The sequence below is a fragment of the Bradyrhizobium agreste genome (genome assembly GCF_016031625.1).
Classification (GTDB): Bacteria; Pseudomonadota; Alphaproteobacteria; order Rhizobiales; family Xanthobacteraceae; genus Bradyrhizobium; species Bradyrhizobium agreste.
Genome location: NZ_JACCHP010000011.1, coordinates 115344 through 171048, shown reverse-complemented (window position 1 = coordinate 171048; position 55705 = coordinate 115344). Strand labels below are relative to the sequence as shown.

Annotated in this window: 55 protein-coding genes and 1 pseudogene (2 of these 56 only partly in view); 34 read left to right on the top strand and 22 right to left on the bottom strand. The window is 65.6% G+C overall.

Annotated features, from left to right (window positions below; translation table 11 throughout):
* Together HZZ13_RS17780 and arsC are read left to right on the top strand one after the other, a co-directional pair.
* Window positions 1–51, top strand: the end of a protein-coding gene (locus tag HZZ13_RS17780) for an aquaporin (protein ID WP_197961099.1). Its footprint begins 651 nt before the window's first position; the window shows 51 of its 702 coding nt (coding positions 652–702); its start codon lies off the left edge, out of view; the stop codon is at window positions 49–51.
* Window positions 48–449, top strand: coding sequence for an arsenate reductase (glutaredoxin) (arsC, locus tag HZZ13_RS17775; protein WP_197960845.1), 402 nt, complete (start codon window positions 48–50; stop codon window positions 447–449). The genes HZZ13_RS17780 and arsC overlap by 4 nt, the downstream gene beginning before the upstream one ends.
* A 58-nt stretch (window positions 450–507) precedes the next feature.
* On the opposite strand, the gene HZZ13_RS17770 is transcribed toward arsC, so the two are convergent.
* Both HZZ13_RS17770 and HZZ13_RS17765 read right to left on the bottom strand, forming a co-directional pair.
* Window positions 508–1269 (bottom strand): hypothetical protein, encoded by a 762-nt coding sequence (locus HZZ13_RS17770; protein WP_197960844.1) that lies wholly within the window; start codon window positions 1267–1269, stop codon window positions 508–510.
* Between the two features lie 16 nt (window positions 1270–1285).
* A complete protein-coding gene (locus HZZ13_RS17765; RefSeq protein WP_197960843.1) occupies window positions 1286–1474 on the bottom strand; it encodes a hypothetical protein in 189 nt (62 codons plus the stop codon).
* Window positions 1475–1729: 255 nt separating this feature from the next.
* Here HZZ13_RS17765 and HZZ13_RS17760 point away from each other — a divergent pair, with 255 nt between their 5' ends.
* Window positions 1730–2707, top strand: coding sequence for a DUF2336 domain-containing protein (locus HZZ13_RS17760; protein WP_197960842.1), 978 nt, complete (start codon window positions 1730–1732; stop codon window positions 2705–2707).
* A 109-nt stretch (window positions 2708–2816) separates the two neighbouring features.
* Here HZZ13_RS17760 and HZZ13_RS17755 read toward each other — a convergent pair whose 3' ends face one another.
* The 5 genes from HZZ13_RS17755 to HZZ13_RS17735 form a co-directional block, all read right to left on the bottom strand.
* A complete protein-coding gene (locus tag HZZ13_RS17755; RefSeq protein WP_197960841.1) occupies window positions 2817–3161 on the bottom strand; it encodes a DUF1491 family protein in 345 nt (114 codons plus the stop codon).
* A 3-nt stretch (window positions 3162–3164) separates the two neighbouring features.
* Window positions 3165–3458, bottom strand: coding sequence for a BrnA antitoxin family protein (locus HZZ13_RS17750; RefSeq protein ID WP_197960840.1), 294 nt, complete (start codon window positions 3456–3458; stop codon window positions 3165–3167).
* Window positions 3439–3699: a BrnT family toxin gene (locus HZZ13_RS17745; protein WP_197960839.1), complete on the bottom strand. Its 261-nt coding sequence runs from the start codon at window positions 3697–3699 to the stop codon at window positions 3439–3441. Before HZZ13_RS17745 ends, HZZ13_RS17750 begins: the two co-directional genes overlap by 20 nt.
* 117 nt (window positions 3700–3816) lie before the next feature.
* Window positions 3817–4560: a peptidoglycan-binding domain-containing protein gene (locus HZZ13_RS17740; protein ID WP_197960838.1), complete on the bottom strand. Its 744-nt coding sequence runs from the start codon at window positions 4558–4560 to the stop codon at window positions 3817–3819.
* A complete protein-coding gene (locus HZZ13_RS17735) occupies window positions 4553–6403 on the bottom strand; it encodes a sensor histidine kinase (protein WP_197960837.1) in 1851 nt (616 codons plus the stop codon). The genes HZZ13_RS17740 and HZZ13_RS17735 overlap by 8 nt, the downstream gene beginning before the upstream one ends.
* 412 nt (window positions 6404–6815) lie before the next feature.
* Between HZZ13_RS17735 and HZZ13_RS17730 the strand changes: the two genes are divergently transcribed.
* Both HZZ13_RS17730 and HZZ13_RS17725 read left to right on the top strand, forming a co-directional pair.
* The gene (locus HZZ13_RS17730) at window positions 6816–7262 is read left to right on the top strand and encodes a DUF5330 domain-containing protein (RefSeq protein WP_197960836.1); all 447 of its coding nucleotides are present in this window, start codon (window positions 6816–6818) and stop codon (window positions 7260–7262) included.
* A gap of 68 nt (window positions 7263–7330) precedes the next feature.
* On the top strand, window positions 7331–7759 hold the full coding sequence (locus tag HZZ13_RS17725; RefSeq protein ID WP_197960835.1) for a SufE family protein: 429 nt from the start codon (window positions 7331–7333) through the stop codon (window positions 7757–7759).
* A gap of 5 nt (window positions 7760–7764) precedes the next feature.
* Here HZZ13_RS17725 and HZZ13_RS17720 read toward each other — a convergent pair whose 3' ends face one another.
* Both HZZ13_RS17720 and HZZ13_RS17715 read right to left on the bottom strand, forming a co-directional pair.
* Entirely contained in the window at window positions 7765–8181 is a 417-nt protein-coding gene (locus tag HZZ13_RS17720; RefSeq protein WP_197960834.1) for a Ros/MucR family transcriptional regulator, read from the bottom strand.
* A 169-nt stretch (window positions 8182–8350) separates the two neighbouring features.
* Window positions 8351–9217, bottom strand: a complete 867-nt coding sequence (locus HZZ13_RS17715; protein ID WP_197960833.1) for a DUF308 domain-containing protein — start codon at window positions 9215–9217, stop codon at window positions 8351–8353.
* 321 nt (window positions 9218–9538) lie between these two features.
* Between HZZ13_RS17715 and HZZ13_RS17710 the strand changes: the two genes are divergently transcribed.
* Both HZZ13_RS17710 and HZZ13_RS17705 read left to right on the top strand, forming a co-directional pair.
* Window positions 9539–11188, top strand: a complete 1650-nt coding sequence (locus HZZ13_RS17710; protein WP_197960832.1) for a glycosyltransferase family 39 protein — start codon at window positions 9539–9541, stop codon at window positions 11186–11188.
* A gap of 183 nt (window positions 11189–11371) precedes the next feature.
* Entirely contained in the window at window positions 11372–12151 is a 780-nt protein-coding gene (locus HZZ13_RS17705) for a class II aldolase/adducin family protein (RefSeq protein ID WP_197960831.1), read from the top strand.
* 226 nt (window positions 12152–12377) lie between these two features.
* On the opposite strand, the gene HZZ13_RS17700 is transcribed toward HZZ13_RS17705, so the two are convergent.
* A complete protein-coding gene (locus tag HZZ13_RS17700) occupies window positions 12378–13772 on the bottom strand; it encodes a M20/M25/M40 family metallo-hydrolase (RefSeq protein WP_197960830.1) in 1395 nt (464 codons plus the stop codon).
* 165 nt (window positions 13773–13937) lie between these two features.
* Complete coding sequence (locus tag HZZ13_RS17695) at window positions 13938–15557, bottom strand: helicase HerA-like domain-containing protein (RefSeq protein ID WP_197960829.1); 1620 nt, start codon at window positions 15555–15557, stop codon at window positions 13938–13940.
* A 334-nt stretch (window positions 15558–15891) separates the two neighbouring features.
* Between HZZ13_RS17695 and HZZ13_RS17690 the strand changes: the two genes are divergently transcribed.
* The 10 genes and pseudogenes from HZZ13_RS17690 (at window position 15892) to HZZ13_RS17645 (ending at window position 24326) form a co-directional block, all read left to right on the top strand.
* Complete coding sequence (locus HZZ13_RS17690) at window positions 15892–16257, top strand: DUF2267 domain-containing protein (RefSeq protein ID WP_197960828.1); 366 nt, start codon at window positions 15892–15894, stop codon at window positions 16255–16257.
* Between the two features lie 24 nt (window positions 16258–16281).
* A complete protein-coding gene (locus tag HZZ13_RS17685) occupies window positions 16282–16689 on the top strand; it encodes a DUF4332 domain-containing protein (RefSeq protein ID WP_036005985.1) in 408 nt (135 codons plus the stop codon).
* Between the two features lie 232 nt (window positions 16690–16921).
* Window positions 16922–17782 (top strand): dihydropteroate synthase, encoded by an 861-nt coding sequence (gene folP, locus HZZ13_RS17680; RefSeq protein WP_197960827.1) that lies wholly within the window; start codon window positions 16922–16924, stop codon window positions 17780–17782.
* The gene (gene folB / locus HZZ13_RS17675) at window positions 17779–18147 is read left to right on the top strand and encodes a dihydroneopterin aldolase (protein WP_036005989.1); all 369 of its coding nucleotides are present in this window, start codon (window positions 17779–17781) and stop codon (window positions 18145–18147) included. The genes folP and folB overlap by 4 nt, the downstream gene beginning before the upstream one ends.
* On the top strand, window positions 18147–18638 hold the full coding sequence (gene folK / locus HZZ13_RS17670; RefSeq protein ID WP_197960826.1) for a 2-amino-4-hydroxy-6-hydroxymethyldihydropteridine diphosphokinase: 492 nt from the start codon (window positions 18147–18149) through the stop codon (window positions 18636–18638). Before folB ends, folK begins: the two co-directional genes overlap by 1 nt.
* 81 nt (window positions 18639–18719) lie before the next feature.
* Window positions 18720–20591, top strand: coding sequence for a methylmalonyl-CoA mutase family protein (locus HZZ13_RS17665; RefSeq protein WP_197960825.1), 1872 nt, complete (start codon window positions 18720–18722; stop codon window positions 20589–20591).
* A complete protein-coding gene (locus tag HZZ13_RS17660) occupies window positions 20588–21052 on the top strand; it encodes a GFA family protein (RefSeq protein WP_197960824.1) in 465 nt (154 codons plus the stop codon). Before HZZ13_RS17665 ends, HZZ13_RS17660 begins: the two co-directional genes overlap by 4 nt.
* A 22-nt stretch (window positions 21053–21074) precedes the next feature.
* Window positions 21075–23062, top strand: a pseudogene (scpA, locus tag HZZ13_RS17655) (methylmalonyl-CoA mutase).
* Window positions 23063–23098: 36 nt separating this feature from the next.
* Window positions 23099–23395, top strand: coding sequence for a nucleotidyltransferase family protein (locus HZZ13_RS17650; RefSeq protein ID WP_197960823.1), 297 nt, complete (start codon window positions 23099–23101; stop codon window positions 23393–23395).
* A 163-nt stretch (window positions 23396–23558) separates the two neighbouring features.
* Entirely contained in the window at window positions 23559–24326 is a 768-nt protein-coding gene (locus HZZ13_RS17645; protein ID WP_376707058.1) for a PdaC/RsiV family protein, read from the top strand.
* A gap of 7 nt (window positions 24327–24333) precedes the next feature.
* Here the strand turns inward: HZZ13_RS17645 and HZZ13_RS17640 are convergent, their stop codons facing one another.
* The gene (locus tag HZZ13_RS17640) at window positions 24334–24801 is read right to left on the bottom strand and encodes an SRPBCC family protein (protein ID WP_197960821.1); all 468 of its coding nucleotides are present in this window, start codon (window positions 24799–24801) and stop codon (window positions 24334–24336) included.
* 215 nt (window positions 24802–25016) lie between these two features.
* On the opposite strand from HZZ13_RS17640, the gene HZZ13_RS17635 reads away from it, so the two are divergent.
* The 8 genes from HZZ13_RS17635 to HZZ13_RS17600 all read left to right on the top strand — a co-directional run bounded on the left by HZZ13_RS17635 (window position 25017) and on the right by HZZ13_RS17600 (window position 32109).
* The gene (locus HZZ13_RS17635; protein WP_197960820.1) at window positions 25017–26009 is read left to right on the top strand and encodes a tripartite tricarboxylate transporter substrate binding protein; all 993 of its coding nucleotides are present in this window, start codon (window positions 25017–25019) and stop codon (window positions 26007–26009) included.
* A 204-nt stretch (window positions 26010–26213) separates the two neighbouring features.
* Window positions 26214–26705 (top strand): tripartite tricarboxylate transporter TctB family protein, encoded by a 492-nt coding sequence (locus tag HZZ13_RS17630; protein WP_197960819.1) that lies wholly within the window; start codon window positions 26214–26216, stop codon window positions 26703–26705.
* Window positions 26706–26709: 4 nt separating this feature from the next.
* Entirely contained in the window at window positions 26710–28221 is a 1512-nt protein-coding gene (locus tag HZZ13_RS17625) for a tripartite tricarboxylate transporter permease (protein WP_197960818.1), read from the top strand.
* A 94-nt stretch (window positions 28222–28315) separates the two neighbouring features.
* Window positions 28316–28630, top strand: coding sequence for a nucleotidyltransferase family protein (locus HZZ13_RS17620; RefSeq protein WP_197960817.1), 315 nt, complete (start codon window positions 28316–28318; stop codon window positions 28628–28630).
* A complete protein-coding gene (locus tag HZZ13_RS17615) occupies window positions 28631–28975 on the top strand; it encodes a HepT-like ribonuclease domain-containing protein (RefSeq protein ID WP_197960816.1) in 345 nt (114 codons plus the stop codon). It abuts the gene before it with no gap.
* Between the two features lie 21 nt (window positions 28976–28996).
* Window positions 28997–29983, top strand: coding sequence for a methylmalonyl Co-A mutase-associated GTPase MeaB (gene meaB, locus HZZ13_RS17610; protein WP_197961098.1), 987 nt, complete (start codon window positions 28997–28999; stop codon window positions 29981–29983).
* Window positions 29980–30654: a pyroglutamyl-peptidase I gene (locus HZZ13_RS17605; protein ID WP_197960815.1), complete on the top strand. Its 675-nt coding sequence runs from the start codon at window positions 29980–29982 to the stop codon at window positions 30652–30654. The genes meaB and HZZ13_RS17605 overlap by 4 nt, the downstream gene beginning before the upstream one ends.
* Before the next feature lie 84 nt (window positions 30655–30738).
* The gene (locus HZZ13_RS17600; protein ID WP_197960814.1) at window positions 30739–32109 is read left to right on the top strand and encodes a TIGR03808 family TAT-translocated repetitive protein; all 1371 of its coding nucleotides are present in this window, start codon (window positions 30739–30741) and stop codon (window positions 32107–32109) included.
* Here the strand turns inward: HZZ13_RS17600 and HZZ13_RS17595 are convergent.
* The 4 genes from HZZ13_RS17595 to HZZ13_RS17580 all read right to left on the bottom strand — a co-directional run bounded on the left by HZZ13_RS17595 (window position 32106) and on the right by HZZ13_RS17580 (window position 36403).
* A complete protein-coding gene (locus HZZ13_RS17595; protein WP_197960813.1) occupies window positions 32106–32864 on the bottom strand; it encodes a TIGR03809 family protein in 759 nt (252 codons plus the stop codon). The two genes, HZZ13_RS17600 and HZZ13_RS17595, sit on opposite strands and share 4 nt — an antisense overlap.
* A gap of 545 nt (window positions 32865–33409) precedes the next feature.
* Entirely contained in the window at window positions 33410–35125 is a 1716-nt protein-coding gene (locus HZZ13_RS17590; RefSeq protein WP_197960812.1) for a S8 family serine peptidase, read from the bottom strand.
* Window positions 35126–35141: 16 nt separating this feature from the next.
* Window positions 35142–35837, bottom strand: a complete 696-nt coding sequence (locus HZZ13_RS17585; RefSeq protein ID WP_197960811.1) for a hypothetical protein — start codon at window positions 35835–35837, stop codon at window positions 35142–35144.
* Entirely contained in the window at window positions 35834–36403 is a 570-nt protein-coding gene (locus HZZ13_RS17580) for a sigma-70 family RNA polymerase sigma factor (RefSeq protein WP_197960810.1), read from the bottom strand. The genes HZZ13_RS17585 and HZZ13_RS17580 overlap by 4 nt, the downstream gene beginning before the upstream one ends.
* A gap of 431 nt (window positions 36404–36834) precedes the next feature.
* On the opposite strand from HZZ13_RS17580, the gene HZZ13_RS17575 reads away from it, so the two are divergent.
* A complete protein-coding gene (locus HZZ13_RS17575) occupies window positions 36835–37992 on the top strand; it encodes a GGDEF domain-containing protein (RefSeq protein WP_197960809.1) in 1158 nt (385 codons plus the stop codon).
* 63 nt (window positions 37993–38055) lie between these two features.
* The gene (locus tag HZZ13_RS17570) at window positions 38056–39159 is read left to right on the top strand and encodes a DUF2336 domain-containing protein (protein ID WP_197960808.1); all 1104 of its coding nucleotides are present in this window, start codon (window positions 38056–38058) and stop codon (window positions 39157–39159) included.
* A 93-nt stretch (window positions 39160–39252) separates the two neighbouring features.
* Here the strand turns inward: HZZ13_RS17570 and HZZ13_RS17565 are convergent, their stop codons facing one another.
* Complete coding sequence (locus HZZ13_RS17565; protein ID WP_197960807.1) at window positions 39253–39891, bottom strand: NrsF family protein; 639 nt, start codon at window positions 39889–39891, stop codon at window positions 39253–39255.
* A 2-nt stretch (window positions 39892–39893) separates the two neighbouring features.
* Window positions 39894–40439 (bottom strand): sigma-70 family RNA polymerase sigma factor, encoded by a 546-nt coding sequence (locus HZZ13_RS17560; protein ID WP_197960806.1) that lies wholly within the window; start codon window positions 40437–40439, stop codon window positions 39894–39896.
* A 288-nt stretch (window positions 40440–40727) separates the two neighbouring features.
* On the opposite strand from HZZ13_RS17560, the gene HZZ13_RS17555 reads away from it, so the two are divergent.
* The 5 genes from HZZ13_RS17555 (at window position 40728) to HZZ13_RS17535 (ending at window position 45484) form a co-directional block, all read left to right on the top strand.
* Complete coding sequence (locus tag HZZ13_RS17555; RefSeq protein ID WP_197960805.1) at window positions 40728–41381, top strand: hypothetical protein; 654 nt, start codon at window positions 40728–40730, stop codon at window positions 41379–41381.
* Between the two features lie 109 nt (window positions 41382–41490).
* Window positions 41491–42270: an enoyl-CoA hydratase gene (locus tag HZZ13_RS17550; protein WP_197960804.1), complete on the top strand. Its 780-nt coding sequence runs from the start codon at window positions 41491–41493 to the stop codon at window positions 42268–42270.
* Window positions 42271–42456: 186 nt separating this feature from the next.
* Complete coding sequence (locus HZZ13_RS17545; RefSeq protein ID WP_197960803.1) at window positions 42457–43887, top strand: TolC family outer membrane protein; 1431 nt, start codon at window positions 42457–42459, stop codon at window positions 43885–43887.
* A 25-nt stretch (window positions 43888–43912) separates the two neighbouring features.
* Window positions 43913–44470 carry a P-loop NTPase family protein gene (locus tag HZZ13_RS17540; protein WP_197960802.1) on the top strand — a complete coding sequence of 186 codons (558 nt, stop codon included), beginning with the start codon at window positions 43913–43915 and terminating at the stop codon, window positions 44468–44470.
* 51 nt (window positions 44471–44521) lie between these two features.
* Window positions 44522–45484, top strand: a complete 963-nt coding sequence (locus HZZ13_RS17535) for an amidohydrolase family protein (RefSeq protein ID WP_197960801.1) — start codon at window positions 44522–44524, stop codon at window positions 45482–45484.
* A gap of 3 nt (window positions 45485–45487) precedes the next feature.
* Here the strand turns inward: HZZ13_RS17535 and HZZ13_RS17530 are convergent, their stop codons facing one another.
* The 3 genes from HZZ13_RS17530 to HZZ13_RS17520 all read right to left on the bottom strand — a co-directional run bounded on the left by HZZ13_RS17530 (window position 45488) and on the right by HZZ13_RS17520 (window position 51430).
* Window positions 45488–48604, bottom strand: a complete 3117-nt coding sequence (locus HZZ13_RS17530) for an efflux RND transporter permease subunit (RefSeq protein WP_197960800.1) — start codon at window positions 48602–48604, stop codon at window positions 45488–45490.
* 29 nt (window positions 48605–48633) lie between these two features.
* Complete coding sequence (locus HZZ13_RS17525) at window positions 48634–49884, bottom strand: efflux RND transporter periplasmic adaptor subunit (protein WP_197960799.1); 1251 nt, start codon at window positions 49882–49884, stop codon at window positions 48634–48636.
* Window positions 49885–50029: 145 nt separating this feature from the next.
* Window positions 50030–51430 (bottom strand): CoA transferase, encoded by a 1401-nt coding sequence (locus tag HZZ13_RS17520; RefSeq protein WP_197960798.1) that lies wholly within the window; start codon window positions 51428–51430, stop codon window positions 50030–50032.
* Window positions 51431–51498: 68 nt separating this feature from the next.
* Here HZZ13_RS17520 and HZZ13_RS17515 point away from each other — a divergent pair, with 68 nt between their 5' ends.
* Window positions 51499–51786 (top strand): hypothetical protein, encoded by a 288-nt coding sequence (locus HZZ13_RS17515; protein ID WP_197961097.1) that lies wholly within the window; start codon window positions 51499–51501, stop codon window positions 51784–51786.
* 202 nt (window positions 51787–51988) lie between these two features.
* On the top strand, window positions 51989–52759 hold the full coding sequence (locus tag HZZ13_RS17510; RefSeq protein ID WP_197960797.1) for an SDR family NAD(P)-dependent oxidoreductase: 771 nt from the start codon (window positions 51989–51991) through the stop codon (window positions 52757–52759).
* Between the two features lie 184 nt (window positions 52760–52943).
* On the opposite strand, the gene HZZ13_RS17505 is transcribed toward HZZ13_RS17510, so the two are convergent.
* Window positions 52944–55705, bottom strand: partial view of an error-prone DNA polymerase gene (locus HZZ13_RS17505; protein ID WP_197960796.1) — the 3' portion only. The gene runs 691 nt beyond the window's last position; only the last 2762 of its 3453 coding nucleotides appear in the window; the start codon falls outside the window, past its right edge; its stop codon occupies window positions 52944–52946.

The following is a 55705-nucleotide window of genomic DNA, read 5'->3' as shown; positions in this document are numbered from 1 at the left end:
GGACGATCACGCGCGTCCGCCTCGATCGCAATCACGGAGACAGTTCGATGACCGTCACGATCTATCACAACCCCGCCTGCGGCACCTCGCGCAACACGCTGGCGATGATCCGGCAGAGCGGCACCGAGCCCGTCGTCGTCGAATATCTCAAGACGCCGCCCTCGCGGGACAAGCTCAAGGAGCTGATCGCGGCCATGGGCATTCCGGTTCGCGCGCTGTTGCGCGAGAAGGGAACGCCTTACAAGGAGCTCGGCCTGGACGATCCCAAATGGAGCGATGACGAGCTCATCGATGTCATGATCGCCCACCCTATCCTTATCAACCGTCCGATCGTGGTGACGCCAAAGGGCACGCGCTTGTGCCGGCCGTCGGAAGCCGTGATCGATCTCCTGGACAATCCGGTCGGCCGATTCGTCAAGGAAGACGGCGAAGTGGTGGAAGCACGATAGGCCTGCAAGTGCGCAGCGATCCGCATGAACGGTGATCGCGCGACGGACCGCGGACCGCTCAGCCCTTCGAGACGACCGCGCGGCCGTAAGGCGGCTGGCTTGCGACCGGCGGATTGGCGGTCTGGGCGGCGAGCTCGCCGATCAGGCGGTCGGCATCGGCGGCCATGCCGTCGGGGGCCTGGATCACCAGGCGTTCGAGTGCCCAGCGGTAGGACGAGATGCGCTGCTCCAGGCATTGCTGCACCCACTGGATGATCAGCGAGTTCTCCTGCATGCGCGCGACCGCGTCGTCCCTCTCCCGCGGCGAGAGCGCGGAGACGCGCGCCATGCTGGCATCGCGCTTCCTGTCGAGATCGATGACGCGGATCGCGGATGCGAAGAACGGCTCGAAGCGGGTGATGTCGTTGCGCACGTCCTCGATCAGCTGTGCATATCGCGAGGAATGCGAGCGGTGCGGCTCATCGATCAGCGTACGCCCGTACATGGTGCGGTCGAACACGACCTTCTGCCGCCACGGCGAGGGCAGCGCCTTGTAGTCGCCGAACACGCTCTTCCATGCGGGGCGCGACAGCGGCGGCTCGATCATGGGATAGGCGAGGTCGCGAAGCTGGCGCTCTTCGTCGGTGAGCTGGAATTGCGAGGGCTTCAGGCCGACGCTGGAGGTGACCTCCGCACCCAGCCAGCGATGCATGTCGTCGCTGCGCATGCTCTCGCGGGTGCGGCCGAAGTCACCGCCGCTGCAGGCCGCGAGCAACGCGCCTAGCAGCGTGAACAGGGCGGCCGACAGGACAGGCCGGATCTGGCGGATGAAGTCCGGCATGGCATGAAGCCGGATGTCAGCGACGGCGACGACGGCGCCCCGGCGCTGTGCCCTGCTCCGGCCCACGATCGCCGCTGGTTTCGTCCGCCTCGCGCTCGATTCGAATCACGGGAAGGATCAGGACCGTTCCCATGTCCGTGCGCGGAGCGACATCCCCCGACGAACCCACTCGGCGACCGGCCGGAAATTCGATGATGGTCCCCATGTCAGCTCTCTTCGATTGCCGCGCGACCGAACGCGCCCCAGCAACATGCATTCATTAAGATCAGCTCATGGTTAACGGGGTGTAAACGCGCCCCTTCGACCGTAGCCGCACGGACCGCGCCGCGCCGTCCCGTTGCGGCACGACAACGCTTCAAATTGCAGGGCCGGCTTCACGCCTCGTTTTCCTTAACGAGGCTTTAAACGAAGCTGCGCTAGGTTCGCCCCCAAGTCTCTTTTCCGAGTTGCGTACGCCTCCATGACCAAGTTGCTGTTTCCCGGATTCGACGGGCTGATGACCCTGTCCCGTCGCGAAGGTGTCGATGTCCGTCCGACGCTGCTGCGCGTGCTGACCGACCTCTATGTCCAGACCAGCACCCACAGCGACGACGAGCAGCGGCAATTCGTCGAGCTCGCCACGCGGCTGATCGACCAGGTCGACGATGCGACGCGCGCGGCCGTCAAGGCGCGGCTCGCGGTCTATCCGCAGACGCCCGTCCCGATCCTGCAGAAGCTCGGCCTGGTCGCGAGCCAGGAAGGCCGCCGGGTACCGTTGGCCCGGGAGATCCCCGCTGCGCCGCGCGCGCCCTCGCCGGTGCGCATCCCGACAGAGGCCGAGCAGCGCATGGCCGCCAACATGGCGATGCAGCCGAAAGAGGCGGCCGAGATCCACGACATGTTCTTCCGCGCCGGCGCCTCCGAGCGCGCGCTGATCCTGCACAATCTGGCGCAGACCCCACTGAAGGCCGCCCCCCGTATTCCGACCTTGCGCGCCAAGCGCGCGATCCAGATCCTGGAGATGGCGGCGATCGCGGGCGATATCGAAAACTTCACCTTCGAACTCGGCGACAGCCTGATCCTGCCCTCGCGCGTCGCAGCCCAGATCGTCGACGATGCCGGCGGCGAGGCGCTTGCGGTCGCCGCGCGCGCGCTCGACATGCCGAGCCCGGTGTTCCAGCGCATCCTCTTGTTCTTCAAGCCGGAGATCGGAACGTCCGTGAACGCCGTGTACCGTCTGTCGCGGCTCTACGACCGCCTCGCCGAGCGATCGGCGCTGGTGATGCTGGCGGCCTGGCGCGGCTCGACGCTCGCGGTCACCCGCGCGAAGTATCAATCGGCGCTGCATGACGGCGAACGCCAGCGCGCGCGTGCCAGCGCGAGCCAGCCGCGGCCGGGCGTGCAGCCGGGGTCCAGTCCAACGGTGCGCACCGGCACCGGCGGATCGTCGGATCAATGATCGGCTCGCGCTAGCGCCGGTGCCGAGCGTTGGGGCCAAACGTGCCCAAGCCCGTCATGGCGAGGAGCACTTGCGCAAGCAATCCTGAGTCTTCCGCGGACGCTTGGCGTTACGCCTTCGCCAATTCCAGAAAATGCCGCCCGGCGCGGTCCTCGGTCTCGACGATCCAGGCGTCCGGATCGAAACGGATTTCCTTGGTCAGCCGCTCCTCGATCGTGTGCTCCGGTAGAGGCTGCGGCGCGACCGGCACGAAGAAGCGATCGATGGGGCGACCGTCGTCATAGACGGTCTGCGGCGCCGGCGCGTACAGCATCGCATTGCCGTCGAGCAGCGACACCTTGACGAACACCGCGCCCGCCTCCTCGGCACCGCGACGCCGCACGGCGCCGAACACGCCCTCGGCCTGGCAGCGGCGTAGGTAGGCTGCGACCCAAATGTTGGATTTCAAACGCATGAGCTAACCTGCGGCGGAGGTGCGCTTGCGCTTCACCACCTTGACCAGCTCTTCGTCGATCCTGCTCTGCCAACCCGGACCTTCCGCCTTGAAATGATCGAGCACGGCCGGACTCAGGCGCAAGGTCACCTGTTGTTTCGTCGGGGCTCTATTGGGACCGCGGCCCTTCCGCATGCCTGGGAAAACCTCATCGAAAGTCTTGGCCCTCGCAAAGTCACCCTTGGTCCATTCCGGATTGTCGCTCACAGCTTGCATGTCCCGTGCGGTGTAGCCCTTCTTAGCGCCGGTTTTCTTCATAGAGCCTCCTTTCTTTCCTGCTGGCAGGGCGCATGCTGACGATGCTGACGCCCTCAGCTCCGAGGGTCGCGAAGATCACCGAGATGACGCCACGAATATTGATGCCGATCGCGCGCCAGCGGTTGCCGTACGTGGCCAAAACCAAAGCATTGTCGAAGAAGGTCTCGTTGAGATCTGCGAAATCCATCCCGTGCTTGTCGAGATTGGCTCGGCGCTTTGGCTCGTCCCAAACGATCTTCACAGGATTATTTTGTAACTACAAAATAATCGGAAGTCAAATCGTGGCGACATCCCGCCGTGCGGAGGCACCAAGCGTACCGCTTGAGAATGTGGCCCTACCCCTGGCTTGGCGCTTATTCTATTCGACCGGGTGGCCGATCGCAGCGGCGAGCTCGCGCAGCAGGCGGTCGGACACCTGACCGGTGACCTGCATCTTGTGCTCGCGCTCGAACTTCTGGATCGCGGCCTGGGTCTCGCCGCTCATGCTGCCCGTGACCTTCAGATTGCCGTAGCCATATTCGGACAGCGCGCGCTGCACGCCGGCGATGCGGCGTGCGGCCGGGCTTTGCGCCGGGATCGGCGTCGGCGGACGCACGGCCGCGGGCGGCGTCGAGGTCGTCGCCTTGACCAGATTGGTCATCGGATCGTTGGATCGCGTCGATGCGGTCGCCTCGACCGGCTTTTCGGGCGCCTTCTCGGCGCCACGCTCGGCGGGCTTGGGCTCTGCGGGCTTGGACTCGGCAGGTTTGGGCTCGACGCGGAACTCGGTCGCGCGCGGCTCGAGCGGGGATGTGTCCGCGCCGACTGGACGCGGACGCGGCAAAGGGTTCGGCAGCGTCACGGACGACGGCACGGGAAGATTGATCACCGTGCCGAACATCGGCGCGGGATGCCGGCCGGTCTGGAGGAACAGCGCATTGGCAACGATCGCGGCGATCGCAGCGACGGCGACGAGACCGGCCAGCGTATCCTTGGGGCTGTGCAGCAGCACGCGCATCACGAGGTTGCGCTCGGTCTCGACATCGATGACCGCCGCTTTGGTGCTGTCCTTGGCGCCACGGCGGCGCGGAGCGGCTTCGTCCTTGGCAGACTTCTTAGGCACTTTTCTTCACCAGAGCGGGTTGGTCCTGGGACTGGTCGTGAGCTTGGTCTTGAATATCCTGGCGCAGCGCCGGCGTCAGCGTCGCAATCTTGCGCTCGGCCGGCTGGAGTTGCGGCGGCGTGTAGACGAGCGGCAGCTTGACGGTGACCGCCGTGCCCTCGCCTAACCTGCTTTGTACCGTCAATTCGCCGAGATGCAACGCCACGAGGCTCTTCACGATCGAAAGTCCAAGGCCGGTGCCCTCGTGACGGCGCTGATAGGTCGTGCCGGTCTGGAAGAACGGCGCGCCGATGCGCTTGAGATCGTCAGGCGCGATGCCGACGCCGGTGTCGCTGACGCGCAGCGTCAGCTGCGAGCCGGACACCGCGGCCGATACGCTGACCTGACCGCCGCGCTCGGTGAACTTGATGGCGTTGGCGACGAGGTTGAGCACGATCTGCTTGAAGGCCCTGGGATCGCCGGTCATGACGGGCAGGTCCTGCGGCGCATCGGTGATCAGGTCGATGCCGTTCTCCCGCGCCTTCAGCGCCAGCAGATTGCAGCAATGGAGCAGCGAGGCGCGCGGCGCGAACGGCTCGGACGCGATCTCGAAATTGCCCGATTCCATCTTCGACATGTCCAGGATGCCGTTGACGACCGACAGCAGGTGCTGGCCGGAATCGTTGATCAGCTGAGCGTATTCCTTGCGCTGCGCAGCACCCAGCATCAGGGTCTGCTCCTGCGCGATCATCTCGGAGAAGCCGATGATGGCGTTGAGCGGCGTGCGCAGCTCGTGGCTCATGGTGGCGAGGAAGCGCGTCTTGGCGGCATCGGCCGCTTCGGCGGCGTTGCGCGCCTGGTCCAGCGCCTGCTCGAACAGCTTGCGGTCGGTGACGTCGCGCATCACCGCAACGACTTCGGCTTCGCACGTGACCTCACGCGCCCTGTCCTCGTCGAGCGGGCGGCAGCGCATCTCGACCCAGATGAAATCGACCTGACCGCGCTCGGCGGCGGGCTCGCGCCGCAGCCTGAACTCGACGCTGCGCACCTCGCCGCGCGCCGCGTCGGACAATGCCGTGAGATAGGCCGGCCGATCGGCGACATGGACGCGGTCGAACAGGCCGTGGCCGAGCAGTTGCGCCACCTGCATGCCGAGCATGGCCTCCACCGCCGGCGAGATGAACTGCACCGCACCGTTGCGCTGATGCCGCGAGATGACATCGCTCATGTTGCGTGCCAAGAGGCGGTAACGCTCCTCCTCGCGCGACAGAAGCGCGACGCTGGTGCGCGCGAGCGATTCCGCGCCGAAGGCGAGGCCGGCGGCATAAAGAGTGGCAGACGCGATGCCGAAGGCCATCAGCACGCCGCGCTCGGCCGCGCTCGGCTCAACCACCGGCAGCCAGCCGAGCTGGCTGAACAGGATCAGCATTCCGGCGCAGGACAGCGCGAGCAGCGAGGCGAACGCCGCGACGCGGCGCGAAGCCGACAGCGCAGCTTCGAGCGGAACCACGACCAGCCAGACCGCGGCGAAGGATTCGATGCCGCCCGTCGTGATGGCGATGGCCATGATCAGCCCGGCGAGCGCCAGCGACGACAGCACATGCGCGCCCTCGTAGCGGCCGGTGCGTGACAGGAACCAGGACAACATGATCGGCGCGATCAGCCAGGCGAAGGCTGCGACCTCGATCGCGCTCGGCGCGCCGCGCATGGCGAGGTAGACCGGGAATGCGGCGAAGGCGGCGAGGCTGCCGAGCAGCCGCGGTGCCATGAAGGCGCGATGGCGCGCGCGCATCAGCGCATCGTAGCGCGCGGAGGGATGCAGCAGTGCATCGAGACAATCGCGGATGATACTCAAAACTGTCACGGGTCTCGCGCTTCGGCTCAATCGTCTAGAGAAGACGCGCCGGAACGCCTCCTTGTCGTTGAGCCACCGTGTCAGAGCGACCTTAAACGAGTGCTAAGGCGGGACAGCGCGCGGCCGGACACCGCGTTATCGCGGAGCTTTTTAGACGATTTGGCGACGTCTTCGCTGCGAATGGTGAACGCAGGGTTTCACCTTGCTCCACATGGTTTCGAATTGGTGGATGCGGGGCGGCCGGCAGAAACACGGGGGCGAGTGTCAATCGAAAATTTACCGGAACCTCGCTCCGGAAGAATCTTGCGCGAATTTTCCGCGAATTAAGCTCAAGGCAATCACTTGCGATTTATCGAGGATTGCTAGGTCCGACATCCGCGGGAGATCGCCGCGGGCGGAGCCTAACGGACAGGTCGACAAGATGCGCTTTCTGCTTCGCATCACATTCTGGCTCGGGCTGGTGCTGGTGCTCCTGCCGCGGGACAAGACTCCCGAATCGGAGAAGCTGCCGCAGATCGGCGCCGCCGACGCGGTGCAGGCCGCGACCGCGGCCGTTTCCGACGTGACCCAGTTCTGCAAGCGCCAGCCGGCCGCCTGCGAGGTCGGCGGCCAGGCCGCGACCATCATCGGCCAGCGCGCCCAGGATGGCGCCAAGAAGCTCTATCAGATCATCAACGACAAGAAAGAGCAGATCACAAACGATAAGAACGACGGCAGCAAGACCGACAACAACAAGAAGGCGCCCGACCATACCGGCTCGATCGCGCTGGCCGGCGAAGCCGATCTCGCAGCGAGCGAGGCGCCGCGCGATACCCTGACCCAGGACGACCTTGCGCTCGAATGGCGCGGACCAGGGCCGGCGAATTAGCGCCCAACCCCTATCGATTTCAGGGCTTCGCGTCCCTATATTGGCCTGAACGGAAACCGTGGGCCGATATGACGACGATCGACGAAATCAGGGACAATTTCGAGCTTCTGGACGAGTGGGACGACCGCTACCGGTACGTCATCGAGCTCGGCCGCACCCTGGAACCGATGCCCGAGGCGGAGCACTCGGCCGAGAACAAGGTGCAGGGCTGCGTCAGCCAGGTCTGGCTGCAGAAGATGGTCGATCGCAGCCATGGCGAGCCGGTCCTGAAATATCGCGGCGACAGCGACGCCCATATTGTGCGCGGGCTGGTCGCGATCGTGCTCGCGCTGTATTCGGGGCGCACGCCGCGGGAGATCGTCGACACCGACGCGATCGCCGTGTTCAACGAGTTCGGCTTTCGCGACCATCTGACGCCGCAGCGCTCCAACGGCCTGCGCTCGATGGTCGAGCGCATCAAGACCGATGCGAGAGAAGCGCTCGCGGAAGCTTCATAGCAATCTTACTTCCGCTTCCGCTGCTGCTGACCCAGGCCCATCTGCTTGGCCAGCTGCGAGCGCGCCACTGCATAGTTCGGAGCGACCATGGGATAGTCGGGCGGCAAGCCCCACTTCTCGCGGTATTGCTCCGGCGTCATATTGTACTGCGTGCGCAGATGGCGCTTCAGCGACTTGAAGCGCTTGCCGTCTTCGAGGCACACGAGATAATCGGGCGCGATCGACTTCTTGAGCGAGACGGCGGGCTTGGCCGGCTCCAGCGGTGCGGTCTCGGTGCGGCCTGACGAGACCCGCACCAAGGCGCCATGCACCTGACTGATCAGGTTCGGAATCTCGGCCGCCGGCGTCGGATTGTTGCTGAGATAGGCCGACACGATGCTCGCGGTCAGCTCGATGAAATTCTTCGCCCCCGCATCCGACATGCGCCGCTCCCTTCTCCCGCGTGTGGCTACGGATTGACGACACCGAAGTATTCCCTGTCAAGAATACATTAGTATTCCCTGTCAAGAATACATTCGGCTGAAACACGACGACTGTTTGCGATGCGCTGATTACTGGTGAAAGGCGCTGCTTTACTTCAGCGCGGCCGCTTCAACCGCGCTGGTCGAGATGGGCGCGGAGCTCGTCGATCGAGGCAAAGCGCATCATGCCTTCCGGCATCTGCGCCTCGATGGAACCATCGGAATAGAGCGAATAGGCCATGCCATCGACGACGCCGGACTTGAGCACTGTCACGGGCGCGGGCTCGACAGATGGCGGCGGCTCGGGTGGCGGCGCAGCAGTGGTCTCCGCGAAGGTCGCGGGCGAGCGCGGCGGCGGAGGCGGCGGCGGACGGCGCGGGGCGGCCAGCGGCTCCGGCGTGCGCGTACGGTCCGGCTTCGGCCAAGCGACGTCAAAGCTCGCAGGTGGAAGGTTCGGGGCCTCACCCAGCTCGGCCGGCGGCGGGGCAGTTTCAGTGGATTTCGCCTCCGCGCGCTCGCGCTCCTTGCGGGAGGTCGAGGCGAACAGCAGGTTGCGCCGGCGCGGCGGTTCCGGACCGGGAGGCGGTGTCGGGGCTTCCGGCTCCTGCTGCGGTGCCTCGGCACGCGGACGCTCGCGCGCTACAGCTTCGCTCTGCCATGGTGCCGGACTTGGTGGCGGTGGCGGCGGCTCGGCTCTCACCGCCGCAGCGGCCACCGGCTCGGGTGCGACCGCGCCGGGCACGGCGAGGCCCGGCAGCACGGGCCTGACCCGAACCTCGGATGGTGCGACCGCCCCGGCCAGCCGGCGCGCGATGCCCTTGAGCTCGAGCAGCACCAGATGCAGGCCGACCAGTAACATTCCGGAGCAGACGCCAATGGTACCGGAGACTATGAGAGTCCCACCGAGGCTGAATTCCCTGATCGTCATGCCGAAAATGATCGCGAGGAGACCCGCCAGCACGGCGCAAATCCCCACGATCAGCAATGCCAAATTCATCGAACTCACCCCCGGCCGCGCAGCCACGCGCGAGAACCGCTACGCTACGATACCGTCATACGCTGTTCCACGCCAACGGCGAATTCTGGGCGGTTGTTCCTAAAGGGAAGGAAATCAGGGACTTATTCACATTCCCTTCAGCCGGGCCTCGCTACTGCTAAAGCTGCTCGCAAGTCAGTGCCAACCGGAATTGCTGCGTCGCATCAGGAATTTAGCCATAATGCCCAATTACTTGGTAATGGAACTGCGCTATAGGGAATCCGGGGTTGCGGCCCGCGCGCACCAGCAGGGCCAAGAGGGGATTCCGGGGCACCGATAGCCATGACATCCATCACGACTTCGGCGATCGACACGCCTCAGCGGCGCTCGATCGAACGGACTTGCGACGATCTCGCCATGCTGGTGCTGGCCGCGGTCGCCATCATTGCGGGCTTGACCTTCCGCGACTACGGGCTCGGCTGGGACGACTACACCCATGCCGAATATGCCGACCTGCTGCTGCGCATGTTCGGCTCCGGCTTCAAGGACACCGCAGCGCTCTCCTTCGCCAATCTCTACATGTATGGCGGCGGCTTCGACATGGTCGCGGCCCTGCTGCACAAGGTCATTCCGCTCGAGCTGTTCGAGACCCGCCGTCTGGTCGGCGCCATCGTCGGCGTGATCGGGCTTGCCGTGACGTGGCGGCTCGGCCGCCGCATCGGTGGTCCCCTTGCCGGTCTTGCTGCCCTCCTCCTGCTTGCGCTCTGCCCGATCTTTTACGGCCACATGTTCATGAACCCGAAGGATGCACCCTTCGCGGTCGCCATGATCGTCCTGATGCTCGGCCTCGTCCGGCTCGCCGAGGAATATCCGCAGCCCTCGCCGCGCACGATCCTGATCGTCGGATTGGGGGCCGGCCTTTCGCTCGGCTGCCGTGTTCTCGGTGGACTCGCGCTCGTCTACGCCATGCTCGGCTTCGTGCCGCTGTTCCTGGAGGAATTGCGCACCGAAGGTCTGCGCGAAGCCGTTCGCCGCTTCGCCCACGTCGTCTATGTGCTGCTGCCCGGCCTCGTGCTCGGCTATCTCGTGATGGGCCTGATCTGGCCGTGGTCGATCATGGAGCCCAGCAATCCCTTCGAGGCGCTGACCTACTTCTCGCATTTCTTCGAGAAACCGTGGAAGGAGATGTTCGACGGTGCGATCGTGTCGGTGCCCGACATGCCCTGGTCGTATCTGCCGACGCTGTTCGCACTGCAGCTGCCCGAGGTGATGCTGGTTCTGATGGGCGGTGCGATCGTCAGCACCTTCGCCATGCTGCCGCGGCGCGAGGTTCCGGCGCGCCGCAAGACCATCCTCCTGATGCTGACGCTGGCTGCCACCCTGCCGCTCGCGATCGCGATGGTGAAGCGCCCGGCGCTCTACAACGGCATCCGCCATTTCGTCTTCGTGATCCCGCCGATGGCGGTGCTGGGCGGCGTCGCCTTCGCCTGGACCATGGAGCGCCTGCGCGCCAACCACCGCACCTGGCAGCCTGTCGTGCTCGCCACCTTCTGCTTCGGCCTTGCGCTGTCGCTCGCCGAGATGATCCGGCTGCACCCCTATCAGTACACGCATTTCAATCACATCGCGGGCACGGTGCGCGGCGCCGACGACCGCTTCATGCTGGACTATTGGGGCCTCGCCTTGAAGCAGGCCTCCGACGGATTGCGCGAGCAGCTCGTCGAGCGCCAGGAAGTGCCGCCGACCAATCGCAAATGGAAGGTCGCGGTGTGCGGTCCGCAGCGCCCGGCGCAGGTCGCGCTCGGGCCCGACTTCACCATCGGCTGGGATTCCAACGCGGCCGATTTCGCCATGACGCTCGGCGAATTCTACTGCAAGGGGCTCACCGCCCCCGTGATGGTCGAGATCAAGCGCGACGACGTGGTGTTCGCCCGCGTCTACGATATCCGGGGCCGCAGCATTTCCAGCCTGCTGTCGATCCCGGCGCCGTAATGGTTTTCTCTCGACCGTGGCCAGGATGGAGCGCAAGCAAAATCCGGGATCGCTCGTGAGGCCCCGCATTCCGGTTCGCTCCATGCGGGCTACGCTTGACAGCCACGCTCCTCGCGCCTTGCCGCAAGCCTCAGCCGCGACTACGCTCCCGTTCCGCAACAACGAGGTTCGGAGAGATCAGCCATGTCGCCAGCAGAAGCCCGCCTGAGGGACATCCCCTCCAACATGACGGAGGCGGAATGGCAGCAACGGGTCAATCTCGCCGCATGCTATCGCCTGGTCGCGCTGTACGGCTGGGACGATCTGGTCGACACCCACATCTCCGCGCGCGTGCCCGGCCCCGACCATCACTTCCTCATCAATCCCTACGGGCTGATGTTCGAGGAAATCACGGCCTCCAGCCTCGTCAAGGTCGACCTGCACGGCAACCAGCTCTCAGAGAGCGAGTACAGCATCAACCCCGCCGGCTTCACCATCCATTCGGCGATCCACGAGGTGCGCGAGGATGCGATCTGCGTGCTGCATCTCCACACCCTCGACGGCACCGCGGTGTCGAGCAGCGCGGAAGGCCTCTTGCCCCTGAACCAGACCGCCCAGCTCGTCACCCACGACCTCGCCTACCACGACTATGAAGGCATCGCGCTCGACCACGAGGAGCGGCCCCGGCTGCAGAAGGATCTCGGCGACCACAACCACATGCTGCTGCGCAATCACGGCACGCTGACGGTCGGCCGCTCGGTCGCCTCCGCGTTCGAGCGCATGTACCACCTCGAGCGCGCCTGCTCGATGCAGGTGCGCACGCGCGCACTGGGCACGCCGGTCTATCCGGTCGAGGAGATCGCGATCGAGAAGAACACCGAGCTCTTGTCCAACCGCGACCGCGCCGAGCTGCGCGCCACGACGCTCGTGTGGCCGCCCTTGCTGCGCAAGCTCGACCGCGTCAATCCCGGCTACAGGTCTTGAGATATCTGGGATCTGGTGTAGAGTAGCTCCCAACGAACCTCTACGCCTTTTGGAATGAAACGCCGCCCAATTCCGGGCGGCGTTTTTAATTGGTCATCGCGCCCGTCATTCCGGGGCGCGCGAAGCGCGAACTCTGGTGCGCAATTGCGCACCTGAGAACCTCGCGCCACAGTCTCCGGATTCCGGGTTCGCCTCTTCGAGGCGCCCCGGAATGACGGCGACGCGGTCACTTCACCTCCGCCAGTGCGGCGAGGATGCGGGCCCAGGAGCGGATGCCCTTCTGGAAGCTCTGCAGGTCGTATTTCTCGTTCGGCGAGTGGATGTTGTCGTCGTCGAGGCCAAACCCCACCAGCAGCGAGTCGAGGCCGAGCGTGCGCTTGAAGTCGGCGACGATCGGGATCGAGGCGCCGGAACCCATTAGCACGGTCTCTTTGCCCCATTCCTCCGCGAGCGCCTTGCTGGCTGCGGCGAGCGGCTTCATGGTCCAATCGAGCGCGACCGCGGGCGCGGCGGAATGGTCGCCGAACTCGACCTTGCAGTCGCCGGGAATGCGCGCCGTCACGTAATCGCGGAAGGCCTTGCGGATCTTTTGCGGGTCCTGGCCCTGGACCAGGCGGAACGAGACCTTGGCCGAGGCATGCGAGGGGATCACGGTCTTGGAGCCCTCGCCGATATAGCCGCCCCAGATGCCGTTGACGTCGCAGGTCGGACGCGTCGAGGCCTGCTCGACCAGCAGCCTGCCCTTCTCGCCGGCCGGAAGCGACAGCCCGACCGGCTTGAGAAAGGTCTCGGGCGTGAAATCGAGCTTCTTCCACTGCTCCAGGATGTCGGGCGGCGTGTCCTTCACGCCGTCATAGAAGCCGGGGATGGTGATGCGGTTGTCGTCGTCGAACAGGCCGCCCAGGATTTTCGTGAGCAGGCGGATCGGGTTCATCGCGGTGCCGCCGAACACGCCGGAATGCAGATCGCGATTGGCGGCGGTGATCTTGAGCTCTTCATAGAGCAGGCCGCGCAGCGAGGTCGTGATCGCCGGCGTGTTGCGGTCCCACATGCCCGTGTCGCACACCAGCACGTAATCGGCCTTGAACTCGTCCTTGTTGGCCTCGATGAAGGGCACGAAGTTCTTCGAGCCGACCTCCTCCTCGCCCTCGATCAGGAAGGTGACGTCGACCGGCAGCGAGCCCATCACCTTCTTCCAGGCGCGGCAGGCCTCGACGAACGTCATCACCTGCCCTTTGTCGTCCTCGGCGCCGCGCGCGACGATGATCTTGCGGCCGTCGGCATGATCGGTGACGACGGGCTCGAACGGCGGACGGTGCCAGAGCTCGAGCGGGTCGACCGGCTGCACATCGTAATGGCCGTAGAACAGCACGTGCGGCCGCCCGCCCGCGCCGGTCTTGCCGACGACGGCGGGATGACCCGCGGTCGGCCTCACCTCGGTGGCAACACCGAGGCTGGCGATGTCCTTGGCGAGATGCTCGGCGGCAGCCTTGCAATCATCAGCGAAGGCGGGATCGGCCGAGATCGACTTGATCCGCAACAACGAGAACAGGCGCTCCAGGCTGTTATCGAAATCCTTGTCGATGTGGTCGAGCACGGATTGGAGCTGCGCGTTGGCCATGGTTACTATCCTGGTTGTTGAGTCTCGAGCGGTCCCGGGTTTTAGCGCCGGTACCGCCTCGGGGCTAGCGCCAGTCGGCGGATGCCGGATGTGCCAGACGAGCAGGATTGCCCGCGGCGGTGGATAGATGAAATCGACGGGTTTCCTTCCCCTGCGGCGTACTGCCTAGCGCCGCAGCAATCCGCCGAGCGCGCCGCGGACCAGCGTACGGCCGATCGAGCCGCCGAGCTGGCCGCCGATCGACTTGCCGATATTGGCGGCCATCCCGCCGATCACCTGGTTGGTGACCGATCGCGTCACGTCGCGGGCAATGACCTGGCCGGTCGACAGACGACCTCGCTTGACGTTGGTGCCGAAGATGGTGCCGACGATCGAGCCGATCTGGCCAAGAACGCCGCCGCCTCCGCCCGCCGGGACCTCGACCGTCGCCGCCGTGCCGGCGATGCGCTTCTGGATCATCTCGTAGGCGGACTCGGCATCGACCGCGGTGTCGTATTTGCCCTTCACCGGGCTCGCCGCCATGATCGCCTTGCGCTCCTCCGGCGTAATCGCTCCGATGCGGGCCGACGGCGGCCGGATCATCACGCGCTCCACCATCGAAGGTGTGCCGTTGCCCTCGAGGAAGGACACCATCGCCTCGCCCTTGCCGAGCTCCGTGATCACCTTCACGGTGTCGAGCTTCGGGTTAGGCCGGAAGGTCTGCGCCGCAGCGGCGACCGCCTTCTGGTCGCGCGGGGTGAAGGCACGCAATGCGTGCTGCACCCGGTTGCCCAATTGTCCGAGCACGCGGTCGGGCACGTCGATCGGGTTCTGCGTCACGAAGTAGACGCCGACGCCCTTGGAGCGGATCAGGCGGACCACCTGCTCGATCTTGTCCAACAGCGCCTTGGGCGCGTCATTGAACAACAGATGCGCCTCGTCGAAGAAGAACACCAGCTTCGGCTTGGGCAGATCGCCGGCTTCGGGCAGCTGCTCGAACAGCTCCGACAACATCCAGAGCAGGAACGTGGCGTACAGTCTGGGACTCTGGAGCAGCTTGTCGGCGACCAGGATGTTGACCATGCCGCGGCCGTCGCGGTCGGTCTTCATGAAGTCCTTCAGCGCCAGCGCCGGCTCGCCGAAGAATTTGGTGCCGCCCTGGTTCTCCAGCACCAGGAGCTGGCGCTGGATGGTGCCGACCGTCGCCTTGGTGACGTTGCCGAACCCCTGAGCGGCCTTGCGGATGACGGCGAGCGGATCCTCCTGCGCGTCCGCAGACTTCCTTCCGCTGTCGGGCACGATGGCGTCGAGCAGCGCCCGCAAGTCCTTCATGTCGATCAAGGTCAGGCCGTTGTCGTCGGCAACGCGGAAAGCGACGTTGAGCACGCCTTCCTGCACGTCATTGAGATCGAGCATGCGCGCGAGCAGCAGCGGCCCCATTTCCGTGACGGTCGCGCGCACGGGGTGGCCCTGCTCGCCGAACACGTCCCAGAACACCGTCGAGAACTGATCGGGCTGGAATGTCAGCCCCATTTCGGTGGCGCGCTTGACGATGAAATCCTTGGGCTCGCCGATCTGGCTGATGCCGGAGAGGTCGCCCTTGATATCGGCCGCGAAGACCGGAACACCGGCGCGCGCAAATCCTTCCGCCATCACTTGCAGCGACACCGTCTTGCCGGTTCCGGTTGCACCCGTGACGAGGCCGTGGCGATTGGCCAGCGCAAGCGTCAGCCAAGCCTGCTCGTCTCCCTTGCCGACGAAGATCTTGTCGTCGGTATCGCCGAGCTTGCTGTCCTGTGCGGTCATTATTCTCTCTGATCTCTCTGCCGGTTCACGTCTTGAAACCCGAATGCACCAGTTCCGTAGTTTAACGCATCTCGCGCGCCGATTGAAACGGTTCAGCGGCTCCTGCGCTGCGACATTGTCGGACACGGACGGACGAGATCAGCCCAAAGTAGCAACGAGGCGTTCGCAGAGCGGCAATTTTTCGCCGATTCGTTCTGGGCTCTTGCACGGCGGCAACACTTTTCGCACGTTCGCGGCGGCGCATGCGTTCATCGCTTGTATTTCACATCGCACCGGCTCAAGATCATTTTCGAAAGCAATATTCCGGCATGCAACCGGCTGAGGGGCGGGTCTTATGGATGAGCTGATCGGACGGCTGGCGACAAACGCCAGCATAAATGGTGCTGTGGCTGAAAAGACCGTCGGCATTATCCTGGCGTTCCTTCGCAGCGAGGGCCCTTCCGACAGCGTGCAGGCTCTGATCGACCAGATCCCCGGAGCGGAAGCCGCGATCGAAGCGTCGAGGAGCGGTGGCGGCCTGTCGCGGCTGATGGGCGGCGGCTTGATGGCGGTCGGCACGCGCCTGATGGGCCTGGGGCTTGGCATGTCCGAGATTCAGAACGTCGCCCGTGAACTTTTCCGCTACGGGCGGGACAAAATCGGAGCGGATCAGATGGGCAAGATCATCGCGGGGACGCCGGGCCTCAGCCAGTTTGCCTGAGCGACGTTTTTCATATCGAGTATCATGACATATCCGATCTCCGAGATTGAGGGCCTGCCGGCCTTTGCCGCCAACAAGTTGAAGGCGCAAGGAATCCGCACCACCGACGCGCTGCTCGAAGCGGCCTCCACCGTGAAGGGCCGCAAGGCGCTTTCGGCCAAGACCGGCATCAGCGAGCAGCAATTGCTGGAATGGGCCAACGTCTCCGACTACATGCGCATCCCCGGCATGGGCAGGGCCAAGGTCGGGCTCGTCCGCGCGGCCGGCGTCACCACCGTGCGCGAGCTCGCCTATCGAAATCCGGCGAGGTTGGCGCAGAGCATGCGCGAGGCCAACGAGAAGAAGAAGCTGGTCCGCGTCCTGCCTTCCGAGAAGTCGGTCGGCGACATCATCGCCAAGGCCAAGAAGCTGCCGCCGAAGATTACGTATTGATCGGATTCGGCTGGCCAGATAGGGCACCGCTACTCCCAAATCGTCATTGCGAGCGCAGCGAAGCAATTCAGAATCTTTCCGCGGGGACAGTCTGGATTGCTTCGCTGCGCTCGCAATGACGGAGTGTGGGCGAGAACATCGCTTCCTCTTGGCCGTCTGCGTGCATCGGAATGGCCGCGATCGCCCCCAATCCGTCTTGACACCCCCTTCGCGACCGCGCAAAGCGGGCCGCATGAACGCCTCGCCCTCCCCTTCCGTCCCGCCGGCCGGCTCGGCCGGGATCGACGTACTGCGGACGCTCGTGGGCCGGCCGCTTCCAGCGGTGATGGGCGTGCTCAACATCACCCCGGATTCCTTCTCCGACGGCGGCGCGTTCATCGCGCCGGTGCGGGCGCTGGAGCGGGCGCGGGCGATGATCGCCGCCGGCGTCGACATCATCGATATCGGGGCCGAATCCACCCGGCCTTACAAGGGCGCCCGGCCGGTCACGGCGGCGGAAGAGCTCGCGCGGCTGAAGCCGGTGCTGTCGGACCTCGTGGCGCTCGGTGTGCCCGTCTCGATCGACAGCATGAAGGCGGAGGTGGTCGCCTTCGCGCTCGACCAGGGCGTGGCGATCGCCAACGACGTCTGGGGCCTGCAACGCGACGCCGAGATGGCATCGCTGATCGCCGCCAGGGGCGTGCCCGTCATCGTCATGCACAACCGCGACAGCGTCGATCCCGCCATCGACATCGTCGCGGACATCAAGACATTCTTCCTGCGCACGCTTGATCTCGCCGCAAAAGCCGGCATCGCGCGCGACAAGATCGTGCTCGATCCCGGGATCGGCTTCGGCAAGACCGCCGAGCAGAGCATGACCGCGCTGGCGCGCTTGCGCGAGCTCGACATGTTCGGCCTGCCGATCCTGGTCGGTGCCTCGCGAAAACGCTTCATCGCCTCGGTGTCGCCCTCGGAACCATCGGAGCGGCTCGCCGGCTCGATCGCCGCGCATCTGATCGCCACGCAGCAAGGCGCCAAGATCATCCGGACCCACGACGTCGCCGAAACCCTGCAGGCCCTGCGGGTGGCGCATGCCATCGAGAGCAAGCAATGACCGATACGATCTTCGTCACCGGCCTGTCGATCCATGCCCGCCACGGCGTGATGGATCACGAAACCGAGGTCGGCCAGCGTTTCGTCATCGATCTCGAACTCTATACCGACCTGTCGGAGCCTGCGCGCAGCGACCGGCTCGCGGACACGGTGTCCTACGCCGATGTCGTGGCGACGACGACGGCGGCGTTCAAGAACACCAATTACAAGCTCCTGGAGCGCGCAGCCGGCGCGGTGGCCGATGCCATCCTGTCGCACTTTCCCCGCATCCGCGCGGTAAAGGTCACCGTACACAAGCCGCACGCGCCGATCGCCGCGATCTTCGACGATGTCGGCATCGTTCTGACGCGCTCGCGGCACCCCTGATGGCGAGCGTGCTGATCGCGCTGGGCGGCAATGTCGGCGACGTCCGCGCGACGTTCAAGAAGGCGATCGCGCATATCTGCGGCATGGCACAGGCGGCGCTGATCGCGCGCTCGTCCGACTATACGACCCGGCCCTGGGGCGACGAGGAGCAGGATCCCTTCATCAATGCCTGTATCGAGATCGAGACCAGCCTCGATCCGCACGCGCTATTGTTCGTGTTGCAGAAAGTCGAGCAGAAATTTGGCCGCACGCGAACCAAGGAGCGGCGCTGGGGCCCGCGCACGCTCGATCTCGACATGATCGCATATGACGACGTCTCCTTGCAGAAGCCCGACCTGACGCTGCCGCATCCGCGCCTGTTCGAACGCGCCTTCGTGCTGGTGCCTCTGGCTGAAATCGCACCGGACCGCGTGATCTCGGGCATTCGTGTGCGTGACGGGCTCGCCGGCGTCTCGACGCAAGGCATTGAGCGGCTTCCGGATACCGGTTAACCAAAAACAACCGTTTGCAGGGACGGTCCGCCGTGGCAATTTCGCCTGCGAATAACAAGACGTTCGGGAGCCCCGCGCCGCATGACCTCCGTGACTGACGACCTGCCGCTGGCGGCGGATTTTCCCAAAGCCAGCCTCGAGGACTGGCGCAAGCTGGTCGACGGCGTGCTGAAGGGCGCGCCGTTCGAGAAGCTGGTCGGCAAGACCTATGACGGCATCAAGATCGAACCGCTCTATCCGCGCGCGAAGGGCGTTGCGCCGGTGGTGGGCCGGCCGCCCGCCGCGCCGTGGCAGGTCGTGCAGCGGATCGATCATCCCGATGCGGCGCTCGCGAACGCGCAGGCGCTGCAGGATCTGGAGAACGGTGCGACCGGGCTTGCGCTGGTGTTTGCCGGGGCCAATGGCGCGCGCGGTTTCGGCCTGGAACCGTCGGCCGAGGCGGTGGCAAAGATCCTGAAAGACATTCACCTCGACGCCGGCATCGGCATCGAGCTCGAGATCGGACCGCAATCGCGGATGGCCGCGATCCATGTCGCGGAATATGTGAAGAGCAACGGCCTCGATCCCGGCGCCTGCAACATCCGCTTCGGGCTCGATCCGCTGGCAGCCGGAGCGGTATGGGGTCACAGCCCCTATACCTGGGACGAAATTGCCCCCGCGATCACGGGCGCCATCAAGGGCCTCGCCGGGCTTGGCTTCAAGGGGCCGTTCGCCTCCGCCGACGGCCGGGTGATCCATGATGCCGGTGGCTCGGAGGTGCAGGAGCTCGCCTTCGTGCTCGCCTGCGGCGTCGCTTACCTGCGCGCGATCGAAGGCGCGGGCATTCCCCTCGAGCAGGCGCAGGGCATGGTCTATGCGCGGCTCGCCGCTGATGCCGACCAATTCCTGACCATGGCCAAATTCCGCGCGCTGCGGCTGTTATGGGCGCGTGTCGAGACCGCGTGCGGGCTGACGCCCAAGCCGCTGTTCATCGCCGCCGATACCGCCTGGCGCATGCTGACGCAGCGCGATCCCTACGTGAACATGCTGCGCGCGACCATGGCGGCGTTCGCTGCGGGACTTGCCGGCGCCAACGCCATCACCGTGCTGCCGCATACGCTGGCGCTCGGCCTGCCCGATCCGTTTGCGCGGCGCGTGGCGCGCAACACTCAACTTCTGCTGCTGGAGGAAAGCAACCTCGCCAAGGTCAGCGATCCCGCGGCAGGCAGCGGCGGCATCGAGACCTTGACGGCGCAGCTATGCGAAGCGGCCTGGGCACTGTTCCAGGAGAGCGAGAGCGCCGGCGGCGCGTTCGCCGCGCTTCAGCGGGGTGTGTTCCAGAGCAAGGTCGCGGTCACGCGCAAGGCCCGCGAGGCCAATATCGCAAAGCGCCGGGACGTCCTGACCGGCGCCAGCGAGTTTCCGAACCTGCATGAGAGCGAAGCCACTGTGCTCAAGGCAACGCCGATCGCGCTTCCGCCCTACGGCGAACAGACATACAAGTTCGAGGCGCTGGCGCCGATCCGTCTGGCGGAACCGTTCGAGGCGCTGCGCGACAGATCCGATGCGATGCTGAAGGCGCGCGGCGCACGGCCAAAGGTGTTCCTGGCCAATCTCGGCACGCCCGCCGATTTCACCGCGCGCGCGACGTTCGCGAAGAGCTTTTTCGAGGCCGGCGGCATTCAGGCCCTCGACAGCGAGGGCTTTGCCGATCCGGCCAAGCTGGCCGCGGCCTTCAAGGCCTCCAGTGCCGAGCTGGCCTGTCTGTGTTCCAGCGACAAGGTCTATGCGGAACATGCCGACGCCGCGGCAAAGGCCCTGCAATCGGCCGGCGGGCGACATATCTACCTGGCAGGCCGCCCGGCTGAGGCCGAGGCGGCGCTGCGGGCCGCCGGCGTCACGGGTTTTGTCTTCGCCGGAGGCGATGCGCTTGCGACGCTGCAGGACGCCTATCGACGGATGGAGCAGCCATGACGGACACCAGCAAACCCGTTCTCACCGGCGGCTGCCAATGCGGAGCGGTGCGCTTCAGCGTCACGACAGCGCCGAACAGGGTCTCGATCTGCCACTGCCGGATGTGCCAGAAAGCGAGCGGCGCGCCGTTTGCCTCCTTTGCTGACATCAACAGGACGGATTTCGCCTGGACCAAGGGCAAGCCGTCGTTCTTCCGCTCTTCCACGATCGCCGAGCGCGGCTATTGCGCCGCCTGCGGCACGCCATTGAGCTTTGGCCGCATCGACGGCGACCGGATCGAGATCATGACCGGTACCTTCGACCACCCCGATCGCGTCATCCCGACGCGGCAGTTCGGCACCGAATCCCGCCTCGGCTGGGTGGTCGGCATCGCCAATCTGCCGAGCCAGACCACGCAGCAGAATTACGGACCGGAGAAGATGGCGACCATCGTCAGCTATCAGCATCCGGATCATGATTGAGCGCCTAAGATTGGTTGAAGCCATGAGCCGCATTCCCAATTTTTCCGACGTCACTTTCGAGCGAGCTGCAACAGCTGCGCCTGCCGGCAGCGACGAGCCGTGGCTGACGCCCGAGGGTATTCCGGTGAAGCCCGCTTATGGCGAGGCGGATCTCGCCGGGCTCGATTTCCTCGAGACCTATCCGGGCATCGCGCCGTACCTGCGCGGGCCCTACCCGACCATGTACGTCAACCAGCCCTGGACGGTCCGGCAATATGCCGGCTTCTCCACGGGCTGTTCGCGGGGATTCCGCTCGACCAGATGAGCGTGTCCATGACCATGAACGGCGCGGTGCTGCCGATCCTCGCGCTCTACGTCGCCGCCGCCGAGGAACAGGGCGTGCCGCCGGAAAAGCTGTCGGGCACCATTCAGAACGACATCTTAAAAGAGTTCATGGTGCGCAACACCTACATCTATCCGCCAGCGCCCTCGATGCGGATCATCTCGGACATCTTCGCCTACACCTCTCAAAAGATGCCGAAGTACAATTCGATCTCGATCTCCGGCTATCACATGCAGGAGGCCGGCGCGACGCAGGATCTTGAGCTCGCCTATACGCTCGCCGATGGCGTCGAATATCTGCGCGCCGGCCTTGCCGCAGGCCTCGACGTCGACCGCTTCGCGCCGCGCCTGTCGTTCTTCTGGGCGATCGGCATGAACTTCTTCATGGAAGTCGCCAAGCTGCGCGCGGCGCGCCTGCTCTGGGCGAAGCTGCTCAAGCCGTTTGGTCCGAAGGACCCGCGCTCGCTGGCGCTGCGCACGCATAGCCAGACCTCGGGCTGGTCACTGACCGCGCAGGACGTCTTCAACAACGTGATGCGCACCACGGTCGAAGCGATGGCGGCGACGCAAGGCCACACCCAATCGCTGCACACCAACGCGCTCGACGAAGCGCTGGCGCTGCCGACGGATTTCTCCGCGCGCATCGCCCGCAACACCCAGCTGTTCCTGCAGCAGGAGAGCGGCACCACCCGCATCATCGATCCCTGGGGGGGCTCGTACTATGTCGAGCGGCTCACCCGCGACCTCGCCGCCAAAGCCTGGAGCCATATCCAGGAGATCGAGGAGCTCGGCGGCATGGCAAAGGCGATCGAAGCCGGCGTGCCGAAGCTGCGCATCGAGGAGGCCTCGGCCAAGACGCAAGCGCGCATCGACGCCGGCAAGCAGGCGGTGATCGGCGTCAACAAGTACAAGCCGACCGACGAGGACAGAATCGAGATCCTGAAGGTCGACAACACCAATGTCCGCCGGCTTCAGATCGACAAGCTCAAGCGGCTGAGAGCCGAGCGCAACCAGCAGGAGGTCGATGCCGCCCTCGCCGCGCTGACGCGTTCGGCCGGCGAAGGCAACGGCAATCTGCTGGCGCTCGCAATCGATGCGGCACGCGCGAAGGCGACCGTCGGCGAGATCTCGGACGCGATGGAGAAAGTGTTCGGCCGGCATCGCGCCGAGATCAAGTCCATCACCGGCGTCTACAAGCGGGAGGCGTCCAGCATGGGCACCCAGGTCGAGAAGGTTCAGGCGCTGATCGACGCCTTCGAGGAGGCGGAGGGCCGCCGCCCGCGCATTCTGGTCGCCAAGATCGGCCAGGACGGCCACGACCGCGGCCAGAAGGTGATCGCGTCGGCATTCGCCGATATCGGCTTCGACGTCGACATCGGGCCGCTGTTTGCCACCGCCGAGGAAGCCGCGCGGCAGGCGGTCGAGAACGACGTCCATATCCTCGGCGTCTCCTCGCTGGCCGCCGCCCACCTCACCGCCGTGCCGGAGCTGAAAGCCGCGCTGAAGAAGCAGGGCCGCGACGACATCATGATCATCGTCGGCGGCGTCGTGCCGCCGCAGGATTACGATGCGCTCTATGCCGCCGGCGCCGAGGCGATCTTCCCCCCGGGCACGGTGATCGCAGACGCCGCCGAGGAGCTGATCCGCAAGCTGAACGCCCGGCTGGGGCATAGCGAGGCGGCGGAGTAGCTGATAGACTGGCGGCGCGACGAGCCAGGTGTGTCAATGACGCGAGACGAAATCATCGCGGCGATACGCAAGAATGCGGACGCCATCAAAGGCAAGGGCGTGTCGAAGCTCGCCATCTTCGGCTCGCGGGCCCGCGACGATTATCGGCCTGACAGCGATATCGATATTCTCGTCGAGATCGAACCGGACACCTCTTTTTCGTTGCTCAACTTGATCGATGTCGAGCACATCATCGAGGATGCGACCGGCTTGCAGACGCAGGCAACCGTTCGCCGCTCCATATCTCCCCGCTTTGCGGAGCGGATCGCAGACGACATCCACGAAGTATTCTGACGTGCCCCCGACTTTTGCCGACCGCGTCGGTCATGATCTGCTTTGGGCCATGATCAAGAACGATCTCCCTCCGCTGGAGACTTTCATTCGAACCATCGTCGAGGGGTCAAAAGCTTGAATTCATTCGAACCATCGTCGAGGGGTCAAAAGCTTGAATTCCGTCCTGAAATTGAGCCTGGCGCTGTTGCTGGGCACGATCAATATTTCCTCTTCGCTCGCCGCTGATCCCAAGCCCGACGCCGCCATCAAGACCAAGAGCATCGACGCCCGTGTTTTTCTTGACAACAAGATCAAGGCAGATCCGCCGCTCGCGGCCGATTGCCTTGCGGAGGGCAGGAAATGGCTCGATAAGAATGCTGCGGAGGCCGCCGCCGCGCGCAAAGCCGATCCGCAGTTCTCTAGGGAGAGCGGCTGGGAGTTCGAGCGCAAATATGAGATCCGCTCCGTCGTTGCCGACCGCTATGTCAGCATCCTGCGCAACGACTACATGAACACGCACGGCGCCCACCCCAATTCGAACGTCAACACGATCCTGTGGGACAAGGCCGGCAACAAGCGCATCTCGATCCGCCCGTTCTTCGCCGAGACCGCGGACAACGGCGCGACCATGAAGGCGATGGTGAAGGCCATCATCGCCTCGCTTAGGGACGAGAAGAAGAAGCGAGACGCCGGCGACACCGCGACCGACGAATGGTTTAAAGGCGTTGCGCCGAGCCTGCTCAAGATCGGCGCGGTGACGCTCGCGCCTTCAACCGAGGCCGGCAAGAGCTCCGGCCTCACGTTTCACTATCCGCCCTATGCCGTCGGTCCCTACGCCGAGAGCCAGTATGTAGCCTTCGTGCCGTGGGAGGCGCTGAAGCCGTACCTCGCGGCTGAAGGCGCGCGCATCTTTGGCGGCGTGCGGCCGAAGGGCGAGGCGGATGAGCCGTGAGCGATCGCTAACGAGTCCGGGCCAGTGTCCGTGCCAGCGAATCCGTCCAATCCGGAATCCATGACTCAAACAGGGTCCGCCAGCGCTCGGCGTCCGCAGCTTCGGTTTCGAGCGCAACCGACCATTCGATGAGGGTGCGGTCGCCTTCGATGATCGGGCGCAGATGCATGGTGCCTTGATAGCGCGTCGGCGCCGGACTCGGGCCGCCGTCCTCTTGCGGATAGGGTATCGCTTCGAGACCGGCATAAGTCAGAGTGTGCTGCCGGTCCGAGTGATCGACCAGGCGCTGGCGGATCCAGTTTCCGAGATAGCAGAAGCGTCTGATGGCGCCGACTTCATCGCCGCGCTTGTTGTCTTCGATCTCGCTCTCGCTCACACCGTCGATATAAGCGGGGTAGTTGTTGAAATCGCGGATCAGTGACCAGACGTCGTCGAGCGGGTGGTCCAGCACGGCGCTGTAGTAGACTTGGGTCATCGATGGCTTGCCTTTGGTTTCGTTACGCGCAGAGGTTGGCTACCCGCGCGGACAAAACCCACCCGATTTCCGATCGCCCATTCGAGGCCGTCTGCTTTCGCACAACATGACGCTTCCAATTGGTAGCGCTACCTTGCGGCGGCGACGCAAAGCCGACTAGAATGCCGGAGTTGACAAGAGCGCCCGGCATCACGGGCGCCGCTGGGAGGCATTCGATGTCCAAGATTTCGCGCCGCACCTTCGCGGCTTCCACAGCCGCTATCGCGGCCTCCGCCGCTTTCGGCTTGAAGCCCGCGCTCGCACAAGCCTATCCGGCCAGGCCGGTCACCGTGATCGTGCCCTGGGGCGCCGGCGGCGGCACCGATGCCACCGCGCGCATCGTCGCCGCGCTGCTGGAGAAGGACCTCGGCCAGCCCTTCAACGTGGTCAACCGCACCGGCGGCTCCGGCGTGGTCGGCCACAGCGCGATCGCGACCGCACAGCCCGACGGCTACACCATCGGCATGCTCACGGTGGAAATCTCGATGATGCACTGGCAGGGCCTCACCGACCTAACGCCGAAGAGCTACACGCCGCTGGCGCTGATGAACGAAGATCCGCCCGGCATCCAGGTCTCCTCCTCCTCGCCCTACAAAACGGTGAAGGAGCTCGCCGACGCGATCAAGGCGGCGCCTCCCGGCAAGTTCAAGGCTTCCGGCACCGGCCAGGGCGGCATCTGGCATCTGGCGCTGGTCGGCTGGATGCAGGCGATGGGCCTGCCCGCCAACCAGGTCGCCTGGGTGCCGTCGAATGGCGCAGCGCCCGCAATGCAGGATCTCGCCGCCGGCGGCCTCGATCTCACCACCTGCTCGGTGCCGGAGGCGCGCGCGATCATCGAGGCCGGCAAGGCCAGAAGCCTTGCCATCATGGCGCCCGCGCGCAACCCGGTGTTCAAGGACGTGCCGACGCTGAAGGAAGCCATGGGCATCGACTACGCAACCGGCGCCTGGCGCGGCATTGCCGGACCAAAAAATTTGCCGCCGGAGATCGCAACGAAGCTCACCGCGGCGCTGAAGAAGGTCTACGACTCCGCCGAGTTCAAGGACTTCATGAGCAATCGCGGCTTCGGCACCGTGTGGGGCGATGCCGCCCATTTCGCGGCCTTCATGGACAAGGGCGACGCCCAGATGGGCGAAGCGATGAAGGCCGCGGGCCTGAGCAAGGCATGACGTTTTCACCTCTCCCGCGCTTGTCCGCTGAAGCTTTAGCGAAGGCGGATGCGGGGAGAGGTCGAATTCGAGCTTTGCTCGAATTCGGGTGAGGGGGAGTCTTACGCGAGTCCAGCTCTCACCGTTCGCACGAAAAGTCCCCTCACCTCAGGCCCTCTCCCCGTAAGAACGGGCGAGGGAGAAGAAAGCCTACAGGACCCTCCTATGCGTCTTCCCGACTCCGTCACGGGATCGTTTCTCGTCGTGCTCGGCGCAGCTGCCGCCTATGGCGGCTACATCTTGCCGCCAGTGCCGGGCCAACCCATCGGTCCCAACGTGTTTCCGCTGGTGATCGGCTGCGGCCTTGCGCTGTGCGGGCTCGCGATCGTATTCGGCATCGGCCATTCCTTCGAGGAGGAGGAAGAGCTGGTGCCGTTCGAGGACGGTCAGGCGGCAGCCCCGCCGCCGCAGGGCAGGCTCTACGGCCTGCGCGCGCTGCTGCCGCCGGCGCTGCTGCTGTTCTACGTTGTCGCCGCCGACCGACTCGGATTCATCGTCACCGCGGCGATCATGGTCTACGTGACCTCGACCGCGCTCGGGGCGAAGTGGAAGCTGGCGCTGCCGCTCGCGGCACTCTCGCCGTTCGCCATTCATCTCATCTTCGGCAAGCTGCTCCGCGTGCCGCTGCCCGCCGGCCTGTTGCCGACGCCCTGGTAATCCCATGCTGAAAACTCTGCTTGACGCCTTCGCGCTGATCTCCACCTGGGAGGTCATCATCGCGATGATCGCGGCCTCCGTGTACGGCCTCGTGATCGGCTCGCTGCCGGGCCTGTCGGCGACGATGGCGACCGCCCTGCTCGTTCCCGTCACCTTCTATTTGTCGCCGATCGCGGCGATCGCGACCATCGTCGCGGCCTCCTCAATGGCGATCTTCTCCGGCGACATTCCCGGCGCGCTGCTGCGTATCCCGGGCACGCCCGCCTCCGCCGCCTATGCGGATGAAGCCTACGCCATGACGCGCAAAGGCCAGGCCGAGCTGGCGCTGGGTGCAGGCGTCTGGTTCTCCGCCGTCGGCGGCATCGCCGGCGTGCTGTCGCTGATGATCCTGGCGCCGCCGCTCGCCGAGATCGCGCTGTCGTTCTCGACCTTCGAATATTTCTGGCTGGCGCTGCTCGGCCTGATGTGCGCCACCTTGGTGGCGCGGTCCTCGCCGGTGAAGGCGATCGCGGGCATGTTCATCGGCCTGCTCGTCTCCTGCATCGGCATCGAGAATCCCGGCGGTATCCCGCGCTTCACCTTCGGCATCACCGATCTGTTCGGCGGCATCGAGCCGATCCCGGCGCTGGTCGGCGTGTTCGCGGTGGCGCAGGTGATGCGTGCGATGCTGACACCCGAGCCGCCGCCGCTGCCGCGGCGCAAGTTCGGAAGCATCATGGCCGGCCAGTGGAGACTGACCAAGCTCTATCACTGGCAGATGACGCGCGGGAACATCGTCGGCATCATCATTGGCGTGCTGCCCGGCGCCGGCGCCGACATGGCCGCCTGGGTCTCCTATGCGATGTCGAAGCGCTTCTCCAAGGAGCCGGAAAAGTTCGGCACCGGCCATGTCGAGGGCCTGGTCGAGGCCGGCGCCAGCAACAATGCCAGCATCGCCTCGGGCTGGGTGCCTTCGCTGCTGTTCGGCATCCCCGGCGACACCATCGCCGCGATCGCGATCGGGGTGCTCTACATGAAGGGGCTCAATCCCGGTCCGACGCTGTTCACCGAGAAGGCGTCGAGCATGTACGCCATCTATCTGATGTTCATCATCGCGAACATCCTGATGATCCCGCTCGGCATCGCCATGATTCGCGTCGCCGCCTACATCCTGCTGGCGCCGCGCTCAACCGTGATGCCGATCATCATGCTCTGCTGCGCGGTCGGCTCGTTCGCGATCGGCAACAACATGTTCGGCGTCGTCACCGTCGCCGCCTTCGGCGTGATCGGTTACGTCATGGAGGCGAACGGCTATCCCGTGGCCGCCATGGTGCTCGGCATCGTCATGGGCACCATGGTGGAGCAGGCCTTCGTCACCTCGCTGATCAAGTCGGACGGCAGCATTTTGCCGTTCTTCGAGCGCCCGGTCGCCGCGATCCTCGCCGCGATGGCGATCGGCGCGCTGCTCTGGCCGGTGATGGTGTGGGTGTGGCGCAAGGTGAAACAGCCGCAGACCGCCGCGGCGACGACCCGGTGATATCGGGCGGGCGGCCCTCGCCTGCCCCGCCGGGGCAAGTAGAGCAGGCCCGCTATCGCTGGGCCGGGCCCTCGCCCTGTGCTAATGTCCCGTCATGACCCAGGTCGCAGACATTCCACTCCAGACTCTTGTCGGGAAGCTCCGAGAGCTTGCTCCCGCCCTAAGGGCTGCGGGTGTCACCCGGCTTTACCTGTTCGGGTCCCGCGCGCGCGGCGACGCCCGCCCAGACAGCGACCTCGACGTGCTGGTCGAGACGACCTCACGCGAGGAAACACCGCGGTTCGACTATTTCAGGGTCTTGCACCTGATCGAGGACCATGTCGGCCTTCGAGCGCAGATATCGATGCGCGATTTGCTGAAGCCGCGCATGGCTGAACGGATCGCGGATGATCTGGTCGAGGTCTTCTGAATGCCGCCGACTGTAGAAGACCGGCTGCGAGATATTCTGGAGGCCATCACCGACATCGAAAGCGTCGTAAGAGGTCTCTCCTTCAATCAGTTTGTCTCTGAAAAGACCTCCCGTCTGGCAATCGAGCGCCTGCTCGAGATCATCTGCGAGGCATCGAGATTCATTCCAGAAGAGGTTAAGCGAACGGAGCCTGGAATCGACTGGCGGAAGATGATCGACTTCGGAAATCTTCTGCGTCATGCCTACCACATGACGAAAGCCGAAATCGTTTGGGACATCGTTCAAACTCACCTTCCAGCACTGAAAGCCTGCGCCGAAAGACAGATTCGCATGTCCGGCCGCTAGCGGCTGGACGCGAAAGCAATGATGACTAATAGCAAATCCATCGATGTCAAATCCCTCGCCCGCGACCTGCGCGCCGGTAGTCGCGCCGCCCTGGCCCGGGCCATCACGCTGGTGGAGAGCCGGCGCAGCGATCACCAGGTGCTGGCGCGGGAGCTGGTGCAGATGCTGCTGCCCGACACCGGCAAGGCGTTTCGCGTCGGCATCACGGGATCGCCGGGCGTCGGCAAATCCACCACCATCGATGCGCTGGGTACGTATCTGATCGAGCAGGGCCACAAGGTCGCGGTGCTCGCGGTCGATCCGTCCTCGGCGCGCAGCGGCGGCTCGATCCTCGGCGACAAGACCCGGATGGCGCGGCTGTCGGCCTCGAACGACGCCTTCATCCGCCCCTCGCCTTCGTCGGGCACGCTCGGCGGCGTCGCGGCGAAGACGCGCGAGGCGATGCTGCTGTGCGAGGCCGCCGGCTTCGGCGTCGTGCTGGTGGAAACCGTCGGCATCGGCCAGTCCGAGACGGCGGTCTGCGACATGACGGACTTCTTCCTCGCCCTCATGCTGCCGGGCGGCGGTGACGAGCTGCAGGGCATCAAGAAAGGCCTGGTCGAGCTCGCCGATATGATCGCGATCAACAAGGCCGACGGCGACAATTTGAAGCGCGCCAAGATTACCGCGGCCGACTATCGCGGCGCGCTGCATATCTTGGTGCCGCGGTCCGAGCATTGGCATCCGCCGGTCGAGACCTATTCGGCGCTGACCGGCGACGGCATCGCAAAGATCTGGCAGAAGGTTCTGGATCACCGGAAGGCGATGAATGCGTCCGGCGATTTCGCCGCGCGGCGGCGCGAGCAGCAGGTGAAGTGGATGTGGTCGATGCTGGAGCAGCGCATGCTGGCGCGGCTGCGCAGCGAGGCGTCGGTGCGAACGAAAGTCCGCAAGATCGAGGCCGAGGTCGCCGATGGTCATCTCACCCCGGCGCTCGCCGCCGAGCAGATCCTGGAGTTGCTGCAATGAGCGACAAGCTCCGCATTCTCCTCACCGGCTTCGGTCCATTTCCCGGCGCGCCCTATAATCCGACCCAGCCGCTGGTGGCGCGGCTCGCGCAATTGCGCCGGCCTGCGCTCGACGATGTCGCGCTATCGAGCCACATCTTCCCGGTCACCTATGCCGCGGTCGACCGCCAATTGCCTGACGTGCTCGCTGCGCAAAAGCCCGACGCGCTCCTGATGTTCGGCCTCGCCGCCCGCACGCCTTACCTGCGCATCGAAACCCGGGCGCGCAACGCCGTCACCATGCTCTGGCCCGATGCCGCCAACACCCGCTCCAGCAAGCGCGGCATCGCCGGCCAGGCCGACGCGATGATGTTCGGTCCGCACACCGCAAGGCTGCTGCGCGCCGCGCGCCGCACCGGCATCGACGCCCGCCCCTCGCGCGACGCCGGCGCCTATCTCTGCAACTACTTGAGCTGGCGCGCGATCGAGCACGTGAAGGCGGGCGGTCCGAAGCTCGCGGCGTTCATCCACATTCCCCTGCTCGCGCGCAGCGGCGGCGTGCGCCGCAAGGGCGCGGGCCGCATCACGCTGGAGGAGCTGGTGGACGCGGGGGAAGCGATGCTGATGGAGATGGTGCAGTTGACGCGGAAGGCGCGGAACGCGCCGGCCACCGTCCCTGCGGTAAACATTTAACCCTACCGCGAACAATCCCCGCGCCCTCGCCCGCCCTGCGCTACCTAATCGGCGCGGACCCCCGCGTCCGCCGGAGGACGCGTCATGGACCTCAATCGCCGTCATCTCATCGGGGCTTCGACCGCAGGCATTGCCGGTGCGCTGGCCATGCCCGTTGACGCCGCGCGCGCCGCACCGCTGACGTCGCTGCTCGGCCGCGATGCCACGCAATACGGTGTGCGGCCCGGCAGTAGCGAGGACCAGACCCGCGCGCTGCAGCGCGCCATCGACGAGGCCGCGCGGGCGCAATTGCCGCTCGCCTTGCCGCCCGGCGTGTACCGGACCGGTCTGTTGCGGCTGCCGAACGGCGCGCAGCTGGTCGGCGTGCGCGGCGCGACCAAGCTCGTCTTCACCGGCGGGGCCTCGGCGATCCAGAGCGACGGCTCCGATGCGATCGGCCTCACCGGCATCACCATCGAGGGCGGCGGCATTCCGCTGCCGACACGGCGCGGCCTGATCCACGTTCTCGGCGGGCGCGACGTGCGCATCACCGATTGCGAGATCACGAGCTCGGGCGGCAGCGGCATCTGGCTCGAGCAGGTCGCGGGCGACATTTCCGGCAATATCTTCACCGACATCGCGGTGACGGCGGTCGTGTCGTTCGACGCCAGGGGCCTCGCTGTCTGCCGCAACACGATTCTCGGCACCAACGACAACGGGATCGAGATCCTGCGCACCGCGATCGGCGATGACGGCACGCTGGTCGCCGACAACCGCATCGAGAACATCAAGGCCGGCCCCGGCGGCTCGGGCCAATACGGCAACGCCATCAACGCCTTTCGAGCCGGCAATGTGATCGTGCGCGGCAACCGCATCAGGAATTGCGACTATTCGGCGGTGCGCGGCAACTCGGCCTCGAACATCCACATCGCAGGCAACAGCGTCAGCGACGTGCGCGAGGTCGCGCTCTATTCCGAGTTCGCATTCGAGGCCGCGGTGATCGCCAACAACATCGTGGACGGCGCGGCCGTCGGCGTCTCGATCTGCAATTTCAACGAGGGCGGCCGCATCGCGGTGGTCCAGGGCAACATCATCCGCAACCTGATTCCGAAGCGGCCGATCGGGACAGCGCCCGACGACGATGCCGGCGTCGGCATCTACATCGAGGCGGATTCTTCGGTGACCGGCAACGTGATCGAGAACGCACCCTCCTACGGCATCGTCGCCGGCTGGGGCAAATATCTGCGCGACGTCGCGATCACGGGCAACGTGATCCGCAAGGCGCTGGCCGGCGTCGGCGTCTCCGTCGTGCCCGGCGCCGGCACCGCGCTCGTCAACAACAACATGATCTCCGAGACGCCGCGCGGTGCCGTGGTCGGCCTCGATCACGCCCGCACAGTGACGTCGGACCTGTCGGCCGACGGCGCACAACGCTTCGCGCAGCTGATGGTCGGCGGCAATGCGGTGCGGCGTTAGAACGCGTTCCTGAGCAGCGGGTACTTCGCTTCGAGGCCGTCGAGGCTGAAGGTGAATTCGACGACGCGCTCGGGGGCGGCGACGATATCATCGGCGGGCGGGGCGAACTGCGGCAGGAGCGCCGCTATCGCTGCAGGCGCGGCTTTCGGCGGCTTCGCGGCAGGCACCGGCGGCCTCACGTCCGGCGCGGTCAATGGGGCGGTCCCGGTCGGCTCTACGAGCGGCGATCTCACGGCAGGTGCGGTGAACATTGGCTTCGCAGCGGGAGCCTTGAGCGGCGTCATCTCGGCAGGCGCGACGAACGACGGCCTCGCTAGGGGCGCGGCAAGCGGCGCGATCGGGGCTTCGGTGATCTCCGCAAGCACGTCGGGCTTCGGATCGAGCCCGACCGGCGTGGCGGTCCCGGGAGCGATGTGAACGGCCTTTGGCTGCAAGGTCTTGGGCTGCACGGTCTGCGCCTGCTCGCGCGGCGCCAAGCGGGGCATCGTCGCCGGCGACCAACCAAATGCCGGCGTCACGGTCGCAGCCGCCTCGGCGACATCCCCGCCGGTTGCAAGCGCGCGCCAGGTCTGGACGGCGCGTTTGGCTTCCTGGATGTTTTCGAGGAACGCGATCTCGGAATGATAGCGGCGCCAGCGGCCGGTCTCGAACATCTCGGAGAGATGTTGCAGGCGCTGCTCGGCGAGAGCGCACCAGCGCGCCGCGATTTGGCGGCTGCCGGCCGCGTCGCGAACGAACTCTTGGCGATGTGTCATGAACCAGCCCGTCAGGAGAAAACACGGACGCGGGGGACGCAACGCACACGAATCAATTTAGACGCGACATGAATATTTTGTGGAAAAGTTTTGACTTGTCCAGCAACGACGCGGCATTCGTCACCAGACACCGTAGTCGTGCGGTGATTTTCCGTGTTTTCGAGTCAAGCTTCGCACAAGCATGACGGCGTTGCGGCGTGTCGCGCGCGCGACGGCGACCGACGCCACGGCGATCTTCAACCGCAGGCTGAACAAATGCGGAGCTTCGAAAAATCGGACGCCCGATTGTTGTTTTGACGCGTCTCCTTCACGCGAACCGGCATCCACTTCGCTCAAAAACGCTGCGAAAAGAAAAGACCCGTCCGGGGGGACAACCGGACGGGTCGAGCCATATGGGCGCTTGGGGTGGATGGGCGCTCGCGCCTGATATGACTGATGGGGAGGGATGACCGCTCCCACATCAGTTGGTCGTGGCAGCAGGCTGAACGTTCAATGCGGGGTTCGCTTTTTTGACTCTCCGCAGTCGCGCAGCTTGGTCGCGGCGGCTATCGCGCCGCCGGTCTATCTGCCTGAGAAACCGCGGATTTATCCTCCGCGCCCGACAGCGAAGGCTGCTCGATCGCGCGTATGCCCGGCTCGTCGCGACGCTTTCCCGCATCTTCACGTTTTGTTGTACCGGAGGCAGCGGCGACCGGCGTCGCGCTGTCGACGGGAACGGCCATGACGGCGGCAAACGCATCGGCCTGGCCGTCGCCGAAGAGGTCGTCACGCCCGGGTGAGCCGAGGTCGCGTGCAGTCTTCACCAGCGTCATGCGCAGCACTTCCGGCTTCAGTGCGTAGTTGCGCTCGAGCAGCAGCGCCGCGACGCCGGAGACATAGGCGGCCGAGAACGAGGTTCCCGACGTCATCTGGTATTTGCCGTCGGGCGCCGGCAGGAAGATGTCGACCCCAGGCGCTGCGATGGCAATGTAATTGCCGCGGTTGGACGCGGTGAACAGCCTGTCCTGCCGATCCGTCGCGCTGACCGCGATCACGTTGGGATTGGCCGCCGGATACAGCGGCGGCGACTTCGCGCCGGCATTGCCGGCGGCCGCAATCAGCACGAGACCACGCGCGGCCGTCGCCGCGATCGCACGCTCGATCACCGCGTCCTTTGGACCGGCAAAGCTCATATTGACGATCTGCGCACCGTGCTCGGCGGCGTAGTTCAGGGAGCGCAGGATGATGTAGGACGAGCTCTCGGCACCGCCATTGGCACCGCCGAAGGCCCGGATGGCGATGATACGGGCTTCGGGCGCGCTGCCCATCAGACGGGCATGGGCCGCGATCGCCCCGGCGATGCCGGTGCCATGGACGTGCGGCCCTTCGGCGCTGCCGAGCGCGTCGAAATTGTCGGCGACGGAATTGGCGAGCTCGGGATGCCGGGCGTCGATGCCGGAATCGATAACGGCGATCGTGACGTTGGCTCCGTGCGCCAGCGTATGCGCCTGCGGCAGGCGGAGCTTCGCCAGCGCATATTGCGCAGGATCGCCCTCGGTCGTGGCCGACGATTTCTGGTCCTGGAGCACGTAGCGGAAGTTCGGCTGCAGCGAGCGCACGCTGCCGTCGGCGGCGAATTCGCGCCGCACGGTCTCGTAGGGCCGGCCGTCGGTGATGCGGAACAGGCCGAACGTGGCTCCGATCAGCGGGAAATTCTCGGAAGCGAGGCGGGTCAGGCCGTGGCGACGTGCCAGATCGTCGGCCTCGGCCGTCGACAGCGCGCCGTCGATCTCGGCGACGAATTCGCCTGCGAAGCTGCGCGAGGTCAGCACGACCGGCGTGTCGTTGCCGCGCCCTTTGCCGGCGCTCTTCTTGCCGGATTTTCCGGTGCCCTCGCCGCCCGCGTTGGGCTGCGCCAGACATTCGCCGTCGCTACTGCGATAGGGCGCGGTGCAGGCCGGATACAGATTCGGCGAGTAACGCGCATAAGGCAGCACCGGCGTCGTCGGCCGGATCCGCGACGTCGTGGTATGGGGAATGGTCGCCATCGTCCGCGGGCCGCGGTCCACGCTCACCGCGCGCGCAGCGACGTTCGGGCTGACCCGCGGGGTGATGTTGGGAGAGACGGTCGGCGTGCGCGAGGGCACGCTGATCGTTGGCGTGCGCATGATCGCCTGCGCCTGCGCAACCTCGACGCCGAAACAGGAGGCGACCAGAAGCGCAACGCCGACGGACGAAGCGCGGGCCCCGGCGCGCACCCTGCTCTCGGATTTGCCGGTCATCGGCTCGGCGGCGCGCCTAGGGCGCCGCGACGGCGAGATTGACGAACTTCTCGCGCTGCATCCTGCCGAGCAGCGAGGCGAGTTCGTCCTGGCTCATCGCCTTGTCGAACTGGAGGCGGAACATGCCGCCCTTGGCATCGCCGATGATCGAAGCCTGGTAGCTGTCGAGCAGCGCGGTGATGTCGGCGACGCGCGCTTCGGGCGTGAAGCGCACCAGCGCGCGCGCCGGCGCGGCCGTGCTGCCAAGCTCACGCGTGATCGGCGCGCTGGTCGAGAGCGAAGCGGTCTGGAAGGTCGCGGGCTGGTTCTTCATCAGCACGGCGCCGATGATTCCGGCCTGCAGCACGAGCGCGACGGCGCCGAGGCTCGCCGACCACGCCAGTGTGCGCGGCGATAGGCTCGCGAAGAAGGTCGAGATGCGCGCCGACAGCGGCAGCGAGCCGCTCGCCCTCGCCGGCTCGGCATCGATCGCGGCGAACAGCTTCTGCATGGCGCGCGCCGACGGCGCCCCCAAGCTCTCGTTCAGGTGGATGGTCTCTTCGTACTCGGCGCGGATCGCGGCATATTGCCTGGCAAGCTCGGGATCGCGCCCCAGCGCTTCCTCGACACGGCGCGCATCGCGCGCGTTCAGCGTGCCGGCAGCGTGCCAGGGCAGCAGCAGTTCAATCTCACTGGGCTCTTGCTCCAGCATCTTCTTGCTCAAAGCCATCATGGCCAGCCTCGCTCGACGCCGGCTGCCTTCAGCAGTTCGGCCAGTTTCTTGCGCGCATAGAACAAGCGCGTCTTCACAGTGTTCTCCGGTATCCCGACGATTTCGGCCACCTCTTCCACGGATTTCTCGTGGTAGTAGACGAGATCGACGATTTCCCGATGATCCGGCGAGAGGCCCGTCAGACACTCCCGCAACGCCGCACTGGTATCCTTCTTCTGCACCACCGTTTCCGGATCGTCGGACGTGTCCTCGATCGCGTTGGCGGCTTCTTCGTCCAGCTCGAAATCCTTCCTGCGCCGGAGCGCAGACAGGGCCTTGAATCGGGTGATTGCCAGCAGCCAGGTGGAAACGGCCGATCGGCCCTCGAACTTGCCGGCTTGACGCCAGACGTCGAGAAACACCTCGCTGATGAGGTCTTCCGCCGCCTGCTCGTCCCGCACGAGCCTCAGCCCGAACCTGTAAACCCTGACATGGTGCCGCCCGTACAGCACCTGCATGGCGAGCCGGTCACCTTGGGCGATCCTGGCGATCAGGATCTCGTCCGAAGCCGCCTGTGTCGCGCTCAATGGCCGTCTCGCAAGGTTGGTCGGGTCGATGCGGTGGACGGTTCGACGTTGGGGGCAAAATTGTTCAACCTACCGCAGTCAAACGGGGGCCTGTGTGAGCTACCCCACATCCAGGCATTTTTCTTGTCCCACCGGTGGTGGTCAGCCTCGCCAATCCGAATTGGTACCATAATACTTAGATATTCCCTGCGGAATGCCTGCCCGGGCACAGGCGCATCATCCGGTTCCATAGCAGCCCCGCACTACCTTTGTCGCGCCAAGCCTGACTTCGGCTCGACCGCAGCGCACAGGATGCGTGATCACCGGTAAAATTCTCACGCTGGATGATGGCCTTGTTCCCTGCTGTACGGTCCGGATTCGGTTTCAAAGGATACCAAACCTAAAGGCTTGCCACGTAGGTTTTTACGCTGACATCCACCATTGGCGGGACCATGAGTACGGCCGCGACGTCCTTTCCGGAGAGGAATGCCGCAGAGGTCGCGGATCTCGTCCTCGCGCCCGAGACGGCGGCTCCCGAGGTCAGGGCGCGCCGCGCCCGGCAGCGCCGCCAGATGTATGTCGGCCAGGTCGCGAGCTACTCGCTGGGCGGCGCGGTCCTGCTGCTCTACGCCTATGACGGCGCGATCTCCATGGCCGTTCCGTCGCTGTTCTGGCTCGGCGGCCTCCTTATCATCGGGACCTTCACGGTGCTGTCGGAAGCCGGTTTCGGCGACCGTTTCGAAGATCATTACCTCACCGTCTATCAGATCTCGGCGCATATGGCGCTGCAACTGGTGTTCCTGCTCGCGGTGCCGACCATCGGGGTCGCGTTCCTTGCCGTGCTGTTTCTGATCTTCGCGTTCGGCACGCTGCGGATGACGTCGAGCCAGGCGATGCTGACCTGGGGCCTCGCCACCTGCGGGCTCACCGTGGTGTTCCTGGGATCGGACCTGCCGATCGGACTGCCGGTCGCGAGCCGGCTGCAGCGAACCGCCTCGATGCTCTGCTTCGTGCTGGTGATCGGGCAGTGCGCCTTCCTCGGCCTGTTCGGCGCCACCCTGCGCAAGATCCTGTACCAGCGCAGCATCGAATTGAAGGCCGCCTATCGACGCATCGAAGAACTGGCCGAGCTCGACGAGCTCACCGGCTCCTACAACCGCCGCTGCATCATGCGGCTTCTCGACGCTGAGATCGAAAAGTCGCGGCAGGCATCCACGCCTTGCGGGATCGCGCTGATCGATCTCGACTGGTTCAAGCGCATCAACGACGCTTACGGCCATCCCATTGGCGATGAGGTGCTGCGCACCTTCGCGATCACCATTTTCGCCAATATCCGGCCGACCGACAGTTTCGGCCGCTACGGCGGCGAGGAATTCCTGCTGCTGCTGCCGGACACGTCGGGCGACGTCGCACTTCGCATGCTCGAGCGCCTGCGCGGCATCGTCGCCGATCTCGACTGGGGCGCGTTCTCCCCAGGCATGCGGGTGACCATTTCCGCGGGCGTCGTGACGCTGCGCGACCTCGATACTGCCGACACGTTTCTCGCGCGCGCCGACGGCGCGCTCTATTCCGCCAAGGCGCAAGGGCGCAACTGCATTGCAACGAGCTGACCGATCCATTTTCCTCCGGCGCGACAGAAGCCGCTGCCGGGCCGGATGCTCCAGGACAGAGCGATGAGATCCAATTCCGCAAGACCATCCGAAAGCCTGCTCGAGGAATTGCAGGCTGCCCTCTCGCACGGGACCGTCGCGCGCCGGCTGGAGACGCTCCGCCGCGTCACCGATCTCTTCGTGGGCAACGCGGTCGACTATTCCGACGACCAGATCCGCGTGTTCGACGACGTGTTCCAGTGCCTGATCGAGCAGATCGAGACATCCGCCAGGGCGCTGCTCGCCGAACGGCTCGCGCCGATCGCGGCTGCGCCGCCGCAGATCATCCGCACGCTCGCGCTCGACGAGGTGATCGAGGTCTCAGGCCCCGTGCTGTCGAAGTCGGAGCGGCTGGACGAGGCAACATTGATCCAGATCGCGCGCACCAGAGGCCAGGCGCATCTCAAGGCGATCTCGCTGCGGCGGACGCTGTCGGAAGCGCTGACCGACGTGCTGGTGGCTCGGGGCAACGAGGACGTGGTGCAGTCGACCGTCGGCAATCCGGGCGCGCGGCTCTCGGAAGAGAGTCTCGCCGATCTCGTCGTCCGCGCCGAGCGCGACGACGACCTCGCCAGCTGCATCGGCCTGCGTCCCGACCTGCCGCGCCATCACTATCTGAGGCTGGTCGCCAAGGCATCCTCGAGCGTGCGCAGGAAGCTCGCGGCCGCGCATCCCGAGCTCGCGGACGAGGTGTCGAGGGCCGTCGAGGAAGCGGCCCAACAGGTTCGCGCCGTCGCCAGGACGAAGCAGACGGAGATGGCTCGCGCGCTGGTGAAGTCGCTGCACGAGGACGGCCGCCTCAACGAGCTCCAGGTCGCCGCCTTCGCCGAGCAGGGCAAGTTCGACGAGACCAACGCGGCGCTGGCCGCACTCGCAGGGATTGCGATCGAGACCGCCGAGACCATGATGATCGAGAGCCGCACCGAAGGCGTGATGATCCTCGCCAAGGCCGCGGGCATGCAATGGTCGAGCGTGCGCGCCATCATCGCCTTGCGTGAGAAGCTCTCCGGGGGGTCGCAGACCGACATGCTGAAGCTGCGCGACAGCTATGAGGCGCTGCGCTCATCGACCGCGCAACAGGTGTTGCGCTTCCACCGCATGCAGTTGCAAGCGACGCCGGCGACGTGAAGCCGGCGCTAAAGCGCGATGCGATCGCGCTTTAGGTTGTTGTTCGAGCATGATCTTTTCGGAAAACCGCTAGACACTTTTCCAGATCATGCTCTAATACCGCAACACCTTCGATCCGACCGCTGCGCCGATCGCCGTCACCAGCGCGGTCGCGAGCGTGTACCAGGTCGCGACGAACAGCGGAGAATCGTCGGTGCAGTGCGAGGCATAGAGGGTCGCCGCAAGTCCGGCCGACACCAGCCCTGCGAGCGCTCCGGCGAGCGCGGGGCGGGACGGCGCGCCGTGGCGGAGGCCGAACAGCGCCCCCGCAAGCAGCGGCAGCGCCATCGCGGGGATCGCGACCAGGCACACCCTGGAGTTCTTGCCCACCAGGCGCATGGTCATCGGCATGGCCGGCGCCATCATCGCCTCGCTGCCGATCGCCACCGCGAGCAGCCCGACGGGAAGCAGCAGCAGCCAGCCCCAGCCGCGCAGCAGGGCTTCCGGACGCGACAAATGCAGGCTGACGATGATGGCAGGGATCGCGAGCGACAACGTCACCGCGAACTTCATGTCGAAGAACGGATTGCGCATGGCGCTCATGACATCGGCCCGCACGCCGAGGAACGTCGCGAAGATCAGGATCGACAAGGGCGCGACCACCAGCAGCGCCATGGTCAACACGGCGCCGACGCGTGGGGCACGGTGTGCGTTGTCGGCCGCGAGCGAGCGAATGAGTTGATCGGTATCCATGATCAATGGTCCCGCAATTTGGTCGTCAGCGCCGCAAGCCCGCGATGCAGCGCGACCCGGACCGCACCCTCGCTCATCGACAACTTTGCCGCCGTATCCTTGATCGAAGCGGCCTCGACCGCGATCGATTGCAGCACGTCGCGCTGACGCTGCGGCAGGGTTCCGAGCTGGGCGGCGACCTCGCCGGCCGAAGCGGTCTCCTGCGGCGCCTCGCCCGGCAGCGTCTCGGCGAAATCGTCGATGTTGACGAACACGCGCCTGCCGCGCCGCCGGAGCGCATCGATCAGCTTGTTGCGGCCGATCGCAAACAGCCAGGGCGCGAAGGGGGCTTCGCTGTCCCAGGTATGCCGCTTCAGATGCACCGCCAACAGAATCTCCTGCACGATATCCTCGGCCTGGTCGGGCGGCTGACCTGCCCGCGCCAGGCCACGCCTCGCGGCGGCCCGCAGCACCGGCGTGACTGCCCTCAACAGACGATGATACGCCGCATCATCGCCTGCCATGGCCGACCGCATCAGGCCGGTCCATTCGTCCTCACGTCCGCGCACCCGCGCCCTCACCATGCAATTCGGTCGCTCTTTCAATTTGTTACGCGGGCACCGAATATATCACGAATTCGTGATCGATCGGGGCCGCGCGACCGATGCGGCCGCAAACATCTGCGACGGCTCATAACACCGATCGCTGCGTCCTGCATCGGGGGGACGGCTGCGGGAGGGGGTTTGCCGCGTTTTTGGCGAGTGTAGCCCGAAGATTCCCATTTTCTGCCGCGCTGTCGTCACGCCCCGGGGTCTCTGTTCGCTGCCGGGACGGGCGGAATTGGGGAGATCGTCGACATGATGAAAGCCAGCGCGCGCGCGGCCCTGATCGCTTTGGCCGGGCTTTTCCTGCTGTCCGGGGGTGTCGCACAGGCGGCGCCGAACTCGACCGCAGGCAACAAATCGGAGAGCGCGGACAAGGGGGCCGATACGCCCAAGCAGCGGCGCCACGACTCGCGCCGCACCGACAGCAAGAAGACGGTGCAGAAATCCGAGGACAAGGCCGACAAGAAGGAGACAATGGCCAAGCCCGACGCGGCCAAGGACGACAAGACCGACAATCAGGTCCCGGCCTCGAGCCAGATGGCCCCGGAGGTCGCCAACGCCAATGCGCAGCTCGCCGATGCGCCGACTGCCGCGGCCGCGGCCGCGATGACGAACCGCGCCAACGACAACGTCCAGGCCGCCGCCGATAATACCAACGCCGAGAACTCCGAAGGCCAGGTCGTCGCGCCCGATCAGCTCAACGACATCGATCGCGCCTTGCAGGAGACCCCGCCGCCGCAGAAGACGGTGATCGCCGCAACCGAGGCGCAGCCACGGCCGGCGCCGGTGATGGCCAGCAGCCAGCAGAGCTCGGCCTGGGACCAGAGCTCCCTGATCGGCAAGATCTTCATCGGCGTCGGCACGTTGCTGACCCTGGCCTCCGCCGCGCGCATGTTCATGGCCTGACGGCCGGTTCCGCCGGGACGCGACCCGCACGCGTCCCGGCCTCCGGCCCCCTTGAAGGCATCCGCGCCAGCGGGCACATTGCCCGCTCAATCAAAAGCGTGGGTGGAGCATGAGCACGTTCGAACACATCATCGTCGAGAGCATCGGTGCGGTCGGCATCGTCAAGCTGAACCGGCCGAAGATGCTCAACGCGCTCTCGTTCGGCGTCTTCCGCGAGATCGCCGCAGCGGTCGACGATCTCGAGGCCGATGACGCCATCGGCTGCATCGTCGTGACCGGCAACGAGAAGGCCTTTGCCGCCGGCGCCGACATCAAGGAGATGCAGCCCAAGGGCTTCATCGACATGTTCTCCGAGGATTTCGCCGCGATCGGCGGCGACCGCATCGCGCGCTGCCGCAAGCCGACCATCGCCGCGGTCGCCGGCTACGCGCTCGGCGGCGGCTGCGAGCTCGCCATGATGTGCGATTTCATCATCGCCGCCGACACCGCAAAGTTCGGCCAGCCCGAGATCACGCTCGGCACCATTCCGGGCATCGGCGGTACCCAGCGGCTGACACGCGCGATCGGCAAGTCCAAGGCCATGGACCTCTGCCTCACCGGCCGGATGATGGACGCGGCGGAAGCCGAGCGAAGCGGCCTCGTCAGCCGCATCGTACCCGCCGATAAGCTGATGGACGAAGTCATGGCGGCCGCCGAGAAGATCGCCGCGATGTCGCGCCCTGCGGCCGCAATGGCCAAGGAAGCGGTGAACCGCGCCTTTGAGACCACGCTGTCCGAAGGCATGAGCGTCGAGCGCAACCTGTTCCATTCGACCTTCGCGCTCGAGGACCGCTCGGAGGGCATGGCGGCGTTCATCGAGAAGCGCAAGCCGGTGAACAAGAACCGGTAACGCACATACGGTCAGGCAGGTGTAAGGCTCTGGCGCATCCCCGCCCACATCCTGTGACGCACCTGCAACAAGCACGGAATACATGGGAGTTTTCCCCGCGGCAGTTTGCCTGCGCGACCCCGGCTGGCTAAACAGTTAAGAGGCCATCGTCGGCGGGGGCGGACAGCCGGGGTTAAGCGGGATTACATGATTGGGCGTGCCGCCAGAGCTGGTCGCGGGGTGACGCGACGTCGATCGGGCGCGGGTCATGTGCTTGCGACATGGACCACGCTGGCGCTCTCGTGCGCCTTTCCCTCCGCGGCATGGGCCGAAGCCCTGCCGGAAGCCCTGGCAAGAGCCTATCAGACCAATCCGCAGCTCAATGCCGAGCGCGCGCGCCAGCGCGCCACCGACGAGAACGTGCCGCAGGCGCTGGCGGGCTACCGGCCGCAGATCGTGGCGAGCCTCAGCGCCGGCCTGCAATCGGTGCGCAATCTGCTGCCCAACAACACCATCCAGACTGCGGATCTGAAGCCCTGGATCATCGGCGTCACCGTGACGCAGACCCTGTTCAACGGTTTCCGCACCGCCAACGGCGTCCGCGCCGCGGAGCTCCAGGTGCAGTCGGGCCGCGAAGCGCTGCGCAATGTCGGCCAGGGCGTGCTGCTCGATGCGGTCACCGTCTATACCAACGTGCTGGCGAACCAGTCGCTGGTCGAGGCGCAGCGCTCCAACGTGGCATTCCTGCGCGAGACGCTCGCCGTCACCCAGCGTCGGCTCAACGCCGGCGACGTCACGCCGACCGACACCGCGCAGGCCGAGGCCCGCCTCAATCGTGGCCTTGCCGATCTCAACGCAGCCGAGGTCGCGCTTGCGGTCAGCCAGGCGACTTATGCGCAGGTGATCGGGAATGCACCGTCGCAGCTCAGGCCTGCCGAGGCCGTCGACCGCTATCTGCCGAAGAGCCGCGAGGACGCCATGACGATGGCGATCCGCCAGCATCCGGCAGTGATGGCCGCCAGCTTCGACGTCGATGTCGCCTCCACCAACATCCGCATCGCCGAAGGCACGCTGCTGCCGAGCGCGACCATCCAGGGCAGCGCCAGCAAGAGCCGCAACAACGACCCGACGCTCGGCACCTTCGCCGAGGACCAGGCCTCGATCGTCGCCAACGTCACCGCGCCGATCTACGACGGCGGCCAGGCCGCGGCGCAGACCCGGCAGGCCAAGGAGATCACGGCGCAGAGCCGCCTCGTGCTCGACCAGGTGCGCAACCAGGCGCGCACGGCGGCGGTCAGCGCCTGGGTTGCCAATGAAGGCGCCAGGATCGCGGTCTCGGCCTCGGAGTCCGAGGTGAAGGCGGCGACCGTCGCGCTGCAGGGCGTGCAGCGCGAGGCCGCTGGCGGCCAGCGCACGACGGTGGACGTTCTGAACTCGCAGGCCGACCTGATCCAGGCCAAGGCCCGCCTGATCGGCGCGCAACGCGACCGCGTGATCGCCTCCTACACGCTGCTCAGCGCCATCGGCCATCTCGATGTCAAGACGCTGAATCTGAACACGCCGGATTACCTGCCCGAGGTGCACTATCACCAGGTCCGCGACGCCTGGCACGGCCTGCGCACCCCGTCGGGGCAGTAGGTTCAAATCTCTCTGGTGGGTGCCGATGAAAAGCCGCCGCATCCATCTGATGGGAGCCTCGGGGTCTGGCGTGACCACGCTCGGTCGCGCGCTCGCGGGCCGGCTTGCGCTGCCGCATCACGACAGCGACGACTATTTCTGGCTGCCCACCGTGCCGCCCTATCGGACGACCCGCCCGGCCCTCGACCGCCTGCGCCTGATGCGCGAGATGTTCTTGCCGCGCCTCGACTGGGTGCTGAGCGGGTCCGTCACCGGCTGGGGCGAAGAGCTCGTTTCGTACTACGACCTCGTCGTCTTCGTGACCGCGCCGCGCGAGATCCGGATGAAACGATTGCGCGCCCGCGAGGCCGCCCATTTCGGCGCTGATGCCGTCGCGCCGGGCGGCTGGCGCCATGCCGAAACCGAAGACTTCGTCGAATGGGCCTCCCATTACGAAGCCGGCGATCGCGAAGGTCGCAGTCTCGCCAAGCACGAAGCGTGGCTCTCGAGCCTGCCCTGCCCGGTCGTGCGCGTGGACGGCTCACGTCCGCTTGCTGGTCTCATCGAGCAGCTATGCAGCGAAGTGGAGCGATTGCCCGGCTGATGTGATATTCTTCTCCCGCTCGCCTACAAAAAAATAACCGGGAGAGAAACCATGCTCAGCCGACGCAGCGTCCTGCTTGCCTCCCTTGCGGCCGGAGTAGCCATGACCAGCAAAGCCCATGCCCGTGCGGCGCAGCCCGCGACGCCTGTCAATTTCGACGTCCCGGCGCATGCCTGCGACTGTCACACCCACATTCATGGCGATGTCGAAAAGTTTCCGTTCTTCGCCGGGCGCGTCTATACGCCGGAGCCGGCTTCGCCGGAAGAAATGACCGCGTTGCACAAGGCGCTGCACATCGAGCGCGTGGTGATCGTGACGCCGAGCGTCTACGGCACCGACAATTCCTCCACGCTGTTCGGGATGAAGGCCCGCGGCGCGACCGCGCGCGGGGTTGCCGTGATCGACGACAAGACGCCGGAGAGCGCGCTCGATACGATGCATCAGGACGGCTTCCGCGGCATCCGCCTCAACCTCGCGACCGGCGGCGTCAATGACCCCAATGTCGGCCGGCCGCGCTTCACCGCCGCCGTCGAGCGCATGAAGGCGCGCGGCTGGCACGTGCAGCTCTACACCACGCTGGCCATGATCGCCGCGATCAAGGACCTCGTCGAGGCGACGCCGGTGCCGGTCGTGTTCGACCATTTCGGCGGCCTCGAGGCTTCGCTCGGCCTGGAGCAGCCGGGCTTCTCCGATCTCGTCGCGCTGGTGAAATCCGGCAAGGCTTATGTGAAGATCTCCGGCGCCTATCGCTCGTCGAAGCTCGCGCCCGATTATCAGGACATGGTGCCCTATGCCCGCGCGCTGATCGCGGCCAATGCAGACCGCATCGTCTGGGGCACCGACTGGCCGCATCCGGATTCGAGCCGCGTCGAGGGCCGCAAGCCCACCGACATCGCGCCGCTCTACCAGATCGACGACGGCCGCCTCCTCAACCAGCTGCCGGTGTGGGCACCGGATGCCGAGGTGCGCAAGAAGATCCTGGTCGACAACCCGGCGCGGCTCTACGGGTTCTGACGATCAGCGCGCGCGGCGGGAGAAGAAGGAGATCAGCACCGGCAGGGTCACGAGGATCACGACCGGCGCCAGCATCATGCCGGTGACGACGACGACCGCGAGCGGCTTCTGCACCTGGGAGCCGATGCCTTCCGACAGCGCCGCCGGCAGGAGGCCGACGCCTGCGACGACGCAGGTCATCAGCACCGGCCGGAGCTGCAGCTCGCCGGTGCGCACCACCGCGCTCATGCGGTCCATGCCCTCTTCGATCAGCTGATTGAACTGCGACAGGATGATGATGCCGTCCATCACGGCGATGCCGAACAGCGCGATGAAGCCGATCGCCGCGGAGACGCTGAACGCTGTGCCCGAGATCAAGAGGCCGAGCACGCCGCCGAAGATCGCCATTGGGATCACGCTCATCGCGAGCAGTGTGTCCGTCATCGAGCCGAAATTGAACCAGAGCAGCACGCCGATCAGCGCCAGCGAGATCGGCACCACGATCGAAAGCCGCCGGATCGCGTCCTGGAGATTGCCGAACTCGCCGACCCACTCCATATGCGAGCCCGCCGGCAGCTGAACCTGCGCGGCGATCTTATCCTGCGCCTCGCGGATCGCGCTGCCGAGATCGCGTTCGCGCACCGAGAACTTGATCGGCAGATAACGCTCCTGCTGCTCGCGATAGATGTAGGCGGCGCCGGAGACGAGGCTGATGGTCGCGACCTCGCTTAAGGGGATCTGCGTGACGGTGCCGTTCGGCCCGGGCGCGCCGATCCGCAAATTCTGGATCGCCTCGGCGCTGCGGCGGTATTCGGGCGCGAGGCGGACGATGATCGGGAAATGGCGGTCGCTTCCGGGCTCATAGAGGTCGCCGGCGGTGTCGCCGCCGATTGCGACCTTGATGGTGGCGTTGATGTCGCCCGGCGCGAGGCCGTAGCGCGCGGCCTTGGCGCGATCGATGTCGATCTGAACGGTCGGCTGGCCCAGCGAGGTGAACACGGCAAGGTCGGTGACGCCTTGCACGGTCGACAGCACCTGCTTGATCTTGTTGGCGGTGTCGGTCAGCGCCTGGAGGTCGCTGCCGAACAGCTTGATCGAGTTCTCGCCCTTCACGCCGGAAACGGCTTCGGAAACGTTGTCCTGGAGATATTGCGAGAAGTTGAACTCGACGCCGGGGAAGCGATCGTCGAGCTGCTTGAGAAGCTGCGCGGTCAGCTCTTCCTTGTCGCGGGTCCCGGGCCACTGGCTCACGGGCTTGAGCGGCGCGAAGAACTCGGCGTTGAAGAAGCCGGCGGCGTCGGTACCGTCGTCGGGACGGCCGTGTTGCGACACGACGGATTCGACCTCGGGCCGGGCGCGGATCACCTTGCGCATCTCGTTGACGTAGCTGTTGCCTTCCTGCAGCGAGATGGTCGGCGGCAGCGTGGCACGGATCCAGAGGTTGCCCTCCTCCAGCTTCGGCAGGAATTCGAGGCCGAGCAGCCGGGCGAGCGCGACCGTCATCAACACCAGGCCGACCGCGGCGCCGAGGACTATGTTGCGGTTGGCCACCGCCCAATTCAGCACAGGCATGTAGAGCCGGTGCAGGATCAGCATCACCTTCGTCTCAGTCTCCTCGACATGCGCGGGCAGGATGATGGCGGACAGCGCGGGGGTCACGGTGAAGGTGGCAAGCAGGCCGCCGGCCAGCGCATAGGCATAGGTGCGCGCCATCGGCCCGAAGATGTTGCCCTCGACGCCTGACAGCGTGAACAGCGGCAGGAAGGCCGCGATGATGATCGCCGCGGCGAAGAAAATCGATCGCGAAACGTCGGCTGCCGCGCTCAGGATGGCATGGCTCTTCATGCCGAACAGCGTCTCGTTCGACATATGCTCGGATTCCGACATCGGCGTCGTTTGCGTGAGGCGGCGGAAGATCGCTTCCACCATGATCACGGTGGCATCGACGATCAGGCCGAAATCGATCGCGCCGACCGACAGGAGGTTGGCCGATTCCCCGCGCAGCACCAGGATGATCACGGCGAAGAACAGCGCGAACGGGATGGTGGCGCCGACGATCAGCGCGCTGCGGAGATCGCCGAGGAAGATCCACTGCAACAGCACGATCAGGAGAATGCCCACCACCATGTTGTGCAGCACGGTGTGGGTGGTGAGCTCGATGAGGTCGCCGCGATCGTAGATGCGCTCGATGCGCACACCGGGTGGCAGGATGCTGGAATTGTTGATCTGCTGGACGAGTTCGTGGACGCGCTTGATGGTCGGCGAGCTCTGCTCGCCCCGCCGCATCAGCACGATGCCCTGCACGATGTCGTCGGAATCGTCGAGGCCGGCAATGCCGAGACGTGGCTTCTGACCGACGGTGACCGTGGCGACGTCCCGGACCAGCACCGGATTGCCGCCGGTCTGCGCCACCATGGTGTTGGCGAGGTCGTCGATCGAGCGGATCAGGCCGACGCCGCGCACCACGGCGGATTGCTGGCCGATATTGACGGTGTTGCCGCCGACATTGACGTTGGAATTGCCGACCGCCTGGAGCAGTTGCGGCAGCGTCAGGCCGTTGGCGACCAGCTTGTTGAAATCGACCTGGATCTCGTAGGTCTTGCTCCTGCCGCCCCAGCCGGTGACGTCGATCACGCCGGGCACCGCGCGGAAGCGGCGCTGCAGCATCCAGTCCTGGATGGTCTTGAGGTCGAGCACGCTGTAGTTCGGCGGACCGACCAGGCGATAGCGGAAGATCTCGCCGATCGGGCTGAGCGGGGAGATCTGCGGCTGCACGTTGCCGGGCAGCGGCGCGAGCTGCGCCAGGCGATTCAGCACCTGCTGCAACGCCTCGTCATAGGTGTAGGCGAAGGAGAACTGGATTTTGACGTCGGACAGACCGTAGAGCGAGATGGTGCGGATGGTCGTGATGTTCTTCAGGCCGGCGACCTGGGTCTCGATCGGGATCGTGATGTAGCGCTCGATCTCCTCCGCCGACAGGCCCGGGCTCTGCGTCACGATGTCGACCATCGGCGGGGTCGGGTCGGGATAGGCCTCGATGTTGAGCCGGTTGAACGCGATCAGGCCGCCGATCAGCACGGCGACGAACATGCCGACCATCAGGAAACGCCGGTTGACGGCAAGGGCAACGAGACGATCCATTCAGGTCTTCAATTTTCTTGGGTCGTCGATTAGCTGCCGGACGCCGCGCGGTCGATGAACAGACTGCCTTTGGTGACGATCTGCTCGCCGGGCTTCAGATTGCTGGTGACCTCGACGAGGTTGCCGTTGATGAGACCGATCTTGATCTGGCGCAGCTCGACGGACTTGTCCTCGCGCGCGACCCAGAGGCGGACCTTGTCGGCCTCATAGATCAGCGCCTGCTTCGGCACCGCCGGCGCGGGGCGGTCGCCGGCCGAATAGATCGTGACGTTCGCGAACATTTCCGGCTTGAGCAGCCCGTCCTTGTTGTCGATCGTGGCGCGGACCAGCAGACGGCGCGTGGTGGGATCGATCGCGGCGGCAACGTAGTTGATCTTGGCGCTGAACGGACGGCCCGGCAGCGCCATCACGTTGACGGTGATGTCCTGCCCGATGCAGACCGCGGCCGCATCGCTCTCGCGCACGAAAGCGGTGAGCCAGACCGTGGAGAGGTCGCCGACCACGAAGACCGGATCGCTGGCGCCGGAATTGACGTATTGGCCCGGGCCGATCTTGCGCTGCACGACGGTGCCGGAGATCGGCGAATAAATCGTGATCTCCCGATCGATGACGCCTTTTTCCTGGAACGCCTTGATGGCTTCATCGGTGAAGCCGAGGATGCGCAGCTTGTTGCGCGCCGCTTCCAGCGCCGTCACCGAAGAGCGCATGTCGTTGCGCGCCTGCACCTGGGCCGCTTCCGCCTGCTGGTAATCCTTGAGCGGAATGGCGTGGCCCTCGTAGAGGTCCTTGGCGCGCTTGAACTGGATGTCGGAAAGCTCGAGTGCCGACTTCGCCTTGTTCTGCGAGGTCATCGCCGCGATGAAATCGTTCTGGGCCTGCACGGTGTCGGCGGCCTCGATCGTAAACAGCGGTTGACCTTGCTTCAGCGTCTCGCCCGGCTTGGCAAGCAGCTTGGTGACGCGGCCTGCATAGGGCGAGAACACCGGCGTCGAGCGGTCCTCGTCGACGGCGACCTTGCCCTCGGTGACATACTCGGCCCGGAAGCTCCTGGCGGCGACCGGCTCGATCGTCAGCGTCGCCCATTCGGAGGGCGTCGGCGTGAAGTTCTGCGCGTTCCTGCGCGACTGGCTGGAGATCTCGGAGTGCTTCTTTTCCTTCGGGCCCGAAGAGAAGAAGCCGTACGCTCCGACACCGGCGCCGGCGAGAGCTAGTAAAACTACGGATGCGATCACCCGTTGTTTTGTAAGCACCTGCAATCGCTTGGTATTCTCAACTACCATGGGGCCCGGTCGTGTCTGCGACGATCTCGGCAAATGACTGCCTCATCGATCGCGCTAATAGTGCCGAATTGGGATTTCAAACAACCTAAAAAACGCCTCGCACCTTTCCGTTTGCGTTAAAATTTTGCGACGCGTCAGCTTCACGTCAGCTTCGCGCCGGCCACTGTGCCGGATGACTGCCGAGCGGCATCGCCGGACGGCTCCATTGCGCCGGCGTCTTGGACAGACGTGCGGAATGCCGCACCGCCTTCAACGTGCCGAAGCCAGATGGCATGCTTTCGATGAACGCAGCATGTACGGCCTCCCCCGTAATATCCGGGGTATCCAGTCCGCCCTCGAGCCGGCCGAGATTCCACAGCCAGCGGCCGGTCTGCGCCAGCGACACGCGCGCGTGCCAGCTGCCGCCTTCGTACGCCTGGCGTGCCTTGGCCATCATCGCGCCGAACGCCATCAGAAAGCCGGTGGCGTGGTCGAGCATCTGTGCCGGCAATTCCCTGGGACCGTCGATGCCGGCGGCCCGGCCCTCGGCATGGTTGAAGCCCGTCGTGGTCTGCACCAGGGAGTCGAAGCCGCGCCGCTCGGCCCAGGGGCCGGCGTGGCCATAGGCCGACAGCGTGACATAGACGATGCCGGGGCTGATCTGCGCCGCTTGCTCCGGTGCAAAGCCGAGCGCGGCGAGTGCGCCCGGACGATAGCCTTGCGAGAAGATGTCGGCGTCCTTCAACAGCTCGCGCAGCTGCGCCCGCCCGGCCTCGCGCTTCAGCTCGATGAAGGTGGTGAGCTTGCCGCGGCCGGTATCGATGGTGAGCCAGTCGATCGCGGGCAGCCCCGGTCCTGACACCAGCAGCACGTCGGCACCGTGCGCGGCGAGCGTACGGCCGGCGACGGGGCCGGCGATGACGCGGGAAAGATCGAGGACGCGAAGACCCGAGAGCGGACGATCGCCTTCCGGCCACGGCCTTGGCGGCGCCTCGCCGATCTTCTCGATCGAGAGCAGCGGCAATTGCGCGAGCGCGCGCGCCTGCGGGTGCGCGGACCATTCGTCGTAGGAGCGCATCAGGGCGACGACGCCGCCTGCGGCGTAGGCCGCGGTTTCGAAATCGTCGCCCTTCCACTGCATCAGCGCGGCCTGCACGGATCCGCGCACGGGCTCGCAAGCAAGCACCTTGCAGACGGCGTCGCGGTGATGCGGAAAATTCGTGTGGCAGCGAACGAAGCGGCCATCGCCCGTTCTGTAGACGCCGGCGATGGCGTCCCAAGCCGGTGGCGGCGGCTTGTCGTCGAGCCGCAGATAACGCTCGGAACGGCATTCGGCGACGGCATGGCGCATGTCGACGGAGACGTGCTGCGCCTCGCCGCTGCGCAGCTTCCATATCTCGGCGGCGGCAAGGCCGGCCGCCGCGATCGTGGTCTGGCCGGCGACGGCAACGCGAAACGAGGACGGGATCTGCGGCTCCTCGCCGGTCAGCCGCACGCGGCCGAGCGCAGTCGGATCGCCGCCAGCGGAGGTCCAGATGCTCTGGAGAATATCGGCGGGGCTTTGCATGGCCGCTTCTCTCCCTGCTCGTTTGCTGTACTTTTCGCGACCATGTCATGACCGCAGAAAGGATTGCAATGGCCGCCATCGACCCCCTCACCGCGGGTGCCGTCTTCATCGCAACGGCGGCCACCGACGCGGTCTACGTGATGTTCACCTCGGCCGTGGTCGCGCGCAAGCGCATCCCTGCGGCGACCTGGAGCGCGATCTGGTATCTGCTCTCCTCCTATGCCGTGATCAGCTACACCGAGAACGCCTTCTACGTTGCCTTTGCCGCGATCGGCTCCTGGGCCGGCGCCTATGCCTCGCTGACCTTCCTGCACCGCCCGCCCGGCGGCCCGCCGGTCGGGGCTGCGCCGGAGTGAAGTCTCTCCGCCGTCATTGCGAGGAGCCCTTGCGACGAAGCAATCCAGGATCCTTGCGCGGATGCATTTCTGGATTGCTTCGCGGAGCCTGTCATCGGGCCGCGCTTTTGCGCGGACCCGGTGGCTCGCAATGACGAATTGGAGAGTTCAGCATACCAGCCGAAACAGCTACACTTGCGGCACCAACAAGAAGGAGCCAACAATGGATCTCGGTCTCAAAGGCAAGAACGCCGTCGTGCTCGGCGGCACGCGCGGCATCGGGCGGGCGATTGCAGCGACGCTGGCCGGTGAAGGCGCCAATGTCGCGGTGTGCGCGCGCAACGCCGATCAGGTCGCGGCAACCATCGCGGAGTTGAAGGCGAGCGGCATCCGCGCCACGGGCGGCACGGTCGACGTCACCGACGGCGCGGCGCTGAAAAGCTGGATCGAGGCTGCAGCAAAAGAGCTCGGCGGCATCGACCTGCTGTTCTCCAATGCCGGCGCAATGGCGCAAGGGCACGATCCCGCATCCTGGGAGCAGAATTTCCGGCTCGACGTGCTCGGCGCCGTGCACGCCTTCGACGCCGCGCGGCCGTTCCTCGAGACAAGCGGCGCCGAAGGCGGCGATGCGGCCTTCGTGATCATCTCGTCGATCTCCGCGGCGCAGGCGGACACGGCGAGCTCCTACGGCCCGATCAAGGCCGCGCTGATCCACATGGCCAAGGGACTTGCGCGGCAATATGCGAAGAAGAAGATCCGCGTGAATGTCGTGTCGCCCGGCACCGTCTATTTCAAGGGCGGCGTCTGGGAGATGATCGAGAAGAACATGCCGGAGCGTTACAACGACGCGATGAAGCGCAACCCGACCGGCCGCATGGCGACGCCGCAGGACATCGCGAACGCGGCGGTGTTTCTGGCAAGCCCGGTGTCGGGATTCACCACGGGATCGAATCTGGTGGTGGACGGCGCGATCTCGAACCGGGTGAATTTTTGAGGGTGGAGTTTGCGGCGCTCCCTCCGCCGTCATGGCCGGGCTTGACCCGGCCATCCACGCGCCGCCGCACGTTCGGAAAGACGTGGATGCCCGGGTCAAGCCCGGGCATGACGACTGTTAGTGACGGGCCCAATCGCGCAACAAAACTCGTCATTGCGGCTTTGCCGCATCCCGCACCTTCCCCTCAATGGAAATCCCGCGACGGCGGCAGGATGCGGACGTTGCGAGGGTGGCGGATTTTTTGCGCTGGGCTATCCGCGAGGGCGCGGGGGTCTTCGTTGAGCGGCTCGACGACGGTGGCTCCTGCCGGCACCGGATGCTTGCGGCCGAGCGCGTCGTTGGCGAGGCCGACCAGATCGTGCGAACGGTCGACCATGCGCTGGGCGATCAGGTGCGTCACCTTCTCCGGGCTGCTCTGGATGTAGCCTTCGACCAGGATGAGGCGCGCGCCCATCACCTCTTTCCGATACTGCTCCATGATCTTGGGCCAGACCACGACATTGGCGATGCCGGTCTCGTCCTCCAGCGTCATGAACACAACGCCGCTGGCGCTGCCCGGGCGCTGCCGGACCAGGACCACGCCGGCGCAGCGGACGCGGCGCCGCTCGTTCTCATGGCTGATCTCCTTGCAGGCGACGATACGCTCGCGCGTCAACATCTCGCGCAAGAATTCCATCGGGTGGCCCTTCAGCGACAGGCGGATGGTCTGGTAGTCCGCGACCACCTGCTCGGCGCGCGGCATCGCCGGCAGCGGTTTTGCGCCTTCGTCCGGCTGCTCGCGCGCGGTCGCCGCCTCGAACAGCGGCAGCGGCACGTCGTCGGGCAGCCGCCGCACCTGCCACAGCGCCTCGCGGCGGTCGAGCCCGAGCGAACGGAACGCGTCGGCATCCGCCAAGAGGATCAGCGCGCGCTTGGGCAGGCCGGTGTCGCGGGCGAAATCTTCCAGCGAGGTGAAGGGACGACGGTTGCGCGCGGCGACGATGCGGTCGGCCCAGTCCTTTTCACTGTCATTCCGGGGCGTCGCGTCAGCGACGAACCCGGAATCCATTTCTCCAGGCGTATGCGGCTCGATGGATTCCGGGTTCGCGCTACGCGCGCCCCGGAATGACGACTGAGAGCGCTTCAGGCGTTCCTCGTCTTCATCCAGCCAATGGAATCCGTCGATCTGACGGAAGCCGAGGCGCACGGCGCAATATTTTCCGTCAGTGTTCTCCAGCGTGTTCTGCGCAAAGCTGTAGGACACGTCGATGTCGCGCACCTCGACGCCGTTTTTGCGGGCATCGCCGACGATCTGCGCCGGCGCATAAAAGCCCATCGGCTGCGAGTTCAACAGACCGCAGCAGAAGGCGTCGGGATGGTAGTGCTTCAGCCACGAAGAAATGTAGACCAGCTGTGCAAAGCTCGCGGCATGGCTCTCCGGAAAGCCGTAGGAGCCAAATCCCTTGATCTGGTCAAAGCAGCTTTTGGCGAAGTTGGGATCGTAGCCGCGGGCGACCATGTTGCCGATCAGCTTCTCCTCGTACTGGCCGATGGTGCCGACATTGCGGAAGGTCGCCATCGAGCGGCGCAGGCCGTTGGCTTCCTCGGAGGTGAAATGTGCGGCCTCGATCGCAATGCGCATCGCCTGCTCCTGGAACAGCGGAACACCGAGCGTCTTGTGCAGCACCTTGTAGAGCTCGTCCTTGTCGCCATGCTCCGGCGACGGCGAAGGATAGCTCACCTGCTCGAGCCCGTTCCGCCGCCGCAAGTACGGATGCACCATGTCGCCCTGGATCGGCCCGGGCCGCACGATCGCGACTTCGATGACGAGATCGTAGAAGGTACGCGGCTTCAGCCGCGGCAGCATGTTCATCTGGGCGCGGCTCTCGACCTGGAACACGCCGAGCGATTCCCCGCGGCACAGCATGTCGTAAACCTTGGGGTCGTCCTGCGGGACGCTCGCCAGCACAAGACGCTCACCCTTGTGCTGGTCGATCAGATCGAAGCATTTCCTGATGCAGGTCAGCATGCCCAGGGCGAGCACGTCGACCTTCATCATGCTCAGCGCATCGACGTCATCCTTGTCCCATTCGATGAAGGTGCGGTCGTCCATCGCGGCATTGCCGATCGGCACATAGGTGTCGAGCCGGTCCTGCGTCAGGACATAGCCGCCGACATGCTGGGACAGATGACGCGGGAATTCGATCAGCTCGGTCGCAAGCTCGACCGCGAGATTGATCATGGGATTGCCGGGATCGAGCCCGGCCTGCCGGACCTGCATGTCGTTGAGGCCCTTGCCCCAGCTGCCCCAGACGGTGTCGGCAAGCGCGGCGGTGACGTCCTCGGTCAGGCCGAGCGCCTTGCCGACGTCGCGGATGGCGCTGCGCGGGCGGTAGTGGATGACGGTGGCGATGATCGCGGCGCGGTGGCGGCCGTAGCGGCGGTAGACATATTGCATCACCTCCTCGCGGCGCGAATGCTCGAAATCGACGTCGATGTCGGGCGGCTCGAGCCGTTCCTTGGAGATGAAGCGCTCGAACAAGAGATCCACCTTGGTCGGGTCGACCGAGGTGATGCCGAGCACGTAGCAGACGGCCGAGTTCGCCGCCGATCCCCGTCCCTGGCACAAAATGTTCTGGCTGCGCGCGTAATGGACGATGTCGTGCACGGTGAGGAAGTAGTGCGCGTATTTCAGCTCGGCGATCAGCGCGAGCTCTTTGTTCAAGGTCGCGCGCAGCTTGTCGTCGATCTTGCCGCCGAAATACTTGTCGACGCCCGCCCAGGTCAGATCCTCCAGATGACCTTGCGCGGTCTTGCCCGGCGGCACCGGCTCGTCGGGATATTGGTATTTGAGCTGGTCGAGCGAGAATTCGATTGCGTCCGCAAAGCGCATGGTCTGCGCGATCGCATCAGGAAAATCGCGGAACAGCCGCGCCATTTCGCGTGGCGTCTTCAGGAAGCGCTCGG

Bases quoted from the DNA above. Each gene is read 5' to 3' on its own strand.
- HZZ13_RS17750 (WP_197960840.1), bottom strand. From the start codon at position 3,458: ATGAAGAAAACCGGCGCTAAGAAGGGCTACACCGCACGGGACATGCAA.
- HZZ13_RS17535 (WP_197960801.1), top strand. From the start codon at position 44,522: ATGCTCAGCCGACGCAGCGTCCTGCTTGCCTCCCTTGCGGCCGGAGTA.
- HZZ13_RS17510 (WP_197960797.1), top strand. From the start codon at position 51,989: ATGGATCTCGGTCTCAAAGGCAAGAACGCCGTCGTGCTCGGCGGCACG.
- HZZ13_RS17710 (WP_197960832.1), top strand. From the start codon at position 9,539: ATGACATCCATCACGACTTCGGCGATCGACACGCCTCAGCGGCGCTCG.
- HZZ13_RS17525 (WP_197960799.1), bottom strand. From the start codon at position 49,884: ATGGTAGTTGAGAATACCAAGCGATTGCAGGTGCTTACAAAACAACGG.
- HZZ13_RS17770 (WP_197960844.1), bottom strand. From the start codon at position 1,269: ATGCCGGACTTCATCCGCCAGATCCGGCCTGTCCTGTCGGCCGCCCTG.
- HZZ13_RS17730 (WP_197960836.1), top strand. From the start codon at position 6,816: ATGCGCTTTCTGCTTCGCATCACATTCTGGCTCGGGCTGGTGCTGGTG.
- HZZ13_RS17620 (WP_197960817.1), top strand. From the start codon at position 28,316: ATGACCCAGGTCGCAGACATTCCACTCCAGACTCTTGTCGGGAAGCTC.
- HZZ13_RS17530 (WP_197960800.1), bottom strand. From the start codon at position 48,604: ATGGATCGTCTCGTTGCCCTTGCCGTCAACCGGCGTTTCCTGATGGTC.
- HZZ13_RS17520 (WP_197960798.1), bottom strand. From the start codon at position 51,430: ATGCAAAGCCCCGCCGATATTCTCCAGAGCATCTGGACCTCCGCTGGC.
- HZZ13_RS17700 (WP_197960830.1), bottom strand. From the start codon at position 13,772: ATGGCCAACGCGCAGCTCCAATCCGTGCTCGACCACATCGACAAGGAT.
- HZZ13_RS17725 (WP_197960835.1), top strand. From the start codon at position 7,331: ATGACGACGATCGACGAAATCAGGGACAATTTCGAGCTTCTGGACGAG.
- HZZ13_RS17615 (WP_197960816.1), top strand. From the start codon at position 28,631: ATGCCGCCGACTGTAGAAGACCGGCTGCGAGATATTCTGGAGGCCATC.
- HZZ13_RS17640 (WP_197960821.1), bottom strand. From the start codon at position 24,801: ATGACCCAAGTCTACTACAGCGCCGTGCTGGACCACCCGCTCGACGAC.
- HZZ13_RS17575 (WP_197960809.1), top strand. From the start codon at position 36,835: ATGAGTACGGCCGCGACGTCCTTTCCGGAGAGGAATGCCGCAGAGGTC.
- HZZ13_RS17595 (WP_197960813.1), bottom strand. From the start codon at position 32,864: ATGACACATCGCCAAGAGTTCGTTCGCGACGCGGCCGGCAGCCGCCAA.
- HZZ13_RS17715 (WP_197960833.1), bottom strand. From the start codon at position 9,217: ATGAATTTGGCATTGCTGATCGTGGGGATTTGCGCCGTGCTGGCGGGT.
- HZZ13_RS17540 (WP_197960802.1), top strand. From the start codon at position 43,913: ATGAAAAGCCGCCGCATCCATCTGATGGGAGCCTCGGGGTCTGGCGTG.
- HZZ13_RS17625 (WP_197960818.1), top strand. From the start codon at position 26,710: ATGCTGAAAACTCTGCTTGACGCCTTCGCGCTGATCTCCACCTGGGAG.
- HZZ13_RS17590 (WP_197960812.1), bottom strand. From the start codon at position 35,125: ATGACCGGCAAATCCGAGAGCAGGGTGCGCGCCGGGGCCCGCGCTTCG.
- arsC (WP_197960845.1), top strand. From the start codon at position 48: ATGACCGTCACGATCTATCACAACCCCGCCTGCGGCACCTCGCGCAAC.
- HZZ13_RS17660 (WP_197960824.1), top strand. From the start codon at position 20,588: ATGACGGACACCAGCAAACCCGTTCTCACCGGCGGCTGCCAATGCGGA.
- HZZ13_RS17650 (WP_197960823.1), top strand. From the start codon at position 23,099: ATGACGCGAGACGAAATCATCGCGGCGATACGCAAGAATGCGGACGCC.
- HZZ13_RS17605 (WP_197960815.1), top strand. From the start codon at position 29,980: ATGAGCGACAAGCTCCGCATTCTCCTCACCGGCTTCGGTCCATTTCCC.
- HZZ13_RS17585 (WP_197960811.1), bottom strand. From the start codon at position 35,837: ATGATGGCTTTGAGCAAGAAGATGCTGGAGCAAGAGCCCAGTGAGATT.
- HZZ13_RS17765 (WP_197960843.1), bottom strand. From the start codon at position 1,474: ATGGGGACCATCATCGAATTTCCGGCCGGTCGCCGAGTGGGTTCGTCG.
- HZZ13_RS17665 (WP_197960825.1), top strand. From the start codon at position 18,720: ATGACCTCCGTGACTGACGACCTGCCGCTGGCGGCGGATTTTCCCAAA.
- HZZ13_RS17555 (WP_197960805.1), top strand. From the start codon at position 40,728: ATGATGAAAGCCAGCGCGCGCGCGGCCCTGATCGCTTTGGCCGGGCTT.
- HZZ13_RS17635 (WP_197960820.1), top strand. From the start codon at position 25,017: ATGTCCAAGATTTCGCGCCGCACCTTCGCGGCTTCCACAGCCGCTATC.
- HZZ13_RS17685 (WP_036005985.1), top strand. From the start codon at position 16,282: ATGACATATCCGATCTCCGAGATTGAGGGCCTGCCGGCCTTTGCCGCC.
- HZZ13_RS17690 (WP_197960828.1), top strand. From the start codon at position 15,892: ATGGATGAGCTGATCGGACGGCTGGCGACAAACGCCAGCATAAATGGT.
- folB (WP_036005989.1), top strand. From the start codon at position 17,779: ATGACCGATACGATCTTCGTCACCGGCCTGTCGATCCATGCCCGCCAC.
- HZZ13_RS17515 (WP_197961097.1), top strand. From the start codon at position 51,499: ATGGCCGCCATCGACCCCCTCACCGCGGGTGCCGTCTTCATCGCAACG.
- HZZ13_RS17760 (WP_197960842.1), top strand. From the start codon at position 1,730: ATGACCAAGTTGCTGTTTCCCGGATTCGACGGGCTGATGACCCTGTCC.
- meaB (WP_197961098.1), top strand. From the start codon at position 28,997: ATGACTAATAGCAAATCCATCGATGTCAAATCCCTCGCCCGCGACCTG.
- HZZ13_RS17695 (WP_197960829.1), bottom strand. From the start codon at position 15,557: ATGACCGCACAGGACAGCAAGCTCGGCGATACCGACGACAAGATCTTC.
- folP (WP_197960827.1), top strand. From the start codon at position 16,922: ATGAACGCCTCGCCCTCCCCTTCCGTCCCGCCGGCCGGCTCGGCCGGG.
- HZZ13_RS17550 (WP_197960804.1), top strand. From the start codon at position 41,491: ATGAGCACGTTCGAACACATCATCGTCGAGAGCATCGGTGCGGTCGGC.
- folK (WP_197960826.1), top strand. From the start codon at position 18,147: ATGGCGAGCGTGCTGATCGCGCTGGGCGGCAATGTCGGCGACGTCCGC.
- HZZ13_RS17565 (WP_197960807.1), bottom strand. From the start codon at position 39,891: ATGGATACCGATCAACTCATTCGCTCGCTCGCGGCCGACAACGCACAC.
- HZZ13_RS17705 (WP_197960831.1), top strand. From the start codon at position 11,372: ATGTCGCCAGCAGAAGCCCGCCTGAGGGACATCCCCTCCAACATGACG.
- HZZ13_RS17630 (WP_197960819.1), top strand. From the start codon at position 26,214: ATGCGTCTTCCCGACTCCGTCACGGGATCGTTTCTCGTCGTGCTCGGC.
- HZZ13_RS17720 (WP_197960834.1), bottom strand. From the start codon at position 8,181: ATGTCGGATGCGGGGGCGAAGAATTTCATCGAGCTGACCGCGAGCATC.
- HZZ13_RS17600 (WP_197960814.1), top strand. From the start codon at position 30,739: ATGGACCTCAATCGCCGTCATCTCATCGGGGCTTCGACCGCAGGCATT.
- HZZ13_RS17570 (WP_197960808.1), top strand. From the start codon at position 38,056: ATGAGATCCAATTCCGCAAGACCATCCGAAAGCCTGCTCGAGGAATTG.
- HZZ13_RS17755 (WP_197960841.1), bottom strand. From the start codon at position 3,161: ATGCGTTTGAAATCCAACATTTGGGTCGCAGCCTACCTACGCCGCTGC.
- HZZ13_RS17545 (WP_197960803.1), top strand. From the start codon at position 42,457: ATGATTGGGCGTGCCGCCAGAGCTGGTCGCGGGGTGACGCGACGTCGA.